The 56,506-nt window shown below is 63.3% G+C and carries 47 protein-coding genes (1 of these 47 cut by a window edge); 21 read left to right on the forward strand and 26 right to left on the reverse strand.

Annotated elements, in window-relative coordinates; translation table 11 throughout:
* The 3 genes in view from V5B44_RS03955 to V5B44_RS03965 are tightly spaced (at most 2 nt apart) and all read right to left on the reverse strand, a layout consistent with a single transcriptional unit that may run on beyond the window.
* Positions 1-64, reverse strand: partial view of an ABC transporter permease gene (locus V5B44_RS03955; protein ID WP_332357807.1) — the start only. It extends 1,058 nt beyond the left edge of the window; 64 of the gene's 1,122 nt are visible here — the first part of the coding sequence; it begins with the start codon at positions 62-64; its stop codon lies beyond the left edge, outside the window.
* Between the two features lie 2 nt (positions 65-66).
* The gene (rbbA, locus tag V5B44_RS03960; RefSeq protein ID WP_332357808.1) at positions 67-2,808 is read right to left on the reverse strand and encodes a ribosome-associated ATPase/putative transporter RbbA; all 2,742 of its coding nucleotides are present in this window, start codon (positions 2,806-2,808) and stop codon (positions 67-69) included.
* Positions 2,805-3,962 (reverse strand): HlyD family secretion protein, encoded by a 1,158-nt coding sequence (locus V5B44_RS03965; protein WP_332357809.1) that lies wholly within the window; start codon positions 3,960-3,962, stop codon positions 2,805-2,807. The genes rbbA and V5B44_RS03965 overlap by 4 nt, the downstream gene beginning before the upstream one ends.
* A 310-nt stretch (positions 3,963-4,272) precedes the next feature.
* Between V5B44_RS03965 and V5B44_RS03970 the strand changes: the two genes are divergently transcribed.
* From V5B44_RS03970 to V5B44_RS03990, 5 genes are all read left to right on the forward strand, one after another.
* Positions 4,273-6,858, forward strand: a complete 2,586-nt coding sequence (locus V5B44_RS03970) for an ATP-binding protein (protein WP_332357810.1) — start codon at positions 4,273-4,275, stop codon at positions 6,856-6,858.
* On the forward strand, positions 6,859-8,289 hold the full coding sequence (locus tag V5B44_RS03975; protein WP_332357811.1) for a sigma-54-dependent transcriptional regulator: 1,431 nt from the start codon (positions 6,859-6,861) through the stop codon (positions 8,287-8,289).
* Positions 8,290-8,963: 674 nt separating this feature from the next.
* On the forward strand, positions 8,964-10,004 hold the full coding sequence (locus tag V5B44_RS03980) for an inorganic phosphate transporter (protein ID WP_332357812.1): 1,041 nt from the start codon (positions 8,964-8,966) through the stop codon (positions 10,002-10,004).
* A 2-nt stretch (positions 10,005-10,006) separates the two neighbouring features.
* Positions 10,007-10,663 (forward strand): DUF47 domain-containing protein, encoded by a 657-nt coding sequence (locus V5B44_RS03985; protein WP_332357813.1) that lies wholly within the window; start codon positions 10,007-10,009, stop codon positions 10,661-10,663.
* A 551-nt stretch (positions 10,664-11,214) separates the two neighbouring features.
* The gene (locus V5B44_RS03990) at positions 11,215-12,270 is read left to right on the forward strand and encodes a CHAD domain-containing protein (RefSeq protein ID WP_332357814.1); all 1,056 of its coding nucleotides are present in this window, start codon (positions 11,215-11,217) and stop codon (positions 12,268-12,270) included.
* A gap of 270 nt (positions 12,271-12,540) precedes the next feature.
* Here the strand turns inward: V5B44_RS03990 and V5B44_RS03995 are convergent, their stop codons facing one another.
* Positions 12,541-13,197: a hypothetical protein gene (locus tag V5B44_RS03995; protein WP_332357815.1), complete on the reverse strand. Its 657-nt coding sequence runs from the start codon at positions 13,195-13,197 to the stop codon at positions 12,541-12,543.
* Positions 13,198-13,230: 33 nt separating this feature from the next.
* On the opposite strand from V5B44_RS03995, the gene V5B44_RS04000 reads away from it, so the two are divergent.
* From V5B44_RS04000 to V5B44_RS04020, 5 genes are all read left to right on the forward strand, one after another.
* The gene (locus V5B44_RS04000) at positions 13,231-13,617 is read left to right on the forward strand and encodes a hypothetical protein (protein ID WP_332357816.1); all 387 of its coding nucleotides are present in this window, start codon (positions 13,231-13,233) and stop codon (positions 13,615-13,617) included.
* 102 nt (positions 13,618-13,719) lie between these two features.
* The gene (locus V5B44_RS04005; RefSeq protein WP_332357817.1) at positions 13,720-14,436 is read left to right on the forward strand and encodes a hypothetical protein; all 717 of its coding nucleotides are present in this window, start codon (positions 13,720-13,722) and stop codon (positions 14,434-14,436) included.
* Positions 14,437-14,700: 264 nt separating this feature from the next.
* The gene (locus V5B44_RS04010; RefSeq protein ID WP_332357818.1) at positions 14,701-16,911 is read left to right on the forward strand and encodes a SulP family inorganic anion transporter; all 2,211 of its coding nucleotides are present in this window, start codon (positions 14,701-14,703) and stop codon (positions 16,909-16,911) included.
* 226 nt (positions 16,912-17,137) lie between these two features.
* On the forward strand, positions 17,138-17,644 hold the full coding sequence (locus V5B44_RS04015; RefSeq protein ID WP_332357819.1) for a universal stress protein: 507 nt from the start codon (positions 17,138-17,140) through the stop codon (positions 17,642-17,644).
* A gap of 67 nt (positions 17,645-17,711) precedes the next feature.
* Complete coding sequence (locus V5B44_RS04020; protein ID WP_332357820.1) at positions 17,712-18,371, forward strand: DNA-3-methyladenine glycosylase family protein; 660 nt, start codon at positions 17,712-17,714, stop codon at positions 18,369-18,371.
* Positions 18,372-18,471: 100 nt separating this feature from the next.
* Here V5B44_RS04020 and V5B44_RS04025 read toward each other — a convergent pair whose 3' ends face one another.
* The 4 genes from V5B44_RS04025 to V5B44_RS04040 all read right to left on the reverse strand — a co-directional run bounded on the left by V5B44_RS04025 (position 18,472) and on the right by V5B44_RS04040 (position 24,367).
* Complete coding sequence (locus V5B44_RS04025) at positions 18,472-19,722, reverse strand: OmpA family protein (protein ID WP_332357821.1); 1,251 nt, start codon at positions 19,720-19,722, stop codon at positions 18,472-18,474.
* On the reverse strand, positions 19,719-20,609 hold the full coding sequence (locus V5B44_RS04030; protein ID WP_332357822.1) for a toll/interleukin-1 receptor domain-containing protein: 891 nt from the start codon (positions 20,607-20,609) through the stop codon (positions 19,719-19,721). The genes V5B44_RS04025 and V5B44_RS04030 overlap by 4 nt, the downstream gene beginning before the upstream one ends.
* A gap of 157 nt (positions 20,610-20,766) precedes the next feature.
* Positions 20,767-22,566 (reverse strand): SulP family inorganic anion transporter, encoded by a 1,800-nt coding sequence (locus tag V5B44_RS04035; RefSeq protein WP_332357823.1) that lies wholly within the window; start codon positions 22,564-22,566, stop codon positions 20,767-20,769.
* 103 nt (positions 22,567-22,669) lie between these two features.
* On the reverse strand, positions 22,670-24,367 hold the full coding sequence (locus V5B44_RS04040; protein WP_332357824.1) for an AMP-binding protein: 1,698 nt from the start codon (positions 24,365-24,367) through the stop codon (positions 22,670-22,672).
* Between the two features lie 364 nt (positions 24,368-24,731).
* Here V5B44_RS04040 and V5B44_RS04045 point away from each other — a divergent pair, with 364 nt between their 5' ends.
* The gene (locus V5B44_RS04045; RefSeq protein ID WP_332357825.1) at positions 24,732-25,280 is read left to right on the forward strand and encodes an SOUL family heme-binding protein; all 549 of its coding nucleotides are present in this window, start codon (positions 24,732-24,734) and stop codon (positions 25,278-25,280) included.
* A gap of 117 nt (positions 25,281-25,397) precedes the next feature.
* Here the strand turns inward: V5B44_RS04045 and rpoH are convergent, their stop codons facing one another.
* Positions 25,398-26,351 carry an RNA polymerase sigma factor RpoH gene (gene rpoH / locus V5B44_RS04050; protein WP_332357826.1) on the reverse strand — a complete coding sequence of 318 codons (954 nt, stop codon included), beginning with the start codon at positions 26,349-26,351 and terminating at the stop codon, positions 25,398-25,400.
* A 2-nt stretch (positions 26,352-26,353) separates the two neighbouring features.
* Complete coding sequence (locus tag V5B44_RS04055; RefSeq protein WP_332357827.1) at positions 26,354-26,839, reverse strand: Spy/CpxP family protein refolding chaperone; 486 nt, start codon at positions 26,837-26,839, stop codon at positions 26,354-26,356.
* A gap of 208 nt (positions 26,840-27,047) precedes the next feature.
* Here V5B44_RS04055 and V5B44_RS04060 point away from each other — a divergent pair, with 208 nt between their 5' ends.
* The gene (locus V5B44_RS04060) at positions 27,048-28,082 is read left to right on the forward strand and encodes an NADP-dependent oxidoreductase (RefSeq protein WP_332357828.1); all 1,035 of its coding nucleotides are present in this window, start codon (positions 27,048-27,050) and stop codon (positions 28,080-28,082) included.
* A 106-nt stretch (positions 28,083-28,188) separates the two neighbouring features.
* Here V5B44_RS04060 and V5B44_RS04065 read toward each other — a convergent pair whose 3' ends face one another.
* On the reverse strand, positions 28,189-31,023 hold the full coding sequence (locus tag V5B44_RS04065) for a hypothetical protein (RefSeq protein WP_332357829.1): 2,835 nt from the start codon (positions 31,021-31,023) through the stop codon (positions 28,189-28,191).
* 751 nt (positions 31,024-31,774) lie between these two features.
* Here V5B44_RS04065 and V5B44_RS04070 point away from each other — a divergent pair.
* Together V5B44_RS04070 and V5B44_RS04075 are read left to right on the forward strand one after the other, a co-directional pair.
* A complete protein-coding gene (locus V5B44_RS04070) occupies positions 31,775-33,727 on the forward strand; it encodes an acyl CoA:acetate/3-ketoacid CoA transferase (protein WP_332357830.1) in 1,953 nt (650 codons plus the stop codon).
* 7 nt (positions 33,728-33,734) lie between these two features.
* Positions 33,735-35,096: a lytic transglycosylase domain-containing protein gene (locus tag V5B44_RS04075; protein WP_332357831.1), complete on the forward strand. Its 1,362-nt coding sequence runs from the start codon at positions 33,735-33,737 to the stop codon at positions 35,094-35,096.
* Positions 35,097-35,176: 80 nt separating this feature from the next.
* Here V5B44_RS04075 and V5B44_RS04080 read toward each other — a convergent pair whose 3' ends face one another.
* From V5B44_RS04080 to V5B44_RS04110, 7 genes are read right to left on the reverse strand one after another with little or no spacing between them, the layout of a single operon-like run.
* Positions 35,177-36,430, reverse strand: a complete 1,254-nt coding sequence (locus tag V5B44_RS04080; protein WP_332357832.1) for an EAL and HDOD domain-containing protein — start codon at positions 36,428-36,430, stop codon at positions 35,177-35,179.
* Positions 36,431-36,475: 45 nt separating this feature from the next.
* Entirely contained in the window at positions 36,476-37,855 is a 1,380-nt protein-coding gene (locus V5B44_RS04085) for a phosphomannomutase/phosphoglucomutase (protein ID WP_332357833.1), read from the reverse strand.
* Between the two features lies 1 nt (position 37,856).
* Positions 37,857-38,828 (reverse strand): hydrolase, encoded by a 972-nt coding sequence (locus tag V5B44_RS04090; RefSeq protein ID WP_332357834.1) that lies wholly within the window; start codon positions 38,826-38,828, stop codon positions 37,857-37,859.
* Entirely contained in the window at positions 38,825-39,268 is a 444-nt protein-coding gene (locus V5B44_RS04095) for a YybH family protein (RefSeq protein WP_332357835.1), read from the reverse strand. The genes V5B44_RS04090 and V5B44_RS04095 overlap by 4 nt, the downstream gene beginning before the upstream one ends.
* Positions 39,265-40,281, reverse strand: a complete 1,017-nt coding sequence (gene waaF, locus V5B44_RS04100) for a lipopolysaccharide heptosyltransferase II (RefSeq protein ID WP_332357836.1) — start codon at positions 40,279-40,281, stop codon at positions 39,265-39,267. Before waaF ends, V5B44_RS04095 begins: the two co-directional genes overlap by 4 nt.
* A gap of 38 nt (positions 40,282-40,319) precedes the next feature.
* Complete coding sequence (locus tag V5B44_RS04105; protein ID WP_332357837.1) at positions 40,320-40,517, reverse strand: zinc-finger domain-containing protein; 198 nt, start codon at positions 40,515-40,517, stop codon at positions 40,320-40,322.
* Positions 40,518-40,543: 26 nt separating this feature from the next.
* Positions 40,544-41,464, reverse strand: a complete 921-nt coding sequence (locus V5B44_RS04110; protein ID WP_332357838.1) for a branched-chain amino acid transaminase — start codon at positions 41,462-41,464, stop codon at positions 40,544-40,546.
* A 105-nt stretch (positions 41,465-41,569) separates the two neighbouring features.
* Between V5B44_RS04110 and V5B44_RS04115 the strand changes: the two genes are divergently transcribed.
* The 4 genes from V5B44_RS04115 to V5B44_RS04130 all read left to right on the forward strand — a co-directional run bounded on the left by V5B44_RS04115 (position 41,570) and on the right by V5B44_RS04130 (position 45,271).
* Positions 41,570-42,025, forward strand: a complete 456-nt coding sequence (locus V5B44_RS04115; RefSeq protein ID WP_332357839.1) for an NUDIX hydrolase — start codon at positions 41,570-41,572, stop codon at positions 42,023-42,025.
* The gene (locus V5B44_RS04120; RefSeq protein ID WP_332357840.1) at positions 42,013-42,672 is read left to right on the forward strand and encodes a hypothetical protein; all 660 of its coding nucleotides are present in this window, start codon (positions 42,013-42,015) and stop codon (positions 42,670-42,672) included. The genes V5B44_RS04115 and V5B44_RS04120 overlap by 13 nt, the downstream gene beginning before the upstream one ends.
* 12 nt (positions 42,673-42,684) lie before the next feature.
* On the forward strand, positions 42,685-43,785 hold the full coding sequence (gene mnmA / locus V5B44_RS04125) for a tRNA 2-thiouridine(34) synthase MnmA (protein ID WP_332357841.1): 1,101 nt from the start codon (positions 42,685-42,687) through the stop codon (positions 43,783-43,785).
* Between the two features lie 358 nt (positions 43,786-44,143).
* Positions 44,144-45,271, forward strand: a complete 1,128-nt coding sequence (locus tag V5B44_RS04130; RefSeq protein ID WP_332357842.1) for an SGNH/GDSL hydrolase family protein — start codon at positions 44,144-44,146, stop codon at positions 45,269-45,271.
* A 138-nt stretch (positions 45,272-45,409) separates the two neighbouring features.
* Here V5B44_RS04130 and V5B44_RS04135 read toward each other — a convergent pair whose 3' ends face one another.
* Complete coding sequence (locus tag V5B44_RS04135; protein ID WP_332357843.1) at positions 45,410-46,621, reverse strand: ABC transporter permease; 1,212 nt, start codon at positions 46,619-46,621, stop codon at positions 45,410-45,412.
* A 31-nt stretch (positions 46,622-46,652) separates the two neighbouring features.
* A complete protein-coding gene (locus tag V5B44_RS04140; protein WP_332357844.1) occupies positions 46,653-47,894 on the reverse strand; it encodes an ABC transporter permease in 1,242 nt (413 codons plus the stop codon).
* A gap of 332 nt (positions 47,895-48,226) precedes the next feature.
* On the opposite strand from V5B44_RS04140, the gene V5B44_RS04145 reads away from it, so the two are divergent.
* Together V5B44_RS04145 and V5B44_RS04150 are read left to right on the forward strand one after the other, a co-directional pair.
* Positions 48,227-48,556, forward strand: a complete 330-nt coding sequence (locus tag V5B44_RS04145; protein WP_332357845.1) for a DMT family transporter — start codon at positions 48,227-48,229, stop codon at positions 48,554-48,556.
* A 48-nt stretch (positions 48,557-48,604) separates the two neighbouring features.
* Positions 48,605-48,934: an SMR family transporter gene (locus V5B44_RS04150; RefSeq protein WP_332357846.1), complete on the forward strand. Its 330-nt coding sequence runs from the start codon at positions 48,605-48,607 to the stop codon at positions 48,932-48,934.
* Between the two features lie 176 nt (positions 48,935-49,110).
* Here V5B44_RS04150 and V5B44_RS04155 read toward each other — a convergent pair whose 3' ends face one another.
* The 3 genes from V5B44_RS04155 to V5B44_RS04165 all read right to left on the reverse strand — a co-directional run bounded on the left by V5B44_RS04155 (position 49,111) and on the right by V5B44_RS04165 (position 52,479).
* Positions 49,111-49,884: a PEP-CTERM sorting domain-containing protein gene (locus tag V5B44_RS04155; protein ID WP_332357847.1), complete on the reverse strand. Its 774-nt coding sequence runs from the start codon at positions 49,882-49,884 to the stop codon at positions 49,111-49,113.
* A 240-nt stretch (positions 49,885-50,124) separates the two neighbouring features.
* Positions 50,125-50,778 carry a DapH/DapD/GlmU-related protein gene (locus V5B44_RS04160; protein WP_332357848.1) on the reverse strand — a complete coding sequence of 218 codons (654 nt, stop codon included), beginning with the start codon at positions 50,776-50,778 and terminating at the stop codon, positions 50,125-50,127.
* A gap of 501 nt (positions 50,779-51,279) precedes the next feature.
* Positions 51,280-52,479, reverse strand: a complete 1,200-nt coding sequence (locus V5B44_RS04165; protein ID WP_332357849.1) for a glycosyltransferase — start codon at positions 52,477-52,479, stop codon at positions 51,280-51,282.
* 506 nt (positions 52,480-52,985) lie between these two features.
* Between V5B44_RS04165 and V5B44_RS04170 the strand changes: the two genes are divergently transcribed.
* Complete coding sequence (locus V5B44_RS04170) at positions 52,986-53,759, forward strand: MBL fold metallo-hydrolase (RefSeq protein WP_332357850.1); 774 nt, start codon at positions 52,986-52,988, stop codon at positions 53,757-53,759.
* Here the strand turns inward: V5B44_RS04170 and V5B44_RS04175 are convergent.
* The 3 genes from V5B44_RS04175 to V5B44_RS04185 all read right to left on the reverse strand — a co-directional run.
* Positions 53,734-54,480 (reverse strand): N-acyl amino acid synthase FeeM domain-containing protein, encoded by a 747-nt coding sequence (locus tag V5B44_RS04175; RefSeq protein WP_332357851.1) that lies wholly within the window; start codon positions 54,478-54,480, stop codon positions 53,734-53,736. The two genes, V5B44_RS04170 and V5B44_RS04175, sit on opposite strands and share 26 nt — an antisense overlap.
* A 478-nt stretch (positions 54,481-54,958) precedes the next feature.
* Complete coding sequence (locus V5B44_RS04180) at positions 54,959-55,750, reverse strand: hypothetical protein (RefSeq protein WP_332357852.1); 792 nt, start codon at positions 55,748-55,750, stop codon at positions 54,959-54,961.
* A gap of 94 nt (positions 55,751-55,844) precedes the next feature.
* Positions 55,845-56,506, reverse strand: a 662-nt coding sequence (locus V5B44_RS04185) for a nitroreductase family protein (RefSeq protein ID WP_434735396.1), incomplete at its 5' end; no start/stop codon positions are given.

A 56,506-nucleotide genomic window follows, 5' to 3' on the forward strand; every position in this document is an offset into this window, starting at 1 on the left:
CGTAACGCAGGCTGATCAGCTCCTTCACACCCAGTCGGTAGATGTTTGCGCAATGGCCGCGCATGCTCATTCCTCCTGCGTCTTCAGGAGCATCAGGCTGAGCAGCAGGTAGGCCAGGACAATCACCGCCAGGGCGGTAAAACTGACCCAGAGATCGACGAAATCGAGTCCCTTGGTGAACGTGCCCAGGCTGATGCGCTGGAAATAGGTGCTCGGAAAAGCCAGCCCCATGATCCGGGCGCCGCCGGAGAGCGACGATACCGGCGTGAACAGGCCCGAGAACTGGATCACCGGCAGCATGATCAGCACCGCTGTCCCGAACAGCGCGGCAATCTGGGTCTTGACGAAGGAGGAGATGAGCACGCCGAAGCCGGTGGTGGCCATCACGTACAGCGCTGCGCCGACCGTCAGCGCGATGAAACTGCCCTTGACCGGCACCCGGAAGAGAAGCAGGGCCATGACCAGCAGGCTGAGATAGCTCGTGAAGGCAATCACCGCGTAGGGCAGTTGCTTGCCGAGGAGAAATTCCAGGCTGGTGACCGGGGTGGCATAGAGATTGGTGATCGAGCCCATTTCCTTCTCGCGGACCACGCCGACCGCAGTCATCATTGCCGGTATCAGGGCCAGCATCATCATGATCACTCCGGGTACCATGGCGTAAACGCTCTTGAAGTCCTGGTTGTAACGGAAACGCGTTTCGACCTTGACCGGCAGGAGCGCTGGCGTCGTGCCACTACTGCGTTGTGCCAGTCGCTGCAGGTAGGCCAGATGGACGCCAGCCACGTAGCCGTTAACCGTCTCTGCGGTAAACGGTGCGGCGCCATCAATCCATACGCCGACCTCGGTCGGGCGACCTCGCTGGACGTCCCTGCCGAAATCCGGCGGAATCTCGATCGCCACGCGCAGCTTGCCGGCACGCATCTGTCGTTCCAGATCGGCATGGTTGTCGAGCGGTGCCAACTCCCGGAAGTATCGTGACCCGGAATAGTGTTCGAGATAGGCCCGACTCTCTGGCGTCCGGTCGCGATCCAGTACGGCATAGGACTGGTTTTCGACGTCGAACGAGATGCCGTAGCCGAAGGCGATCATCAGCAGCACGGGTCCGAGCAGGGCGAAGGCAAGCCGGATCCGGTCGCGCCAGATCTCGATTGCCTCGCGCCGGGCGTACGCCCACCAGCGGCCAGGGCTGAACAGGGTTGGCCGCTGCTGGTGAGCAGACGCCGGGCGGGCCTGTCCAAGCGGTGGCGGATCGCCTGGGTCAGCGGGCGTTTCGCCGGAGGCTTCTTCGAGGCAGGCAATGAACGCCTGTTCCAGGGTTTCCGCACCGCGTGCACGGGTCAGCTCGGCAGGCGATCCCTGGGCCAGCACCCGTCCGGCATGCATCAGCGAGATTCGGTCGCAGCGTTGAGCCTCATTCATGAAATGGGTTGAAATGAAGATGGTCACCCCTTCCTGGCGCGACAGATCGGCCAGGAAACGCCAGAAAGCGTCACGCGCCACCGGATCGACCCCCGAGGTGGGTTCGTCGAGAATCAGCATCTCCGGTCCGTGAATCACCGCCACCGCTAGCGACAGGCGCTGGCGGATGCCAAGCGGCAGGCTTTCGGTCCGCTGTTCGAGGTAGGCCTGTAACCCGAAGCGATCGACCATCGCCTCAACCCGGCCCCTGATGCTCTCCTTCGGCAAGTGAAACAGGCGCGCGTGCAACTCGAGGTTCTGGCGCACCGTCAACTCGGTGTAAAGCGAAAAGGCTTGCGACATGTAACCCACCCGCTTGCGGGTTTCGATGTCTCGGGCATTGACCTGGCGTGCGAAAAGCGCCGCAGTTCCCTCGGATGCAGGCAGCAGCCCGGTCAGCATCTTCATGGTCGTCGTCTTGCCGCAGCCGTTCGAGCCGAGAAAGCCGAAGATCTCGCCGCGCTCGATGCGAAAGCTGACATGATCGACGGCGGTGAATTGGCCAAAGCGTCGCGTCAGATCGTGCGCTTCGATGGCTGGCGGACCCTCATGAAGCCGTCGGGGGGGAATCAGCAAGGCGCGATGTTCGCGACGTTTGTCCTCCGGCAGCAGCGAAACGAACGCTTCTTCGAGGCTGCGGGTTGCACTGCCAGCCTTGAGTTCGGCCGGCGAGCCCGTGGCCAGGATCCTGCCGGCATCCATCGCCACCAGCCAGTCGAAACCTTCCGCCTCATCCATGTAGGCGGTTGCCACCAGCACACTCATCGCCGGCCGGCGTGCGCGGAGATGCCCGATCAGCTCCCAGAACTGGCGGCGCGAAAGTGGATCGACGCCGGTGGTCGGTTCGTCCAGAATGAGCAATTCCGGGTCGTGAATCAACGCACAGCACAGCCCCAGTTTCTGCTTCATGCCGCCGGAGAGCTTGCCGGCCGGGCGCTCGGCGAAGGGCGCCAGACCAGTGCCGGTGAGCAACTCCCTGATTCGCCAAGCGCGTTCATCGGCGTCCTGGCCGAACAGGCGGCCGAAGAAATCGACGTTCTCGAATACCGACAAGGTCGCGTAGAGGTTCTTGCCCAGCCCTTGTGGCATGTAGGCGATGCGCGGGCACAGCGCGTCGCGGTGGCGGCGGTCAGCCATGTCGCCCCCGAGTACTTCGACGCTTCCCGACTGGATCTTGCGAGTCCCGGAGAGGAGGGACAGCAGGCTGGATTTGCCGACACCGTCCGGGCCAATGAAGCCCACCATGCGCCCGGCTGGCACCAGCAGATCAAGCTGCTCCAGCGCGACCGTCTTGCCATGGTGGAGCGTGACTGCCGAGAGCCGTGCCACCGGCGATCGCGCTTCGGTCACTGCGGCAGGTTCGCCTGCAGATGTGGCGGCCATGGCGCTGCGGCGTCGAGGCGGACGTAAGCGACGCCGGGTAGTCCGGTCTTCACCTGATCCCTGTACTTTCTGAGGAGTTCGGGATCGACTTGCGCCTTGCTCCGGAATACCAGCTTCTGGCGCTCGCTCGCGGTCTCGACCGCCTTGGGGGTGAACTGAGCGGCGCTGTCGACAAACGAAATCCGGGCAGGGATCACGTATTGCGGCAGGGCATCCAGAACCAGTCGGACCTCGGCGCCAATCGTTACCTTGCCGGCGACAGTTTCGGGCAGAAAGAACGTCATGTAGACGTCGGAGAGGTCGATCACGGTCAGAATCTTGCCGCCGGCGGGTAGCACTTCGCCCGGTTCTGCCGTTCGGTACTGGACCCGGCCACCGCGTGGCGCTTTGAGGGTGGCGTCGTCCATATCGGCCTTGATTTTTTCTGTCGCTGCCACCGCCGCTTCGATCGATGATTCGGATTCGCTCACCTGCGATCTGGCTGCCTCGATAGCCGACTGCATTTCCCGCGTTTGCGACTCGGCGGCTTCGATGGCTGCCTGCGCCTCGGCCAGTTTTGCCCTGGCCGCCGCCAGTGAAGCGCTGGCGACGGCCAGTTTGGTCCTGTCGCCCTGCAGTCGCTGCGCGGTGATGAAGCCCTTGGCCACGAGTTCCTCGGAGCGCTTCAGCTCGGACTCGGCAAAAGCGACTTCGCTCTCGCGCTGGCTGACCACAGCCAGCGCGCTGGCGCTTGCCTGACGTTTCTGGGCGACCAGTGCCATCGCGCTGGCCTTGGCGTCAACCTTCTGCGCCGCCATCGCGATTGCCGTGGCATTGGCGCTCTGCGCCTGCTTCACTGTAGCCCGCAGCTGATGGAGTTCGGCTTCGAGGGTTTGCGTGTCCATGCGAGCGACGACCTGCCCTGACTCGACAAAGTCGCCTTCCTTGACCAGCACCTCTCTGACCCGCCCAGCGGATTTGGTCGCGATGTCGATTTCCGTGGACTCGATGCGGCCGTTACCCATCACAAAGCCGTCCGGCAGCGTTGCCGGCCGGGAGTGCCGCCAGGCGTAGAGCCCCGCCAGGACCGTCACCACGCCGACAACCAGGAGGAAGATGTTGCGCCGAAGTTTGCTGCTCATCAGTCGATCTTCCTGATGCGGGTCCGGGTCTTGGCCGGGGCTCGAGGCCTGAGATTGCTGCACAGTCTGCATTGTAACTCGCTCGGTTTAACGCTTGCCAGTACGCGTCGCAAAGCGCACCGTCGAGCTCGCCCAGGCCGGCTGTGCACTCCGTGGCGGCCGAGGATCCTGACGCGAATCGTTGTCGCCAACCCTCCCGCTATTGACCCATGGCGGCGGTCGTTTCTGCTAAGCTAATCGGGATCGGGTGGTGGCGAGTGGGGAAGTTGCGCCGGTGAAGCCCTCTACAGCAACCTTCTAATGGCCGCCCATGTTTGACAATCTGCGAAAGTATGCCGCCGCCTATGCAGTGGCGATCGGTGGAGTGCTGCTGACCTGCCTCTCGTCATGGAATGTGCGGCAGGAACTGCAGACCAGCCACCTCAAGGAGTTCGAGTGGGCCGCAGGGGACCGCATCCAGTCCCTGCGGGCGGTGGTTGACCAGGGCCTGGATGCGCTGCTGGAAATCCGGGGGCTGTTCCATGCGGCGCAGGGAATCGACGAGCAGGATTTCCTGGTTTTCACCGACTCGGTGCTCAAACGCCGACCGTATATCGACAGTCTGTTGTGGGCCCCACTGCTGACTTCGCCGCGGCAGCCATTGCCTGGAACGGCACCCGGCCGGCAGCCGGCGCCGACCGCTGCCACACGGGCCGACCACGGGTGGGCTGCGGGCGAGTTGCGCGTGCCGGTACTGCTTTCCGCGTCGCGTGCTGGCCCCGGAAGCATGCAGGGCGTCGAGCTGAACGCGATCAGCGAACTCGCGGCACTCTTCCAGCGGGCGCGCGAGACCGGCAATGTCGCGGTCAGTGGACGAATGAAGCTCGCACGGGCGGGCAAGGAAGCGGTGTCCGTCATCTACGCGGCGCTGCCGGTCTATGCCCCGGGTGCCGCCCGCGGCGCTGTTTCGGCGGCTGCGCCCGGCAAACGACCCGATCCCCTTGGCTTCGTGATCGGCGTGTACGACATCGAGAAACTGGTTCACGCCGCCATCAGCCTGCTCGAGCCGCGCGGCGTCGAGGTGCTGGTGCGTGACGACTCGGCGGGTGCTGATGCGCAATTTCTCCACTTCTACGCCAGTCGCCTCGAGCCGCGCGCCGCCGCCACCGCCGGCGGTCTGATGCCGGCAGGGGACGAGGATCAGCCGCGGATGGTGGTCAGCATTCCCGTCGGCGACCGTACATGGACGGTCACTTGCGTCGCCACCCATACCTTCCGTAGCGCAGAAGCGTTTACCAAGGCGCATTGGTCGGTGCTGCTCGGCGGCATCCTGTTTACAGCCCTGCTCAGCTTCTACCTGGTACGCAGTCGGCGCGAACTGGACAATCGAATTCAGTTGACACAGACGATCTACGAGCGCGAGGACCTGTTTCGCCAGTTGGCGGAAACGGTCGATGTCGTGTTCTGGGCGATCAACGCCGACGCGTCGCGGCTCGAGTACATCGGCCCCGCGTTCCGGCAGATTGCCGGGCGCGAGGCCAGGCTCAACAGTCCCGCGCCGGCACTGATGCTCGATGTCTTCGAAGCCGACGACCGGCGTACGCTGGTCGAGGCGATCAGCCAGCTGCGCGTTGAGGGCGGCCGTTTTACCGTCGTCCTGCCGGTGTTGAGTGGCGACCGTGGCCGGCGCTGGCTGCGTGTCTGCGGATTTCCGGTGCGCGAAACGGGCGGCGAGCTGAGTCGCATCGTCGGCTTTCTGGAGGACATCACCGAGCACAAGCTGGCGGAAGACGCCTTGCGCGACTCCGAGGCCAAGTTGCGTACGCTGTTCAACCACTCGCCCGACCTGATCTTTACGGTCGATGGTGAGGCCAACATCCTGCTTACCAACCGGCCCCTGCCGTATCCGGCAGGTGGCACCGGCGAGAAGCGATCGGAACTGATTCTGCCGCCGGACGTTCGGTCTGGATACCTGCAGAGGCTCCGACATGTCTTCGCGAGTGGGCGAATCGAGCATTTCCAGTACCGGTCGACTGATGCCACCTGGTGGGAAGTCCGGATGGTGCCGATTAGTTCGGAGGCGGCGGTGATGGCGGCCATGGTGGTGGTCACCGACATTACCGAGAACCGCAAGCTGCAATGGCAGGCTATCCGCAGCTCGCGCCTGGCCTCACTGGGCGTGCTTTCGGCCGGCATCGCGCACGAAATCAACAATCCCAATCACGCAATTCTGGCGAATGCTTCGCTGCTGGCCCGGATCTGGCAGGATGCGTTGCCGATTCTCGGTGAGTATGAGCAGGAGCAGGGATCGTTCCTGCTTGCCGGCCTGAGCTTCGCGCAGGCGCGGGAGGTCATCTCGCGCGGCATGAACGACATTGGCCAGAACGGCAAACGCATTCAGAAGATCGTCGATAACCTGAAGCATCTCGGCAAACAGGACCGGGGGCACATGGACGAGCTGGCAGATATCGGGAAAGTGCTGCAGGCCGTGGCAACGCTGCTTGAAACCCGCATTCGCAAGCACACCGATCGCTTTGTCCTGGACCTGCCCGAGGTGCTGCCGACGGTGCGGGGGAATGTGCAGCAGCTGGAACAGGTGTTCATCAATGTGATCGTCAATGCCCTGGAGTCGCTGCCCGAGCGCAGCCGGTCGGTCAAGGTTTCAGCGAGGCTGGACAGTGCCAGCAACCGGATCATCGTCGAAGTCGTGGATCAGGGAAAAGGAATTGCCGAGGACGTGATGGCGCAGATCGGCGAACCCTTCTTCACGACCAAGGCCGAAAGCGGCGGTACCGGGCTGGGCCTCTCCATCTCGTCGTCGATCGTCGAAAAACACGGCGGGGCATTGCGCTTCGAGCCGAACAGCGACTGCGGCACGACGGTCAGTATCGATCTGCCGATCGCCATGGAGGAGTGAATGAAAGAAAAACCCTTTGCCAGTCTGCCTGTTTTCCTGGTCGATGACGAGGAGTCGGTCCTGCACGCCACCGCAGCAGTGCTGCACAGTGCCGGTGTGGCCAAGGTCGAGATGGTGAGCGACAGCCGGGAACTGCTGGCCGCACTCGAGCGGCAGCCGGCCAGTGCTGTCCTGCTCGATCTCTTCATGCCGCATATCACCGGCAACAAGCTGTTGCCGGACATCGTTCACCTCTACCCGGAAGTACCGGTGATCGTCATGACCGCAGCACTCGATGTGGAAACCGCCGTCCGCAGCATGAAGGAAGGCGCTTTCGACTATCTGGTCAAGCCGGTCGAGGAAAGCCGTCTGGTGGCCAGTGTTCGTCATGCCCTCGAGGTACACTCGTTGCGGCGGCAGATGGGGGTGCTGAAGCGCTATCTGCTGTCGGATTGTCTGCAGAACAACGAGGCCTTTGCCGGCATCGTCACCAACAGCCGCAAGATGAGAGCACTTTTCCAGTATCTCGAAGCGGTTGCCGTTTCCGCCGAACCGGTGCTGATCTCCGGCGAGACCGGCGCTGGCAAGGAAATGTTCGCGCACGCGCTGCACAAGCTCAGCGGCTTGAGCGGACAGTTCGTGCAGGTCAATGTCGCCGGCCTTGATGACACGCTCTTTTCGGATACCCTGTTCGGCCACAAGAAAGGTGCCTTCACCGGTGCCGACCAGTCGCGTGCCGGTCTGATCGCCCAGGCCGCCGGCGGCACGCTGTTCCTGGACGAGATCGGCGATCTGTCGATGGCGTCGCAGGTCAAACTGCTGCGCCTGCTCCAGGAGCACATGTACTTTCCGCTCGGATCGGATGTCGCTCGCCCGAGTGATGCGCGCGTCGTCTGCGCGACCAACTGCAATCTCGCCCAGATGATGCGTCAGAACCATTTTCGCTCGGACCTTTTCTTTCGTCTGTCCGTGCATCAGGTTGAAGTGCCGCCGCTGCGTCAGCACAAGGAAGACATCCCGCTGTTGCTGCAGCACTTCCTTGACGAGGCGGCGGCAGCGATCAACAAGCCCGCGCCAGAGCCGTCGAACGAGCTCGTCACGCTGCTCTCCAACTATCATTTCCCCGGCAACGTCCGCGAACTGCGGGCGATGGTGTTCAACGCCATGGCGCTGCATCGCGGGGGGTCGGTGCTGGCGATGGACAGCTTCCGCCAGGCTATCCAGAAACAGCAGAAGACGGGTGCCGAGGAGCACGCGGCCGAACCGTCCGACGGCCTGCCGATCGTGATTCCAGGGCGCTTCCCCACCCTCGACGAGGTCGAGGAGGCAATGGTCAGGGAGGCGCTGAGACGCGCCAAGGGGAACCAGGGCGTTGCCGCGACGTTGCTCGGACTGTCACGGCCGGCACTCAACAGGCGCCTGGCGCGGCGGGCGATGCAGCCGGAGTCCTGAGTCTGCGCCCGCCCGGTTTGCCAGGTCGATCGGCCAACCCCGGTGTTACATGTTGTCATTCCGATCGGCCGCATACAAGAAAGTAATCCACTGATATAAAAGGGCTGCATGTCTACGGACAAGACATGCGGGTGAAAGGCCGTACATTCTGTTACACCCCTTGGCGGCTGCCCTGGTGGTGGTGATGGGCGCCAGGCGCCTGCTTTCCGGAGCCTGTGCATCGTCTGTCAATTCTGGCATGAATGATGCTTTCTTCCATAGGATGCCCGTGACCTGGCGCTTTGGCCGCTGGCCATCGGCGATGGCTTCGTCGCGCCAATTCAAACATGGGTAAATCCGATATCCGGGGGGATGTCATGTGCCTGCAAACGGCGAACGGAATTTCTGTCGGCTACCGAGTGCCGACGGCTGGCAGGCCTCGCGTCATTATCTGATCGGTCAGGGCCCCTGCGGGAACGACGGTCGAGCGCCGCAAAGGGACGCACGTTCGCTTGCGCGCAGCCGCTCGTCGATGGGCTGGGCCTGCCGGGGCTGGCCTTGAGAAGGAGGAACAACAGGAGTCGCAAAAACATGCAGGCAACGATCCAGTCGGATCCCGGCAGGCGAGTTTCGCCGCATCTGGATCTTCTTGAGAGTCGCGCTTCAACACACGACCACAACCACAGGGCCGCTTCATGAGCACACTATTGATTCTGACGATCTTGACCGTCGCCATCGTTCTATTTTTTGACTATACCAACGGCTTCCATGATGCAGCCAACATCGTGGCGACGATTATCGCTTCGCGCGCGATGACGCCCGTGCAGGCGGTGATCATCGTCGGTACCTTCGAGTTCCTCGGCCCCTTGCTCGGCGGGACGGCTGTGGCCAATACCATCGGCAAGTTCGTCACCCTGGGCGATGTCCAGGCCGTCCTTTCGCTGGCAATCCTGATCAGTGGCCTGGTGGGTGCCATCGTGTGGAATCTGGCCACCTGGTATTTCGGCATTCCGTCGTCTTCGTCGCACGCACTGGTCGGCGGGCTGATCGGCGCCGTCGTCGTCTCGGCTGGCCTGGACAACGTGGTCTGGGGTTTCTCGCAATTGATGCATGGCCAGGTGACCGGAATCGTGAAGGTGCTGGCCAGCCTGATCGTCTCCCCATTGCTCGGGTTCTGGGTCGGTTTTCTGGTCCTGCGCCTGATGAATATAGCCTTGTTCGCCGCCAAACCGTCGGCCAATACCGGGCTGCGCTACGCCCAGTTTGTCACGGCGGCCGGTTTGGCCTTCTCGCATGGCGCCAACGACGCACAGAAGAGCATGGGTATGCTGACGCTGGCCCTGCTGCTGGGTGGTTTCATCCCAACCTTTGAAGTTCCCTTCTGGGTGATGCTGGCCTGCGCCATTGCGATTACCCTTGGCATCCTCTCCGGCGGTTGGCGGATCGTCCGCACGCTCGGTTTCGCCATCTACCGCGTACGCCCCATTCACGCCCTTAGTTCGCAGCTGACCTCGGCGCTGGTGATCATGACCGCATCGGCGATCGGTGCTCCGGTATCGACCACCCACGTGGTTGGCACGTCGATCATGGGCATCGGGTCTTCGGAGCGGCCGAAGGCCGTTCGCTGGAAGAAGGCCAAGGACATTGCCATCACCTGGGTCATCACGATTCCGGGTTCGGCACTGGTTGCCATTCAGACTTTCGCTCTCGTTAATCTCTTTCTCGGAAAGGCCTAAACATGTCGACCGCTAGCACTGCGTCACCCTCCTTCACTCGCCGGATTCTGCACCGCGTCTTTCCGAAAGTGCCGAACTTTTTTGCCCTGCTCGCCGAACAGAGCGCACAGGTAGGTCTCAGTGCCGCGCTACTGGTCGACTACATGGGCTCCGGCAGCCCGGACGTCGCCAAGCGGGTGATCGACGCCGAGCACGAGGGGGATCGGCTCAAGGTCCGCAACCTGACGCTGCTCAACGAAGCCTTCTCGACGCCGATCGACCGTGAAGACCTGCACCGGGCAATCATCAACCTCGACGAGATCATCAACAGTTGCAAGACGGTGGTCGCCGAGATGGACGCCAATGTCCTGGCCTTGAAGGCAGACAAGTATTGTCTGGAGATGGCAGTCTATCTGAAGGACGGGGCGGAGGCAGTGGCCGCGGGTTATGGCCGTCTGGGGACCGATCCGAAGCTCGGCCGCGCCGACGCCGAAAAGTCGGACAAGGCGGTGCGCAACCTGACGCGATGCCACCGACGCGCCCTCGCAGAACTGTTCAACGATACCGATTTCCAGAACATCTTCCGCCGCAAGGAAATCTACAACCAGCTTCTGAGCGCCGGCTCCCGCTTGAACGTCTGCAACAGCACGCTGCTGGACATCGTCGTCAAGCTCTGCTGAAGTCCGCAGCAGACGGCTCGAATTCGGGGAGGCGACCGGCAAGGTCCTTCCCCGTTTTTCTTGGGGCAGTGCATCTCATTGGCCGTCAGGCGCGTGGATGGTGACCATGGGAGTCTGCATCGGCTGCCTGCCAAGGCACGGCACGCAGGCGGTGTGGCGCAGGCGCGGCTGGGTATGCGCTTCTGCGCCTGACTGCCGGCAACCATCAGACTGCTGATCATACCGCTCGCAGGTGTAACGTTTCTGCGCCGTGCAGCGTCCCGGCAGGCGGCCGTAAGACACTGTTTCTCAGACGTAATCCGTAGTCGAGACGGGCCCTGGGGGGGCAATCCCGATTCGTTTTGTTACACCCGCCGCGACCGCCAAAGCACTGCGACGATCGGCACTATCCGATTGAATTTAAGGAAGTATCCATGTGAAATAAACCTGGCATGACTTGTGCTTGATGTGAGAATGTAAGGACTCCTCCGACCGATCCTGGATCGCCACCAGTCTGGTCAGGGGCATGTTGACGTGACTGGTTTCCAGTCCGATTCTCAGGAGCTTGTCAGATGGGTATTGAAACCGAACTCAACCTTTCGCCAACGCCTGGAGTTGCCAGCCGGCGGTTGAAGCATCCCTTGCTTGCCGATCGGTTTTCCGCCGTCGCGGAACTGCCGCCCGGGTTGTCGCCGCACCCGGAAGCTGCCGGCAAGCTTCCATCTGGCCACCGTGTGCGGCTGGACGAATCCCTGCAGCCGGTCAAGGCGCTGCCGATCGAGACAAACGGCGGGATGACGGCTGTTGCCGGGTTCCGCACCGTTGCGCTGGCCTGTCTCACTCATCTGCAGAGTAACGAGCACGGCCTGTGCGAGAGCGACAACCCGGAGTTCGTGCATCAGGCGAGGGTGGCGATTCGCCGTCTGCGATCGGCGATCCGCGTCTGGAAGCCGCGCTTGCCACAGGAATTCGTCGCCAGCTTCGACCCGCTCTGGCAGGCATTGGCCAGGCAACTCGGTGAGACGCGTAACTGGGATGTGTTTCTTGCCGAAACCTTGCCGTCCATCCTACTGGCGTTCCCGGAGGGCGATGAGATTGTCCGTCTGTCGCAGTACGCGCGAAAGCGCTGCGTGGTCAATCGCACGGCGGCACGCGCTGCGCTCAAGTCGGTCGACTATTCTCGCCTGCTGCTTGAGTTCGCGGCTGCCGTGCTGGCGCTTCCCGAGGGCAAGGCGCGTCGGCTCGAAGCCTTTGCCCCACGGTGTCTCGACAAGCGCGCCGCGCAGGTCGGCCAGCTGGCCGCAGAGGCTGCGGGCGGCGATGCGCCAGCCCGCCACCGTCTTCGCGTCGCCTACAAGCGGTTACGTTACGCGCTCGAATTCTTCGCGCCGCTCTATCCGGGCGATTCGCTGCGCAACTACCACCAGTCGGCGAGTGGCTTGCAGGAAATGCTCGGCCGCTTGAACGACCTGGCGGTGGCCGGCGAACTGACCGCCGAAGCGCTTCCCGGCTCGCAGGGGGAAGCCTTGTGCTGTTGGTTGGCAGGGCAGACCGAAAGGTTGCTACCGGAACTCGAAGCCTTGCTGGGCGACTTCCACCTTCAGGCGGCGCCGTGGCGGACGCAATGAATTCTGCCCATGCCAGGCAGGCGAGACGGGTCGGTCTTGCTTTTCTCAGGTGACCGCCTGAGAAGTAGCGACGCTGTTTGCCACTGCAAGGCTCGCCGTTATTCCCGCTGGCGCGGGAATAACGGCGTTTTTGCTGCTGCACCAATTCTTCACCGCTGATGTCGGCGCGCGCTTTCCGCCACTCTGCTGCGGTCGTCTCAACGCGCTTTTTGTTTGCCGGGCGGCTCTGGTTTGCCTCGGTGTGGGCGCGCGCCATACCTCTCGCCGGCATCATGGTGTAACGCTTCGCGGTCTGACGCCGCTCCTGCACAGGTCGCCTAACCGGCTGTATTCAATGCCGAATTTGATCACCTTCCAGGATTGCGGTCGGTATTGAAGTGCGTTTTGTTGCACCCCCGCAAGGTCGTTCCTGCGCCTCCTGTTCTCTTCCAGGGCATTGCTTTTATGCGACAAATCGATTTGCTTTAGATGTGGCACGCTTTGTGCTTGATTGAGTATGCAAGTGCAGAGCGATCGTCCTTGCAGATCGAAGAGCTTCTTGCAGATGACTATTCCACCAGGCCCGATAGAAGTAGAAGACAGGTGAATGCCGTGACAAACATCGCCCTTGCGCAAGTTGTGCGTAGAGTTCGCCCGCCAGTGCGCGCTGCCGAAATGCCTGATTTCTTCGCGATGATCAATCGGCAAGCGAAATTGGTGGTGAATCTGTCCCGGATCGTCGGCGAGGTGCTGCAGGGCAGGGAGTCCACCCATTCGCTGTGCCTGCTCGACCTGGAACAGCGTCGTGAGGAACTGCAGCGGCGCAATCAGGCGGCCGTCAGTTCGGTGCATGACCGGCATGCCCGACTTGACGAGATTGACTGGACCATGAATGCCCTGGATCGGTCCGCAGCGGGCCTGTTCCAGATCGCCCGCAGTCTCGATCACCTGCGGTCAACTCGCGATGAGGTGGCCTCGCAGATGATACTGATCATTCAACACGCGATCGAGAGCCTGCAGCATGGCTACGCCCAGCTGGCCGACGGCTCGCCGGCTGCCGAGTGCTCTGCTGATGCCGCAATTGGTAGCAAGGACGCCTTGGGAAGCTATCGTAGCCTGGCTTTTCAGGGGATCGACCAGGGGCAGGAACTGGCGCAATTCACCAGGCGTCCGGAGGCGAGCTCAGGCTCTCCGGGCCACGCGCTGTGGCTGTACGAGCTGCATGGCGTTCTCGCCGGCATCGCTCACGAGCTTGCCGACGCAGGAAGCATTCTCAAGGGCTGGTCACGGCAACTCTCTGCCAGTCTGCTTGACCGGTCTGCCGGAGCAGTCGTGCGCAGTCTGTCACGGCAATTGCTATTTAGTTGATATAAGGTATTTATGCGAATTTCAAGAAGCGCTGGCGGCTTGGGGGAGCGTGCTCCAGGCGGGTCGGGCTCCAGTTTTTTACTTCATGCAGGAGAAGTCATTGTGGAAACTCAAGTGCAAGCGGCAGAGAGGCCCGTAATTTCGCGGTCGATCGAAGGCGATCTCGACAGCTATCTGGATGCAATAGCGGGTGCGACGGCGATTTTCAGGGAAGCGGTCGACGTTTATCTGCAAACCGGGCCTGACGGGGGATGCTGGCGCCAGGCGAAACGGATCGCAGAGCACATGCGCACGCTCGACGAGCTGCAGCAGAAGCTCGAGACCGGGGTGCGTCCGGGCTCGGTACTCGGCGATGTAGTTCTGGCGATGGTCGACCCGGCGACCGGCGTCAGCCGTTTGCTCAAGGACATGCGGCGGCAGATCACCGGTTTCGCCATTGAGTCGGGCTTTTCCGGGCCCGGCCGCAGCGTTCCAGCGTCCCTGGTTCCGGACGTGCAGGAGCTGACCGACGAGGTCTGCGCGGCCGTGGATGCGCTGGTCGAGAGCTATCGTCCATCCCTGCTGTGCTGGGAACAACCGTCGTCGTTTGACGGAGAGCGGAGCGTGAGCTGGTACGAGAACCAGTCAGATCGTCTGTCGATGCAAGTTCTCAAGAAGCTCTTCGCCGATGACAGCCTGGACCTCAAGTTACAGCTGTCGCTCGCGCAACTCGTCGAAGAGATCGACCGCGTCGCCGACCAGGCCGAAGGCATTGACCTTGAACTTCGGGCCAGTCGCACAGCAGGCCTGCCCGCGGTTCGCGCAAGAGATTCGCACTGACTGTTCGCCAGCCCCGCGCCAGCGGCTCGTCTTGTCCCGCCGCGTTCGCGCGCTGCTTCGCTTCGCTTTCACAGGTCGCCGGGCCGTTGCCTGCCCGGCTTCGGCCTTCTCTTGCAAGAGAAGCCAATCGTCCTGGCGTCGCACACGGCCTGGGTTACGCAGCCGGCCGGGGTCGCTTTTTGCTCGTATCACGGGTGCTCGCAGCAGGCCGATCGGCCTGCTGCGAGCCATTTTGCGTTGGACACTGAATGAGGGCAGGGGCCAGTGGAACTTGCAATTAGGTTCAAGAATGACAAGCTTGTCGGTGATTTCTGGGGTGGCATGGCCGCGATGCTGGTCGCCCTGCCGTCGGCGATCGCGTTCGGCGTCACCATCTATGCCGCCATCGGCCCGGCTTACGCCGGCCTCGGCGCGCTGGCCGGGATTCTCGGTGCGACTGCTCTCGGGCTGGTGGCGCCCGCGCTGGGTGGTACCAACCGCCTGATCACAGCCCCGTGTGCCCCGGCCGCGGCAGTTCTCTCGGCCTTTGCCATTGAACTCGTACAGCACGGTGTCGCCGCGCCGTCGATCGTACTGATGCTGACCGCACTTGGTCTGGTTTCCGGGCTGGTTCAGCTGCTCCTGGGTTTCATGGGCATCGGCAGCCTCATCAAGTACATCCCGTTTCCCGTCGTCAGCGGTTATCTCACCGGTGTTGGGCTGATCATCATTGGTAGCCAGATTCCGAAATTCCTCGGTGTTCCGGGTGGCACCTCGTGGTGGCGCGCCCTGATCGCGCCGGAGTTGTGGCAGTGGCAGAGCGCGGCCATAGGCGCCGTGACAGCCGCCGTGATGGTCGGCGCACCGTTGCTCACGCGCGTCGTGCCGGCGGCCATTCTTGGCCTGTTGGCCGGTGTGCTGACGTACTTCGGGCTCGCCTCGATGGACGAGTCGCTGCTGGTCATCGAAGGCAACAAGCTGATCATCGGTCCACTGGGCGGTACGGCATCAAGCATGTTCGAGGCGATCACCGGCCGTTGGCAGGAGATCGGCGAACTCAAGTTGAGCCAGATCGGCAGCCTGCTTGGTACGGCGTTCACCCTCGCAGTATTGCTGTCTATTGACACCCTGAAGACGGCCGTCGTTCTCGATGCCCTGACCCGCAGTCGCCATGATTCCAATCGCGAGCTGATCGCGCAGGGTCTCGGCAATGTGGCTTCGGCCTGTGCCGGCGGTATGCCGGGCGCCGGCCAGATGGGGGCAACGCTGGTCAATCTGGCGAGTGGGGGTCAGACCCGCGTTTCCGGGGTCATCGAAGGCGTGCTGTCGCTCGTCGCATTTCTTGCCCTGGGAACTTTCATCGCCTGGATTCCGGTCGGGGCGCTGGCCGGGATCCTGATTGTCGTCGGCGTCCGCATGATCGACCGACACAGCTTTCATCTGCTGGAGTCGCCGTGGACCATGCTCGACTTCATCGTCATCGTGGCCGTGGTGGCCGTGGCGGTCGGTTACAGTCTGATTGCTGCCTCCGGTGTCGGCATTGCCCTGGCGATGTTCCTGTTCATTCGCGAACAACTGAGCAGCACCGTGATTCGTCGCAAGCTGGATGGCGGCAGCCGGTTCTCGAAGCGGGTGCGCCTGCGCCAGGATATGGCCGTGCTGGAAAAGCAGGGCTCGCAGACGGTCATCCTCGAGTTGCAGGGTGGTCTGTTCTTCGGTACCAAGGATCAGCTGTACACGGCGCTTGAACCAGAACTCGGCAAGCGCAGGTATGTCGTGCTCGACATGCGACGTGTGCAGTCAGTTGACGTCACGGCGGTGCACCTGCTGAGCCAGATTCGGGATTCGCTGATCGAACGTGACGCCTTCCTGATTTTCAGCAATCTGTCGCATAGCCTGCCCAATGGCCGCAACATCGCCGAGTTCTTCGATCAGATGGAACTGACAACCATGACCGAGCACGTCAAGGTGTTTTCCGAACTCGATGGCGCGCTCGAGTGGATCGAAGACCAGATCCTCGGCCAGGGACCGGCGCAGGAGTCCCAGGTCACTGCGCTTGAACTGAACGATCTCGAACTCTTCAAGGACCACAAGGAAGAGACGCTGGTCGACCTTGAGGCCTGTCTCGAGCGACGTTCGATAGCGAAAGACGAGAAGGTGTACTCGTTTGGCGACCCTGGCAACGAGTTGTACCTGATCCGCAAGGGTGCCGTCCGCATCACCCTGCCGACCGCCGGCGAGGCGGCAGACCATCATGCCCTGACCTACGGACGCGGTGACTTCTTCGGCGGCATGGCTTTCCTGTCGCAGATGACTCGCTTCAACGATGCGACCGCGCTCGAAGAGACGGAATTGTATGTGTTGCAGCGCGAGCAGTTCGAAAAGCTCAGGGAGGAACACAAGCGTCTTGCCTGCCATCTGGTCGAGGCCGTCGCCAAGGTGCTGGCGCTGAGATTGCGCTACTCCGACAAGGAGTTGATGGCCATGCAGGAATAGGCTGGCCGACGCGTGGATCAGAGGCTGTTCAGGGAACGTTGCTACGTCGGCTTCGGGGTGGCGCGGAGGGCATGGCTGCCACCTCCAGTCAGGTGCAGGGCTGGCCCTTAGCTGCTTCTTGGGGTCTTTTCGAGTCAGATTCGCCGTCAATGGGCGGTTTTTGGGCTATGATCAGGCGCGCGTCCGGCGGGGTTCAGAGATGGCGACAACCTGTGGGAGAACAAGAATGTTTCAGCATATCCTGCTGCCGACCGATGGTAGCCAACTGTCGCGGGACACCGCGGAACGAGCAGTATCTTTTGCCAAGGCGGCTAACGCGACAATCACGGCCTTGTACGCGAAGCCGCTCGGGAACACCGAGAACATTGGCAATCTGGTGGAGCCCGCGGTGCTTGACCGGCTGGTTTCGGGGTCAGAGGGGAAATCCAAGGAGTATCTGGGTTTCATCAAGAAGCTCTGCAAGGAGGCGGGAGTCGAGTGTACGACGCTGGCGGTGGTCAGTGAAACGCCGTGGGAAGCCATCGTCAATGTCGCCGAGGACAACGATTGCGACCTGATCTTCATGTCCAAGCACGGTCGCGGTGGTCTGTCCTCGCTGCTGCTTGGCAGTGAAACCTATCGAGTGCTGACCCATTCCAGTATCCCGGTTCTTGTCTACCGTCCGCCCGAGATCGATGCGAGTCGCCGCAAGGCAAAGGAAAAGGCCCGGGAAAAGGACAGGAAGAGAGCCTGAGCGAGCCCGTTTTTCCGGGTGGTCAGCCTCGCCGTCAGGACGCGGCGGGTTCGGAGGCTGTGATGAATTGGCGCGGTATGGAAGCGATGGCCAGCGCTACCCGCCGCCGATGACTCCTGGCTACTGGCAGCAGGCTTCTGCGGACCTTGCGCAAGATGACCTCATTCTGGCTGGTCTCGTCGAGCGCTTTGCTGGCAGCGCTCTCGTTTCGCGCGGCGCCCCCTTCGTGACGCTGCTGCGCTCGATCGTCGGGCAGCAGATCTCGGTGAAGGCCGCCGACAGCGTCTGGACGCGTTTGACCGCTGCCTTGCCCGAACCCACGCCGGCCGGGGTGCTGTCGCACGACCCGCAAACGCTGCGTGCCTGCGGTCTCTCCGTGCGCAAGGCCGAGTACGTCCTTGACCTCGCCCGGCATTTCGCGAACGGGCAGATGCACGTTGCTGACTGGTCGGTGATGAGCGATGCGGAGATCATCGCCGAGCTGACCAGCGTGCGCGGCATCGGCGTGTGGACCGCGGAGATGTTCCTGATCTTCAACCAGATGCGGCCCGATGTTTTTCCGCTCGACGACATCGGTTTGCAGAAGGCGGTGGCCGTCCACTATTGCCAAGGCGAGCGTCCCGGGCGACGGCTGCTTGCCGAACACGGCGAGCGCTGGCGTCCCTGGCGTTCGGTGGCGACCTGGTATCTCTGGCGCAGCCTTGATCCGGTGCCGGTCGAGTACTGAACCCCCGCCTCGACGTCAGTCCTGGCCATGTCCACCCGGCCGCCGGCCGGGGAATCTCCGGCGACCCGTTGCGCGGTGTGGCGAGCGTTCCCTGTCTACCTCAACAGCCAATCACCTTGAATTCCACCCGGCGATCGAGGGCGTCACTGGCGTCGTCAGCCCCGGTGCCGACCAGGTTCTCGCGCGAACCCACGCCGCTGGCGATGGTTCGTTTGGCGAGTTCCGCTGCGACCGCTTCGAGACGGTCCTTGATGGCTTGTGCGCGCAGTACCGATAGCCGTTCGTTGAGCGGCTCGGGGCCGCTGCGGCTGGTGTGCCCGATGATTTCCAGGCAGGCCTTGCTGTGCGCGCTGCGCTGTGCAATCTGGTTCAGCCACAGGGGGTAGGGGCCACTGATCTGCGCGTCTGCCCAAAACTGGGTGGAGCCGGGGCGGAAGAGGAACTTCACCGACAGATGGCGGTTGGCCAGGCCGTGGTCGACGATTCTGGCGTAGGCCTGCATCGCTTCGTCGCGGCGCTTGAGTTTCCAGCTCGCGAGGTAGACGCCGTTGTATGCGCGCAGTTGCTCACCGCCGGGCGTGCGCAGCGCGCTTCGGTAGAGTTCGAGCGATTCCCGATAGCGCCGAGCGTTGTAGGCATTGGTGGCGTCGTTGATCAGCGCTGCGGCGAGGATCCGATCAGCGTAGACCGCGTTGATCGGATCGCCCGCCTTGCTTCCCTGGCAGGTCTTGATGTAGCCGTCGATCGCAGGGTCCCTGGTCCACGCCGGGCTGTCCGCATCGAAGGGCAGCGGCGCCACGTCGACGCCATTGGGCCGCGCGCGGGCGACGCCTTTGGCGATGACCTTGCCGGTCTTCAGGTCGGCGAGGGCGAGACAAATGCGGAAGGCATCGCGTTCGCCGGTTGGCTGTCCCGCGCTGTTGTTGATCGGCGTGAAGGTTCCAACCAGTACCAGCGGCTGCTGGGCGAGGTTGGCCGTGGTGAAGGCCTCGACTTCGAAACGCGGGTGCTGGTGACGCACGAGGTCGACGATCTTTTGCTCCATCGAGCGGGTGGCTGCCGACTGGGCACCGGTGACCCCGTCGACCAGCGGGTCGATCACCAGCGGCTGGTGCGCGCTGCTGCCCGTTGGCAGCTGCACCTTGCTGAACAGCTCGTTCGCTGCTTTCAGAACCGCGTCGTCGAAGGCGATTGGCGGTGGCGGAGGCACCGACGGCGGTGGTGTTCCCGTCGGTCCGGAACTGCCCGGCGGCGACAGCTGGCAGGCGCTCAGTGCGATGGTGGCAGCGGTCACGGCGAGCCAGCGGGTCAGGAACTTCGGGAGGCCGATTATCCGGTCGGTGCTTTTCATGGTCTGCACTCCTTCTGGAAGAAAGCGCGGTCTTCGGCGGTCAGCGCATCGCCAAGGCCCTGGCGTTCGAGGATGTCGCGGCAGCGCGCTGGTCGGACGGTGCGCACGCCGGGCTGCGCTTCGGCTCGTGCGGTCTTTGCCACGGTGCTGGTACCCGCGGTTGCTACGGTCGTCGTCACGGGCTTTGGCCGCAGCTCGCTGCCCGGGCCGGGCTTGTCGACGGCCGCCTCGGCCGACCGCGTTGCGGCCGTGGAGGCGACCGGGCTGACGTGAGCGGGCGCTGGCGACGGTGCTGGTGACGTTGGGCTTGGGGCAACGTTGACGGTGCGCGGTTGCGAAACCTTGCCCGTGTCGCTCCCCTGATCGTGCCAGATCCAGGCCGCCACCGCCAGCAGCACCGCCAGACCGCTGCCAGCGAGAAGCCACTTGCGGGGACCACGGCTGCCGGCGCGCGCCGTCGAAGTCGCGGAGTCGGCCGCGGGAATTGCGCCGGCGCGACGTCCGACCAGTGCCTCGACGCCTGCAACCAGGTGGCGGAAGGCTGGCGCGTCGGCTGAGCCATTCCAGCCGATCAGATCGGCGGCCTGGATTCCCCGGAAACCGAGCGGCGGCATGACGGGATCGATCAGGGCCGGCACCAGCCTGGCGCGGTTGCGGCCTTCCTCGGCTTCCTCGCTGACCCAGGAGCTGGTGATCGAATGCTCTGACCACAGTACCACCATGCAGCCCATCTGGTTGAGCGAGGTCTCGATCACCTGCCGCCAGGTCATGCCGGCAGGGATCTTGCGGGCCCACCAGACACTGAAGCCGATGGACTCGAACTGGCTGGCGACCTGGACGGCCTTCTCGCGGTCTTCGGTCGCATAACTCAGGAAAATATCGGCCATGCGGTACCCCGCCCGGTAAAGGTGATCAGACCATGCTACTGCAGCCCTCGTTCAGCTGGTCAGCTTTCTGGCACCGCCTGGTATGGCGCTGATGCCCGGCGGGTGATCGCTCGCCAGCAGACCTGGTGACCATGCGGCCAGACGGGTGTTCCCCCGGTCACTGACTGGACCCCTTGCTCGCTCGCCATTGCGCCGCCACCTCGGGATAGGTTCTGAGATAAGTGTTCACGGCTTCGCCGATGGTCGGGAAGAAGACTTCCGCGCCGAGTCGGGAGAAGAGCCCGAAGCGCTTGAGCTTGTCCTGGACCGGATCCTTCATCTCGGCGAAGCACAACTCGATGCCCGCCGCCTGCAGGGTCTCGTCGAGCTTGGCGACGATGTCGGCGGCGGTGACGTCCACGCTGGTGACCGGTTCCGCGGTCACCACCAGCCAGCGCACCGGCGTCGGCGAGGCGGCGACGGCGTCGAGGGCGCGTTCATGGAACCACTCGGCGTTGGCGAAAAACAGCGGTGCGGCCCAGCGAAAGAGGACCAGGCCCGGAATCTGGCGCGCGTCGGGGTAGCGCAAGATATCGTGGTAGCCATTGATGCCCTTGACGCGACCTAGCACGGCCGAGTCCGGTCGCCAGCCATCCCAGAGGAACTCGATGACGGCCAGCAGGATCGCCAGGCCAATGCCCGGAATGGCGCCGAGGACGACGACCCCGATGCAGCAGACGATCGACAGCCAGAACTCCCAGCGCTGGATACGGTAGATTCGCTGCAGGTCGGCAATTTCGAACAGACCAATCGCTGCGGCGATCACGACGGCGGCCAGGGCGGTGTTCGGCAGGTACTGCAGCAGGTTTGGCGCCAGCAACAGCAGCAGGGCAACGGCCAGAGCGCCGACGACACTGGTCAGTTGGGTTCGGGCGCCGGCGGCCTCGGCGACGGGTGTGCGCGACGAGCTGCTGCTGATCGGAAAGCCCTGGAAGAATCCGGCCGCCAGGTTGGCTGCCCCGAGCCCGACCATCTCCTGGTTCGGGTCCACGTGGCTGGCCGTCTTCTCGGCATAGGTCCGCGAGAGTACGCTGGTGTCGGCGAACGAGACGATGGCAACGGCAAAGCCGCCCATCAGCACGGGTACGACATCGGCAGGCGTGATCCAGGGGATGGCGAACGCCGGCAGGCCCTGCGGCAGCGAACCGAGAATCGACACGCCGTAGTTGTCAAGGCCGAGCATTGCCACGAGGACGGTGGCACCGATCACGGCGATCAGCACACCCGGCAAGCGCTGGCTGCGTTTGAGGAGCATGATCAGCACCAGCGTGCCGCCACCGACCATCAGTGCGACCGCATTGGTCTTGCCGGCCAGCAGGGCCTGGACGAATGCCCAGACCTTGTGCAGCGGATCGTCGGCATCAACCGAGAAGCCGAAGAGCTTGGGCAACTGGCTGATCAGCACGGTCAAGGCAATGCCGTTCATGTAGCCGTAGCGGATCGGTTTCGAGAGCAACTCGGTGACGAAGCCGAGACGCGCGATGCCCGCCAGGATGCAGAGGACCCCCGAGACCACCGCCATCATGCTCGCCAGAGCGACAGCGCGCAGCGGGTCGCCACCGGATAGCGGCAGGACGACGGCAAGGATCAGCGCCGCCAGCGACGAGTCCGGCCCCAGTACCAGAATGCGGCTCGGGCCGAACAGCGCATAGGCGAGCAGCGGGATGATCGTTGCGTAGAGGCCGTAGATGCCCGGCACGCCCGACGCGACGGCGTAGGCAATACCGACCGGCACCAGCATGGTGGTCAGCACCAGACCGGCGGCAATATCGTGACGCAGCCAGGCCAGCTCGTAGTGACGCAGGGTCTGCAGGCCCGGCAGCCACTTCAGCCAGCCGGTCGGTTCGGTGGCTCCGCGTCGCGCGGCGAGGCGGCCCGGTTCTGGAGGGGCGGGGCTGGCAGGTCTTGATTCACTCATGACGGTCTCCGGGGTTGACAACGGATGGCAGGCGGGCAGCTCCGGTGGCTGCGTCAGCCGGTGCCCTGTTGGTCAGCACCACACAGTCCGGCACCGGCGCGCACTAAGGTTTCGGCGGGGTCCGCAGTTCGCGGCGCAGAATCTTGCCGATCGGCGACTTTGGCAGCGCATCGCGGAACTCGATCTGGCGTGGCATCTTGTAGCCGGTGAGATGGGCCCTGCAATGCTGGACCACCGCCTGGTCGGTGAGGTCAGGGTGCTTGCGGACGATCACGACCTTCACCGCCTCGCCTGTGCGCTCGTCTGGCACGCCGATGGCGCCGCATTCGAGCACGCCCGGATGCGACGCCACCACGTTCTCGATCTCGCTTGGATAGACGTTGAAACCCGAGACCAGGATCATGTCCTTCTTGCGATCGGTGATCGTGACGTAACCCCGATCATCCATGTGGCCGATGTCGCCGGTCCTCAGCCAGCCGTCCTCGATCACCTTTGCCGTTTCTTTGGCGTTACCCCAGTAGGCCGCCATCACCTGCGGGCCGCGGACGCAGATCTCGCCAGTGTGCGCTTCGACGTCGTCTTGACCGTTCCACGGCGGCAGTGCGGTGAAGTCATCATTACGGATCGATACCTCGGTGGACGAGAACGGCAGGCCGATCATGCCGTTCCATGGGGTGTCGAGGGGCGAGGCACTGACGCCGGGTGACGCTTCGGTGAGGCCGTAAGCTTCGGTGATGTAGCGCCCGGTAACCTCCTTCCAGCGTTCGGCGACCGACTTCTGCACCGCCGCTCCGCCACCGATCACCACTTTCAACGAGGAAAAGTCAAGGGCGCTGAACCCCGGTGTGTTCAGCAATCCGTTGAATAGCGTATTGACGCCACTCATGACGCTCCACTTCCACTGCGCGAGCTCGTGCACCAGTGCCGGCAGGTCGCGCGGGTTGGTGATCAGGACGCTCAGGCTACCCCACTTCATGAACGAGAGCGTCGATGTAAGGCAGAAAATGTGGTACATCGGCAGCGGTGCGATGACGATTTCACTGCCTGCCTTGAAACTCCCCGAGATCCAGACGCCGGTCTGCTCGAGATTGGCGAGCATGTTGCGATGGGTGAGCATGGCCCCCTTCGAGACGCCGGTGGTTCCGCCGGTGTACTGCAGGAAGGCGAGCTCACTGGCGTTCATGCTGACCGGCGTGCAACGCGCCGCGGCGCCGCGCGCGAGCGCTTCGCTGAAAGGCAGGGCGCCGTCGATCCGCCAGTCGGGCACCATCTTCTTCACGTACTTGACCACAAAGTTGACGATCCAGCGCTTCGGGATCGGCAGCAGGTCGCCGATCTGCGTCGTGATGATGTGCTGCACCGCTGTCTTCTTCCACACTTCTGCCAGTGTCGCGGCGAAGTTCTCGACGACAACGATGGCCTTGGTGCCGGAGTCCCTCAACTGGTGCTCAAGTTCTCTCGCCGTGTACAGGGGGTTGACGTTGACCACGACCATGCCGGCGCGCAGGATGCCGAACAGCGCCACCGGGTATTGCAGCAGGTTCGGCGACATGATGGCGACGCGTTCACCCTTGCCCATGCCCGGTAGTCCCTGCAGGAAAGCGGCAAAATCGCGCGACAGCTTGTCGAGTTCGGCGTAGCTGAGCGTTCGGCCGAGGCTGTGAAAAGCCGGTTTGTCGGCATACCTGGCGACGATTTCCTCGAACAGATCCGGAATGGAGTGGTAATGGTCAGCGTCGATGTCGGCGGGTACGCCGGGCGGATAGTTTTTCAGCCAGATTCTGTCAGTTATCGCTGCCATCCTCTTCTCCTGTGGTTTCACTTCGGGCGCATCAGAGGGATCCATCCCAGATCCGACCATAATACAAGGCCTTGCGTGCGAAGTGTCTTGACCGTCGCGTGGTTGATCGCTGGTAACTGGCGCTGAATGGGATCATGATTGGCCTGCTAGGATACGAGGCGCATGTTTCAGGCGGCACGCCGAACCGCCTGCGCCATCGCGCCGGTTCGGTGAGCTTCCCAGCCTGCGCAATGCGCCGGCTGAAAGCCGGCCAGCCACCGGAGGCAGGTTTGGCCGGGCTGTTGACATCATTTCACCGGGAATCGCAATGACTCGCTTCCAGTTTTTCGTCCTGCTCATGTTGTCTGTCGTCGGGAGTCCCGCAATGGCCATTGACGAACCCCGCTATACCGTCGTCCGCACCGAAGGGCTCTTCGAGGTACGCCGCTACGAGCCTTACCTGGTGGCCGAGACGTTTGTCAGCGCGACGGCCGAAGAGGCCGGGAACCAGGGCTTTCGCATCCTGGCGGGGTACATCTTCGGCGGAAACAAGGGGGAGCGAAGGATCGAGATGACCGCTCCCGTCGCGCAGACCCCGGTCAGGATTGCGATGACCGCGCCAGTGGCACAGAGTGCGACGGCCGGTGGTTACCTCATTCAGTTCGCGATGCCGAGAGAATGGACGCTGAAAACGCTGCCCGAGCCCAACGACCCGCGCGTGACGCTGCGGGAGATCACGGCGCGAATGATTGCCGTCCTTGCGTACTCCGGGACCTGGTCGCAGAGTCGCTACGAAGAGCACCTGAAGAAGTTGCAGGATGCCCTCGAAAAAGCGGGTCTGTCCTGGCACGGCGAGCCCATGTGGGCGCGTTATGATCCGCCCTGGAAGCCATGGTTCTGGCGACGCAACGAGGTCATGGTCGAGCTTGATTGAGCGGAGGGCGGGGCAGGTGGCCATGTGGGTGTGAAATGAGGCCAATGCGACCGTGCGTAAGGCTGCGAATGTTGGTCGAGGACGAGTTGGCAGGTGCCGACCTCAGTGCGCTGCCGCTTACGTCCCGGCTGCCATGGATGCCAGGCTTGAGCGCATTTTCTGCAGTGCTTTCGCTTCGACCTGGCGAATCCGCTCGGCGGATACACCGAATTCCGCTGCCAGATCGTGCAGGCTTGCGCGCTTTTCGTCCATCAGCCAGCGCGCCTCGACAATGCGGCGGCTGCGCGGATCGAGCATCGCCAGAGCGCCCTGCAATCCCTCGGTCTGCAGTCGGTCACGGGCACGCGCTTCGAGTACCTGCAGCGGTTCGGTCGCGTGGTCGGCAAGATAGTGGATCGGTGCAAATGCCTCGTCATCATCGCTCTCGCCGTCCAGCGCCAAGTCGTGGCCGGACATGCGAGTGTCCATCTCGATCACTTCATCGGGCTTTACGTTCAGGATGCGGGCGATTTCTCCGGCCTGCACCGAATCCAGACCGTCGCTGCCGGTTTTCATGCTGCGCAGGTTGAAAAACAGCTTGCGCTGCCCCTTGGTCGTTGCCACCTTGAGCATCCGCCAGTTCCTCACGACGTACTCATGAATCTCCGCCTTGATGAAGTGGATGGCAAACGAAACCAGGCGAACGCCACGCTTCGGGTCGAAGCGCTTCACCGCCTTCATCAGCCCGATATTGCCTTCCTGGATCAGATCGGCGTGCGGCAAGCCATACCCCAGGTAGCCACGGGCGATTGAAATCACCAGACGGAGGTGCGACAGAATCAACTGTCGCGCTGCTTCGAGATCATTCGTGCCACGATAACGGCTTGCCAGAAGAAACTCTTCGTCCCGCGTCAGTAGAGCAAACTGCCTCGCCGCCTGGATGTACGCATCAATACTACCGACAGCGGCAGCCGTCGGTAAAGTCGGGGCTGACAACCCGGGAGGCGACTCGCGCAGGCTCGCCGCTGGTCTGCTGACCGTCGGCGAGATTGGGTCGGAAGAGGCCCATGCGAAGGGCTTCGGGATAGGCATGCTCAGGGCGTCGGTGCGGCCCTGTCCATCGAGCGGGGTCCCTGCCTCCCACGCTTGCCAGACTGTGCACCGGAATGAAAGCCGTCGAAGGTCTTCTTCTGCTCGGGCGTCAGCACGGCGTAGAAGTCCTTGAGGGCGAGCACATGCTCCGTCATGCGCGACTGTTGCTCTTTCATCCGTTCAAGCATCCTGTCCGCCCGTTCCGGGGTCGTCAGCTTCGCCCAGTCGTCGGCCTTGCCGGGCTGCATTCTGGCCATAGGATGCTGGCTGTCCATCAGTTTTTTCCACGCGCCTTCCTGTTCGGGCGTCAGCTTGAGAGCGTCGTGGAGTTGCTGGTGATGCTGCGCCATGCGCTCGCCGCGGTATTCCCACGCGCCGCGCATCCCCGCTGGGCCACAGTCCTGTGGCGCAGCCCCAACGGGTGCGACAAGTGTACCCAGGGTTGCAGCCAGAAGCAGGGACGAAGCGAAGGTACGATAGCTGGTCATGTGGATTCTCCTCTATTGATCATGGGGTCATCTGTCGGTCAAGCTGGCTGCTGCTTTATTCTTGCGCCTGCTTTACCAACTTTTTGATCCTAGACAATCGCCGGCAATCATTCTGTCTGCTACCGTACATAGCCGGCTGACGACGATCTGCTGTCGAACCGTGGCCTTGACGCAGAAGACATTGGACACCCCTCAGGAGGTCAGCAGCATGAACCAGAACAACCCCGTCAATCACCGGATTGTCCTTGCTTCCCGGCCGGTCGGTGCACCGACCGCCGCGAACTTCCGCCTTGAGGAGTGCGACGTTCCCGTTCCCTCGCCCGGACAGGTGCTGACGCGCACCCTGTATCTGTCGCTTGACCCGTACATGCGTGGCCGCATGAGCGATGCGCCATCCTACGCCGCGCCGCTGGCGCTCGGTGAGGTGATGGTCGGCGGCACCGTCGGCATCGTGGCAGCCTCGAAGCACCCGGACTACCAGGCCGGCGACTTGGTGTTGGGCTACGGCGGCTGGCAGGACTATGCCCTCGCCAAGGGCGCTGATCTCACCCGGCTCGATACCCGGATGAGGCAGCCCTCGCTGGCGCTCGGCGTGCTCGGCATGCCCGGTTTTACGGCCTACATGGGCTTGCTCGACATTGGTCAGCCGAAAGCGGGGGAGACCGTGGTGGTCGCAGCGGCGAGTGGGGCGGTCGGCTCGGTGGTGGGCCAGCTCGCGCGCCTCAAAGGCTGCCGTGTGGTCGGTGTCGCCGGCGGTGCCGAAAAGTGCCGCTTCGTCGTCGAAGAGTTGGGCTTCGATGCCTGCATCGACCGTCGCAGTGCCAATCTGCGCGAGCAACTGGCGGCTGCCTGCCCAAAAGGCATCGACGTCTACTTCGAGAACGTCGGCGGCGCGGTCTTCGACGCCGTCCTGCCCTTGTTGAACGTCAGCGCCCGGGTGCCGGTGTGCGGGCTGATTGCCCACTACAACGACACCGGTCTGCCGCCAGGGCCCGACCGCCTTGGCCTACTGACCCGCACGCTGCTGACCAGACGCATCAGGATGCAGGGCTTCATCGTCTTCGACGACTACGGCACTCGCTACGGCGAGTTCTTCAGTCAGATGAGCACCTGGCTGAAGGTGGGCAAGATCAAGTTCCGCGAAGACATCGTCGATGGCCTGGAGAACGCCCCGCACGCCTTCATCGGACTGCTCGAAGGACGCAATTTTGGCAAGCTGATCATTCGTGTGGGCAGCGACTGAGCGACCGCCCAAGAGTGGCGTTCAAGCCGGTGTAAGGCTTGATTGCACCCGAGTGGGACATGGCCAACCAGCCTTGCGCATTACTCCGGGTTTCGGTAGCGTTCGCTCAGGCCGCTGCCGTCGCCATGCGCAGCAACTGGTTCACGGCGGCCGGCTCGCCACTGTCGATGTTCACCTGCGTCATGCGCGCGGGGGCCCGAACGTTTGGCGAACTGGCGGGGACGCGGGCGAGGCAGGCGTCGATCGTCGTGTTCAGGAAGTCGAGGCGCGTGCTCTGGTCCACCAGCAGGGCCACGCGCTGGGCGGGCACCAGGTCGAGCAGGGCCTGCAACTCGAACACGCAGCCCTGATTGTCGGGGCCGAAGTCGCGCAGGTCCATCGCCACCAGATCGCTGCGCGCCATCAGCGCCAGTACCGCGGCACGCCAGGCGTCGTCGCCGCAGAAGAGTTCGCTGACTCGCCAGCGGGCGTCGAAGTCGCAGCGCTCGTCGAGTGCGGCGAGACGTTCCGGCACGGCCGTCGGATCGAGGATGAAGCGCTCGCGCAGCCGCCCGGCGAGGAAGTCGAGGAATTCGTCGGGGTCGATCGTGCTACTGGCGAGATCCGGCGCGCCGATCATGTGGATCGGGCCGGCGTAGCGCCAGCGCGAGCCCAGGAGGTCGAACAGGCGCTCGGCGTCGGCGCGCCGGCTGACCGCCTTGCCCTCGGCATCGCGGCGGCTGAACACCCGCAGCAGCAACAGCCGTAGCGGCGCGCGCGCACGCGCTGCCTGTGCCGCCGGCCACATGCCGGCCAGTGTGATGGTCTTGTGCAGTCCGAACACGCCCAGCCCCATCCAGCCCGCGGGGCCGATCGACTGGGTGAGGCTGAACGACAGCAGCACCGCCTGGAAGAGCCAAAGCGTGTCGATCATCAGACTCTGGTCGGTGAGCCATTTGGCAGCATAGGCAGCGCGCAGCTGGCGGGCGACCCACCAGGCCAGCGGGGCCGAGGCGAGCATGCCGGCCAGCAGCACGGCTGTCAGCATCCACTCGGTGGGCAGGTGCACGGCCATCAGCGCATGAACCACCGCGCTCATGCCCCTCGGCGTGCTCGCCGCCACCATCGCCAGGGTGCCGCCGACCACGGCCACCAGCATCATCGCCAGCAGCGCCGGGCCGATGCTGCGCACCGCGCGGTTGAGGAACAGCAGCAGGAAAGGCGAGTACGACAGGCTCATCGCCCAGAAGACCATGCCCTGGAAGAACGCCGGCACGCTGACGCCGAACATCTGCAGCGGCGGTGTCTCGCCGAGGGCGATGCGGGTGCAGATGAGCAACAGCACGCCGAAGTATGCCGCCACGACCCAGCGCCGGCGGCGGCGATCGCCGTCCCAGACCAGGCCGAGCGCGAGTATCGTGGGCCAGGCCCAGGTCCAGCTCATCACCGCCATGCGGTTGAGGTTGGCTTCGGTGCCGTCGGCGCGCAACTGCAGCCAGGCGGCGGCAAGGCCGAAGGCCAGCCCGGCGACGGCCTGTACCACGGCCGCCTGACGCAGTGCGCCGGCAGCTGCGCGGGTTGTCGCCGTATCTGCCGCTGGACTTGCCGACGGCGCCAACGGCGCCCGCGATGGTCGGGCGGCAGCGCTGACGGGCGGGTGCACTGTGGCTGTGCGGCCGGCTACTGACGTCATCAGTTGGGCGACGCGTTGCCGGTAGCGCCAGAGCAGTGCCCAGCCCATCAGCAGGGTGAGCAGCCCGGCGATGCCGACGGCCATGGCAAACATGCCGGGCCAACCCGAGCGGCCCAGGATCGGGTCATAGGGCGTGCGCGCCTGGATCTGCTCGTAGAGCGCCACGGCCTGGTCACTGTAGGCGGGCGCGCGCCCTGTGGTCGCGCCGAGTGCGCGTTGCAGCATGCCCAGGCGGCCCAGGGTGTCGATCAGGGCATACTGCGCCGGCAGGTCATCGGGCTGCCGTTCGGCCAGCCGCTGCTGCAGTGGCAGCACGTTGGCCAGCACGGCGAATGCGGCGGCTGTCTGGCCGCTGTCCTCGAGCACGATGGCCAGCGCGCTGCCGGTCTGACCGATGTCGCGCAGCGCCTGTCCAGCTGCGGGCTGTGCCGCATCCGTACCGGTCTGGGCGACTGCGGCTGCGGCCAGGCGCATCGCCTCCTCGGCCGCGACCTGCGCGTCGCTGCCGCGCCCCTGCTGGCGGCGCAGCCAGGCCATCTGCTGCCAGGCCAACACCTGCACGCGCAGCGCTTCAGGTGTTGCCGCGATCTGCGCGGCGGCCAGGCTGCGCCGCAAGGCATGCTCGCCTTGCGCACCGGCGAGCCAGGCCAGCACCAGCCAGTGCCAGGGATCGGCGGCTTCGAGCTCGGTCAGGCGCTCGTAGTCCACGCGTGCCAGTTGGCCCAGAGGTTGGTCGGTGCGCCCCAGCAGGCCACGGTAGGGGCTGGCACCGCAGCCCGGCTGCATGCGATCGTGCAGCGCTGCCGGCAGCTCGCCCAGGCTGGCGGCGAGCCGCAGCCCGATCGCCCCGCCGGGGGCAATATCGGCCAGGCGGGCGTTCGCACCCCGGGCGAACCCGTCGCGCTGCAACTCGCCGAGAAGGCGTCCGACGCGCTCAGCTTCCGGTCGCGAGGTGGCCCCAGCCAGCAGCGCCTCGATCGCCTGGGACTGTTGTCGCAGCACGTATTCGCGCAGCGGAGCACCTTCACTGCGGCGCACCGTACACAGGAATGGCAGGCGCGCCGCCGGCGCCTCGATGCGCTCGGCCAGCGTGCTGCGGGCGTCATCGGCCAGCGGCCGCAGCGAGGCCCCCGTGTCGTTGCCGGCGACTGCTGCCGGCGCGGGCAGCAGCCACGCGCAGGCCACCAGCAGCGCGTCTGCCAGCCGACGCCCGGCCGTGCACAAGGTGGGTAGGCAGGCCAGCCATCGACTATCCTGTGTGCGGTTCATGGTGCCGCCGTGGCTGTTTCCCGGTACCCGGAGGGTGGACCGCCCGCTGCCCGGCGGCGCCCTGTCGAACGAACGGACCACCGTCCGGTAGCACCGGACAGCAATTGCAGCGTGGGCCCGGGCGAGCCGGTCGCCTCTCGCAGCAAGGGTCTTGCAGCGCCAATTGGCCTGGCTCATCGGCTTCTCCCGGGCTATCAGTACGGGCGGTCTGAGGCAGCGCCACCACAGCAGCGACGGCAAGGAAAAAGGGACAGGGAGTGCCGCCGGATGACCGCTGGAATGAGGGAACGCTACCATCGAAGACGGGCGCGAGCAAGCGAGCTGGCCAGCGCCAGGGGCGTGGCGGCGATGAGCAGCGAGGGTCCGGGGCCCGCCGATCCGGCATGGGGTCACGTTCGCCAGCTCGCGGCGGCTTGTCTGGACAGGGCCGTCGTGGCGCGAGCTGCTGTCGCACCTGAATGCCGAGGACCATCCTCAGCCACCCGGCTGGAGCCGAATTCCCTGCCACAGGCCGCGCGCCGCTGGCTTGCCCTGGCGCGAGCCGCCCCTGCCGAGGCGGCGCTGGAAGATGCGCACGAAAAGTTGTTCGTGGAAATTGAGTCTGCTCCTCTGTAGTGTGTTTTACTTGCGCAACTGCATGGTGTCCCGACGTTCCATTCGCCGAAGGCGGGGGCCGTGCCCGGTCCAGCGTTTGTGCCGGACGGTCCGGCCCTGGGCCGGAAGTCAGGAAGATGATCGGGAGGAACGCAGCATGCGCAGCAAGATCGTTACCGCCGACGAAGCGATCGCCCTGATTCGGGATGGCGATACGCTGGCCAGTACCGGGTTCGTCCAGACCGGTTTTGCCGAGGCCCTGCTGTCGGCGCTGGAGCGCCGCTTTCTCGCCACCGGCAGCCCAACGAACCTGGCCTTGTTCGCCGCCGCCGGCCAGGGCGACGGCAAGACCCTGGGGCTCAATCATCTGGGCCACGAAGGCCTGCTGCGCCGGGTGGTGGCAGGCCACTGGGGCCGCATGCCGAAGGTGGCACAACTGGCGCTCGACAACCGCATCCAGGCCTATAACCTGCCGCAGGGAATCATCTGTCAGCTGTTCCGGGATCTGGCCTCGGGCAAGCCGGGTTCCTTCTCCAAGGTTGGACTGCACACCTTCGTCGATCCGCGCTACGGCGGCGGCCGGATCAACGCTGCCACCACCCGGGACATCGTCAATCTGGTCGAAGTCGATGGTGAGGAGTGGCTGTTCTACAAAGTCGGCCAGGTCAACGTCGCCTTTGTGCGGGGCACCACGTCGGATACCTTCGGCAATATCACGATGGAGCGCGAAGCCCTCACGCTCAACAATCTCGCCATGGCGATGGCGGCCAAGAACAGCAACGGCATCGTGATCGCCCAGGTCGAGCGCATCGCCGAGCGCAGCGGACTGCCGCCGCGGCAGGTCAAGATTCCCGGGATCCTGGTCGATTGCGTGGTGGTGGCCGAACCGGTCCAGCACATGCAGACCCTGGCGACCCAGTACAGCGCCGCCTACGCCGGCGAGTTCCGGGTTCCCAGCCCGAGCCTGGTCTCGACGCCGCTGACCGGGCGCAAGATCATCGCCCGCCGTGCCGCCTTCGAATTGCCGCCCAATGGCATCATCAACCTGGGGGTCGGGATGCCCGAAGGCGTCGCGGCGGTCGCCCAGGAGGAGCGGATCTCCCACCTGCTGACGCTGACCGTGGAATCTGGCCTGATCGGCGGGATTCCTGCGAGCGGCGGCAACTTCGGGACCGGTGTCAACATGGATGCGGTGATCGACGAGAATCAGCAGTTCGACTTCTACGACGGCGGCGGGCTCGACATGGCGTGTCTCGGCATGGCCGAGTGCGATGCCGCCGGCAACGTCGGCGTCAGCCGCTTCGGTGGCCGGCTGATGGGGGCCGGCGGCTTCATCAACATCAGCCAGAACGCCCGCCTGGTGGTCTTCGTCGGCACCTTCACCGGCAATGAGCTCAAGGTCGAGGTCAATGACGGCAAGCTGCGGATCATCGAGGAGGGCCGGCAGCGGAAGTTCGTCAAGCAGGTCGAGCAAATCACCTTCAATGGCCAGTACGCCTATGATCGCGGCAAGCCCGTCTATTACGTCACCGAGCGCTGCGTGTTCCGTCGGGTACGGCGGGGTCTGGCGCTGATCGAGGTGGCGCCGGGCATCGACGTCGACCGGGACATTCTGCCGTACATGGACTTCGAGCCGATCATCGGTGAATACGGCGAGATGGATGCGCGCATCTTCAATGCCAACCCGATGGGTCTGGAGGCTGAACTGCTCAATCTGTCCTTGCCGGAACGGGTCATCTATGATCCGGAGCGGAATATCCTGTTCCTCAATTTCGAGGGCATGCATGTCCGGGTGGTCGAGGACGTCAAGGCGATCTGGGACATCTGCGAGCTGCGCTGCCGGGCTGCCGGCAAGCGCGTCGGCGTGATCATCAACTACGACCGGTTCCGGATCAACCAGGACATGTACGACGCTTATGCCGAAATGGATCGCTACTTTCTGGCCAATTACTTCAGCCAGATTACCCGCTACGCCACCAGCGCGTTCCTGCGCGCCAAGCTGGGCGAGGCCTTTTCCGCGCGCAGCATTGCGCCGCATGTTTTCGAACGTCGGGAGGAGGCGCAGGCGTTCCTGGCCGGGCGCAACGGCGAGGCCAGCTACCACAGCTGATGACGCCATGAAGCCGCTTCTCCCGCTGCTCGTCGTTCTCCTCATCGGTCTGGCGACGCCAGGCCAGGCGCGCGACGCTGAGCCGGGGCCCTGGGAAATGCTCGGGGACGTGCTGCGCAAGGGGAAGCCAGTGCCGATTGGGGAGGCCAGGCCACGCGCTGCCGTCTCGAAGGTCGAGTCGGCCGATTTGTGGGACGCCTTTCTGACACAAGTGATCAAGCGCTCGGCCGGCAAGGCGAGTGAGGGTGACCGGCGTAACGAGTTTCTGTTTGTCCTGCTGAGCGGCCGCCACGATGGCGTGGCGCTGCTCGCCAGCGACGCCGCGATCCCGGACCCGCTGCGCGAGCTCTTCCTGCTGAGCTGGGAACGCCTGGCGCCGCTGCTCCGCGGCCTGAGCGGCGAACTCGATGCGCAAGCGGCCCGGCAGTTCGAGGCACTTCTCAAGGCGGGCGACGCGCTGCAGGCGGCGCAAGGCTTTGGCGATGTCCTTGGCGTTCGGGTCACGCCGGATACACTGCGCCAACTGGTACGCCTGGTCATGCCGGAGCAGGCCGGTGATCCGCTGGCCTATGATCTCGCTGTCGACCCCGAGCTGCGCTCGCTTCTCGGTTTTGGTGCGCCGCTCCCGCCCGCCGAGCGCAGCCGCCTGCTGGGGGCGAGCCGCTTGCCGTCGTCCATCGATCCCTTGCGCTGGCTGGTGCCGGCGGCTTTTGCCGCGCCCTTGCCAGTCGCCGCGTCGCTCGACCCCGAGACGGCCGCGCTCGCCAAACGCTTGAACAACTGGCTTCCCACGTCCAGCGATCTGGGCACCTATCTGCCGGAGATGCGCAGCCTGTTGCAGCGCACCGCTGACGCCGCCATCAATGAGCGGGAGGATGCCGGGCGCAGCCTTGACGCGCAGTTCCATAACCTCTACCGCCATCTGGTGCTTGCCACCGCGTGGCAGGAGAGCTGCTGGCGCCAGTTCGTTCGTCGCAAGGGTAGGGTACAGCCGATCCAGTCGGGCGTTGGCGCAGTCGGCTTGATGCAGGTCTACCCGCGGGTCTGGCGGGGATTCTATGACGTCACCGGCCTGCAGGCCGACGTCGGGTACAACGGTCGTGCAGGGGCCGAGATCCTGTACCATTACCTGCGTGACTACGCCATCGCACGCAGTGAACCATCGGTCAGCAGTGATCCCGACGACCTCGCTCGCGGCACCTACGCGGTGTACAACGGCGGGCCCGGTCATCTGACGCGTTACCGCAAGCCGAAACAGCGCGCCGATCTCAAGGCGATCGACGCCTCCTTTCTGGAGAAATACGAGGCCGTCAAGGCAGGCAAGGAGCTCGAAGTCGGGAGGTGCTTCACGGCAGATGGTCGTGGCTGAACGGCTTGAGGCTGTTTCACCGTAGCTTTACGGCGCGCCGCACCAGCAACGCGTTCCCCCGGTGTGGCGTCGGCATCCCTTCACGCGGCGTTGCCATTCAACCACCGCAGCGCGACGCTCAGGCAGGTGTTCAGGGTGTGCCGGTCGAAGCCGCCGGGGAGGCCTGACAGCAGCCGGTCGCAGCCCGCCGCGTCGTCATTGTCGAAACACTCGAGCAACGCCAGGAGGGTTCCCAGGACGCCACGCCGCTCCGAGAGAGCGAGTTGGACATCGCGTTCGACGGCAATCTGTGCGAGGATTTCTGTGATCGGCAGGCCCAGCGCCACCGGCATCATCGACAGGATGCCGGTGATGAAGGCCAGATCGGCCAACTTGCGATGGTCCCCCGGTGGACCATGCTTGATCAGCAACTCCATCATGCGTCCGCGCAGCGCGGCAACCTGCAGCAGCGGCGAGCGGGCCGGGTCGCCACCGTCGCTGCCGGGTGCCAGCAGGAGGAGCGATAACCAGCGCTGCAGCTGGCGGCGTCCGAACAGGGTGATGGCATGGCGCAGGGTAGTCACTGGCTGCGCCAGGCGGCTGCCACGGCAGCCGACCGAGTTGACCACCCGCAGCAGGTTGAGCGTCAGCGCCGGTTCATGCTTGAAGGCGTCCTCGATGACCGCGGTATCGACGTCGCGGCCGACGAGGTTGACCAGGCGAATCAGCGCTGCCTGCGGGGCCGAGAGACGGCGGCCGCTGACGATTTCGGCCTGGGCGAAGTAGCGACCCTGGAAAAGCTCGAAGCCGAGGTTGCGACAGCGCTCCATCTGCTCGCGGCTGCCGACGCCCTGCGCCAGCAGCTTGATCGGCAGCTTGCGCAGTGAGCCGGCGAAGTTCTGCAACTGCTCCGGGTCGGCAGCATGGACGTCGATCTTGATCACTTCGACCATCGGCAACAGCGGCCGGCTGCGGTCGTCGATGCCCCGGTAATCGGTCAACACCAGTGAGTAGCCGCGCTCGCGAAGGCTTTGGCAGCGCGTCAGTGTCACCCTGTCGGGCACACTGACGCCATTCAGCTCGATGGCGACGCCGCTCGCGGGCAGCAATTCGATGGCTTCCTGTCGCAGATAGTCGGCATCGATACCGATGAAGGCACGGGCATTGCCCAACGCGCTCTGCATGCCGAGTTCGGCATAGGCCGCGCACAGCGCAGCGGCGTCACGGCTGACGCTGCGCTCGTCGGCGAGTTCGTCGCTGCGCCGCAAGGACAGCTGGTAGCCGGCAAGCTCCTGCTGCCGGTCAAGGATCGGCTGGCGGAAGAGAAAGGCGTTCTTCAGCGATTGCTCAGTCATCTCTGTGGGTCATGCTTTCCTGCGCCATTCGATGCGCTTGACGGATCAGAATGGCAACGCCAGACCGGGGCGCGCCGCGTTGAGGACACGGCGAAAATCCGCCTGAATTCTTTCGAGTGCCTCACGGGTGTCGGCCTCGAATCTCAGCACTACCACCGGGGTGGTGTTCGACGGACGTGCCAGGCCAAAGCCGTCAGCGTACTCGACGCGCAAGCCGTCGATGGTGATGATTTCGCGCGCGCCCACGAAGTGCGCCTGACGCTGCAGTTCGTCGATCAGCGCGAAGGGCTCGCCTTCCTGCATGCCGATGTTCAGCTCGGGTGTCGAGCTGCTGTCAGGCAGTGCTTTCAGCAGCGCGCTGGCGTCGGTCGCGCGCGAGAGCACCTCGAGCAGCCGGGCGCCGGCATAAAGACCATCGTCGAAGCCGAACCAACGTTCCTTGAAGAAGATGTGGCCGCTCATCTCGCCAGCCAGCGGCGCACCGGTTTCCTTGAGCTTGGCCTTGACCAGCGCGTGGCCGGTCTTCCACATCAGGGGCTCGCCACCGTGCTGACGGATCCAGGGTGCCAGCAGGCGGGTGCATTTGACATCGTAGATGATCTGCTGGCCGGGGCAGCGGCTGAGGACATCGGCGGCGAAGAGCATCAACTGACGATCCGGGTAGATGATTTCGCCGTCGCGGGTGACGACGCCGAGGCGGTCGCCATCGCCATCGAAAGCAAGCCCGAGTTCGGCGTCGGTCGCTCGCAGTGCGCGGATCACGTCCTGGAGATTTTCGGGCTTCGATGGGTCGGGATGGTGATTCGGGAAGCTGCCGTCGACTTCGCAGAACAGCTCGACCAGCTCGCAGCCCAGCGCGCGGAAGAGTTGCGGGGCGATGCCGCCGGCCACGCCGTTGCCGCAGTCGATGACGATCTTCATCGGCCGCGCCAGCCGGACGTCGCCGGTGATCCGCGCCAGGTAGGCTGGTCGGACGTCGGCACTGCTGGCCTGGCCGGCGCCGTGGCTGAGCCGGCCGGCATCCACGCGCTGCCTGATCGCCTGAATCGTTTCGCCGGCCAGTGTCTCGCCGCCGATGACCATTTTCAACCCATTATAGTCGGGCGGATTGTGGCTGCCGGTGACGGCGACACAGCTCTGGCAGCCCAGTTCGTGCGCCGCGAAGTAGACCACCGGCGTCGGCACGCAGCCGACATCGACGGTATCGATGCCGGCCCTGCGGATGCCTTCCATCAATGCCGCCGAGAGTTCGGGTCCCGACAGGCGCCCGTCGCGGCCAACCGCGATCGCGCGCTGGCCACGCTCGACCGCCAGCGACCCGAGGCCGTGGCCGATTTGGCAGACGATATCGGCCGTCAGCGTCGTGCCGACGATACCGCGAATGTCATAGGCCTTGAAGATCGTGGCCGGCAGGGGAGCATTCATGTCAGACCTCGTGCTGGAAATAATTGAAGATGCGCTGTGGTAGCCAGTCGAGTTGCCCCGGCAGGCTGCCGGTGACAAAGCCGACGTGTCCGCCCTGGCGCGGGAATTCGAGTTGTACGCTGGCGGCGACCTGGCTGGGGGTAGGCAGAGCCTGCGCCGGCAGGAAAGGATCGTTGCGGGCGTTGAGGACCAGCGTCGGCAGACGGATGCCAGCCAGCCAGGGCTTGCTCGACGCTCGTCGCCAGTAGTCTTCGGCGCCTTTGAAACCATGCAGCGGTGCCGTGACGACGTCGTCGAACTCGTACAGGTTGCTGGCCGCAGTCATGCGGCGTTCGTCGAAGATGCCGGGGTGGCGGCACAGTTTTGCGGCGGCGTTGCGCTTGAGGGTGTGCAGGAAATGCCGGGTGTAGACGCGGTTGAAACCGCGCGCGAGATGGTGCCCGCAGGCGGTGAGGTCGAGCGGCGCGCTGACCGCGGCGGCCGCTTGCAGGTAATCGCTGGTGCTTGCTTCTCTCTCCCCCAGCCACTTGAGCAGGGCATTGCCACCGAGTGAGACGCCGACGGCGTAGCGCGGCCGCAGTGGGAAAAGCGCTCGGAGGCGGCGCAGGATCCAGTCGATCTCGTCACTGTCCCCGGAATGGTAGGCACGCGCCAGGCGATTGCTCTCGCCCGAGCAACCGCGGAAATTCACCACCACGCCCGACCAGCCGATGGCCGCGGCGGCGCCCATCAGGGTGATCGCGTAATAGCTGCTCGAACTGCCTTCGAGCCCGTGGAAAAGGATCAGGAGCGGGCGTGAATCCCGGGGCTGTCGCGCGGCCGGGGCGTCGGTCCAGTCGAGATCGATGAAATCGCCATCCGGTGTTTCCCAGCGCTCGCGGTGATAGGGCAGGGGATCGGGCCGGATCAGCAGCGGGTAGATGGTCTGGGCGTGGCCACCGGGTAGCCAGCCGGGCGCACGGTAGCTGGTCAATGCAGCGTCCGCGGCCCGCTGCGCTCGCCCGCTCCGCTGCTGTCGGCGACGTCCCGATCGGCGGCGCTCGAGGAGTGGTGCGCGAGCAGGCGCCAGCCGCTGGCGCCACGCTGGAAGACATTGGTCGCCAGCATCGGGCCCTGCGGTTTGCGCTCCTCGCCGATGTACAGGGTCTCGACGACGTTGTGCACCGACAGCAGCATGCCGTTCCAGCGAACGCCGCGCGACAGGCGTACCATCAGGCGCGGGTTGTTGGCAAAGATGCCGCGCCAACTGTTGCGGATCGCCTCGGCACCGGTCAGGCGCTGGCCCGTGGGGTGAATGCAGACGATCTCTTCGTCGTCCGCCCAGACACTCATCAGGGCGACCAGGTCGGCACGTGCGATGGCCTCGTAGAAGGCCGTTTCGACATCTTCAGGGGTGGCAAAGACGACAATCATGCGAGCGCCCTGGTCAGGCATGCCGCCAGAACCCGCTGCGGGTCGAGCTTGTTGAGGCAGTCGAGATGGCCCAGTGGGCATTGGCGCTTGAAGCAGGGGCTGCAGTCAAGCTCAAGACTGAGGATCCTTGCCTTCTCCGAGAGCGGCGGCGTGAAGCCGGGGGACGACGAGCCATACAGCGCGATCAGCGGTCGTCCGAGGGCGGCGGCGACGTGCATCAGGCCCGAATCGTTGCAGACGACGAACGCCGCTGCTGCCAGCAGGTCGATGGCCTGGGTCAGCGAGGTGGCGCCGCAGAGGTTGAGCGGCAGGTTGGCCGGCTGTGCCTGGTCGACGATCTGCTCACCGATGGCCCGGTCTTTCGCCGAGCCGAGCAGCCACACCGCGTAACCCGCTTTAGCCAGCGAATCAGCCAGGGCGGCGAAATGCCGTGTCGGCCAGCGCTTGGCCGGGCCGTATTCGGCGCCGGGACAGAAAACGGCCAGCTTCTCGGGGAGAGCAACCCCCAGTGCGATCAGCGTGGCAGCGCGTTGCTCGCTGCCGGATCTCAGTCGTGGCTGGGGGATTGGCCTGACGAGTGGCGCCCCTGGCGCCTCGGCGAGTTGCGCGAAGCGTTCGGCCATCTGTGGCAGCAGCGCCTTGTTCAGCGTGTGCCGGCGGTTGATCAGGCCGTAGCGGCTTTCGCCGACGAAGCCGATGCGCTCGGGAATGTCGGCAAAGAACGGGATCAGTGCCGATTTGATCGAATTGGGTAGCACGTAGGCTCGCTGATACCCGCGTTGCGCCAGCTGACGAGCCACCCGCTGACGTGCCTTCAGTGACAGCTCGCCATGGACAAAGGGGCTATCGACGACCTCGGCAATCTCCGGCATGCGTTCAAGGACCGGTGCCACCCAGCGGGGTGCGAGAGCGTCGAGTTGCAGGCTGGGAATCCGTTCGTGCAGTCGGATGAAGAGCGCTTGCGCCAATACCGTGTCGCCGATCCAGGATGGGGCGACGATGAGTGCCTTCATGAGTGGCTGTTCAGCCGGCTACCCGCGCCGGGTGACGGTCAGTGGTGCCCCTTCGGCAGTTCACCCTTGAAGACGTAGTGGGCGCTGCAGTAGGGACAGACGACTTCGCCGCTGTGCGTGACGTCGAGAAAGACGCGCGGATGCCTTGCCCAGAGCGGTGCATCCTTGGTCGGGCAGTGCAGCGGCAAGTCGTGAGCGGTGACCTCGATGGGCTTCTGCGGGGTGGTCTGGGACATGATTGTGGCAACCTTGCAGGCTGAAATTAGACGTAGGCGAGCCAGTCTTCATGCGCCGGCACGCGGCCGTTGACGCAGTCAAAGAACAGACTCTGGATTCTCGTCGTGATCGGTCCCCGGTGGCCGGGACCGATCTGGCGATTGTCGAGTTCGCGGATCGGCGTCACTTCAGCCGCCGTACCGGTAAAGAAGGCCTCGTCGGCGCAATACACTTCGTCGCGGGTGATGCGTTTTTCGATCACCGGGATGCCCAGCTCGTCAGCCAGTTGCAGCACCGACGCGCGGGTAATCCCCTCCAGGCAGGAGGTCAGATCCGGCGTGTACAGCTTGCCTTTCTTGACGATGAAGACGTTCTCGCCGGCACCTTCGGCAACGTAGCCGTCAACGTCGAGCAGCAGCGCCTCGTCGTAGCCATCGTGCGCCACCTCCTGGTGGGCGAGGATCGAGTTGGTGTAGGTGCCGACCGACTTCGAGCGGCACATGTTGATGTTCACGTGATGCCGGGTGAAGGACGAAGTCTTGACGCGGATGCCTTTTTCCATCCCCTCGGCGCCGAGGTAGGCGCCCCACGGCCAGGCGGCCACCGCCACGTGCGTGCTGACCGCCGTGGCTGCGATGCCCATGGCCTCGGAGCCATAGAAAACGATCGGCCGGATGTAGCAGGATTCGAGCTGGTTGGCGCGGACAACTTCCTTCTGCGCTTCGAGCAGGGTTTCCTTGTCGTAAGGCATCTTCATCTGGAAGATGTATGCCGAGTTGAACAGGCGGTCGGTGTGTTCGTCGAGCCGGAAAATGGCGGTGCCCTTTTCGGCCTTGTAGGCGCGGATGCCCTCGAAAACGCCCATGCCGTAGTGGAGGGTGTGCGTCAGTACATGGGTGGTGGCCTGGCGCCATGGCACCAGCTTGCCGTCATACCAGATGAAGCCGTCGCGATCCGCCATGGACATGGCCTGCTCTCCCTTTGCCGGAAACCCTGAAGCGGAAATTCTAGCCGATTTCACCCCCGGGTTGGCGGTAAAATGGCGCCTGTACTCCAATTCAAGGCTCCTGCAATGGTCTGGAAACCCAACGTGACGGTCGCTTCGGTGCTCGAACAGGATGGTCGCTTCCTGCTGGTCGAGGAGGAAACCGAATACGGCGTCTGTTATAACCAGCCGGCTGGCCACCTGGAGTGCGGCGAGTCACTGATCGATGCCGTGATCCGCGAAACACTCGAAGAGACAGCCTATCGCCTGAATCCGCAGTACCTGATTGGGATCTACAACTACCGCAACGAGGCGAGGGATGTGACCTATCTGCGTTTCGCCTTCGGTGGCGAAATCAGCGCGCATGACCCCGGTCGGCCACTCGACGATGGCATCCTGGCGGCGCACTGGCTGACACTCGATGAAGTTCGGGCGCTGCAGGCGCAGCACCGCAGTCCGCTGGTCCTGCGCTGCATCGAGGACTGGCTGGCCGGCAGGCGCTATCCGCTCGAACTGCTGCACCACGAGACATGCGCTGGCTGACGCTTTGTCTTCTCCTCGCTGCCGCGACGGCGGCCATCGCCGACACCGCTGCCACGGTGAAGGTGTGTCACGACTATGGTTGCCTGATCGAGGAGGAGGCCCACTACGCCGCTGACCAGTTGGCCCAGGTCCGGGATCTGCTTGGCGCTGCCGGCAGCGCCGCCGAAGAGCGCGACCGCCTGTCGCAGGCGGTCGGCTGGCTGCTCGGCTGGGCAGGCCAGCAGACACCGATTGCCGCCGACCGCGGCGGCAACGTTGCCGACGCTGGCGTCCATGGTCGGATGGACTGCATCGACCACTCGACCACGACGACGCGCCTGTTGCGGCTGCTCGAGAATCGGGGCTGGCTGCAGTTCCACCGGGTCCTGGAGCCGGTGCGACGCATCCGCTATCTGGTGGCAGTCCACTTCTCGGCGCAGGTCGAGGCGTTGGCACCGGCACCCGAAGAGCGACAACCGCTTGCGGCCGAACCGGATAACGCCGCCGAGCCGGCGCGTTTTGTCGTCGACAGCTGGTTTCGTGACAACGGTCAGCCGGCGGTGGTGCTGCCGCTGGCAAACTGGCTCGACGGCGAAGGCGAGGAAGAGACCGAGAGGGTGGTCGTGGTCGCCGAGAGGCCTGGCGATGGTTCGCCAATCGAACGTTAGCAGGGGACGAAAATGAGCGAGGGAAAGACAGTGGTCGTCGGTTTGTCCGGCGGCGTCGATTCGGCGGTGGCGGCCCTGCTGCTCAAGCAGCAGGGCTGGCAGGTGGTTGGCCTGTTCATGAAGAACTGGGAGGACGACGATACCGACGAATACTGCGCGTCGCGCCAGGATCTGGTCGATGTGATGAGCGTTGCCGACACCCTCGGCATTGACGTTGAGGTGGTGAACTTCGCCAGCCAATACCGGGAACGCGTTTTCGCCCATTTCCTCAGCGAGTACGAAGCTGGCCGGACACCGAATCCGGATGTGCTCTGCAACTCGGAGATCAAGTTCAGCGCTTTCCTCGAGCACGCACTGAAGATCGGTGCCGACCGCATCGCCACCGGTCATTACGCCGGCGTGCGCGAGTTCCAGGGCGCCTGGCAGTTGCTCAAGGCCGAGGATGGCACCAAGGACCAGAGCTACTTCCTGCATCGCCTCAACCAGCAGCAGTTGGCCAGGACGCTGTTCCCGCTGGCCGACCTGTACAAGCGCGAGGTGCGCAGGATCGCCGCGGCCGCCGGCCTGCACGTCGCGCTGAAGAAGGATTCGACCGGCATCTGCTTCATCGGCGAGCGCCCGTTCAAGGAGTTCCTGATGCGCTATCTGCCGCCGAAGAAGGGCGAGATCCGCTGCCTCGACGACGACCGGGTACTCGGTGAGCACGATGGCGTTGCCTACCACACCATCGGCCAGCGCAAGGGCCTGCACATTGGCGGCGTCAAGGGGGGCAGGAGCGGCCCGAGTGGCGACCACGACGCCTGGTTCGTGGCCAGGAAGGACATCGCCAGCAATGTCCTCTACGTCGTTCAGGGGCACACGCATCCGGCGCTGCTGGCCGACGAGCTGAGCGCCTGGGACCTGTCCTGGGTGGCCGGCGAGCCGCCGCATGCACACTGGGTGTATACCGCCAGGACGCGCTACCGCCAGGCCGACGCCCCCTGCGAAATCGAACGCGTCGGCGGCGACGCGTGCCTGATCCGCTTCGCCGAGCCGCAATGGGCAATCACGCCGGGCCAATCGGTGGTGGTCTACGAAAGCCGGGTCTGCCTTGGTGGGGGCGTGATTGCCTGAAGGCTCTCCGATCACTGTGGCTGGCGCTCCCGGTAGCGCAGGTCCCAGGTTCCCGTCAGCCGAGCGCGACGTGAGGCGGCGTGGGCTACGCATTGCCAGATAACGAAATGTTGTAGCTCGACCCCTGCTCCGGCGGGCGCAACTGGCTGAACGGGCGTTGAACTGTCGAGAATTTTTACACTGTGCCCGGTGAGAAGTGGTAAGTCTCTGAATACATAGCATGGCGTGATTCTTGCTTCCGGAAAAAACGCGTTGTCGCCGGGCGCACGCTGTTGATTGATCCGTAACGAGGTCTTTACTGACGCTTTGGCGGTCGGCAACGTATCTATCCCGTGACCACCCAAGGAGGGGCTTTCTGATGCTGAGACATCTCATCGGCTGCCTTGCAGCTATCTCCCTGGCCATGCCCGGCGCGGCAATGGCCAGTTTCTCGAACATGTACGTTTTCGGAGACAGCTTGTCCGACAACGGCAACCTGTACGCCTGGACTGGCGTCAAAGACAATCCGGTAACCTACGGCACTCCAATCCCTGTCGCGCCGCCGTATAGGCCGGGCCGCTTCCAGAACGGACCGAGTTATGCCGAGTTGCTTTGGGAGCAGATGATCCAGGATGGACACCTCGCGCAGAGCGGAAAGCTCACACCGTCCCTGCTCGGCGGTACAAACTACGCAGTGGGCGGTGCGCGATCGCGCTACCACAATTTTGACCTTCAGCCGGGTGGGCTACCGCCAGCAGCAGACCCTTCCGCTTTCCGGGCCTTCAGCCTCCTCGGTCAGTTGGAGTCGTACCAGGCGAGATTGGGGGGTTCGGCAGCGGATGGCAATGCGCTGTACGTCGTGTGGGGCGGCTCGAATGATGTCCAGGATGTGCTGACGGTCGCAGGTACCCCAGGTCTTGGTTCTGTCCCTGCACAAGCCCGCTTCACTCAGGCGGTTGAGGACGTTGCTGAGGTGATCGTTTCTCTGGTCGCTCTGGGTGCGCGCGAGGTCCTTGTCCCGACGGTTCCCGACCTTGGCGTCGTTCCAGCGGTCAGGAGCATAGGGGGGGCCGCTGCCGGTAGGTACTACTCCGAGCAGTTCAATCTCGCGCTGGACGAAGCGCTCGCCGGTCTACGGGCGACCCCGGGTCTGCACATCGTAGGCTACGACGCCTTCGGCGCGACCCAGGAAATGTTCGCCAACCCTGGCGGCTTCGGCCTGACCGAGGTCAACAATCCTTGTCTGCAGAATTTTTACGTTGCTTCCGTGCTTGACCCGAACAAGGATGTGACCGTCTGCGCGAACGCGGATGAGCACATGTTCTGGGACATCGTGCACCCTTCCGCGCGGACCCACGAGATCGTTGCCCAGGAGATGCGGGAGGCGGTGCCGGAGCCGGCCACCTGGCTATTGGTGGGGGTTGGCTTCCTCGCCTTTGGCTTCGGATCGAGCGGGAAGCGTCGTGCCGAAACCGCACGGGTCGCCGGCGTCTTGGTGGCCGGCTAGAGTCTGAGGAAACCGGGTAGGAAGCGGCGGCTTACACGGAAACGCCTTGGGCGCCCGTTTGCGGTGCGCGGCCGGAGCTTGAATCGTTCGGCCGCCTTGCCGTAGCCGGTGCTGGAGTCGAGGCGAATCGGAGTCATCCTAGTGATTCTGACGCAGCGCATCGGCCACCGGCGTCCTGGCAACCCGGCTGGCGGGAAAGATCGCGGCCAGGACTGTCGCCATCAGGCCGACGACGAAGGCGATGGCGACGACCGAAGGCACCACCCGAATCAACGCCGTATAGCCGATATTGGCGTTGGGCGGCGGTGGCATCGGAATGCCAATGGCGGAAATCGCCAGTGCCAGCGCTATGCCGATGGTGATGCCCAGGACGGCGCCGACCGCGCCCAGGAGGGTGTTCTCGACAACCACCAGTTTGAATATCAGGAGCCGGTTGTTGCCCAGGGCCATCATCGTCCCGAACTCGCCGACGCGCTCGAACGCGCTCATATTGACGCTGTTGCCGACACTCAACAGAACCATCATGAGGATGATGGCCTGCAGCACGCCGAACTGCCGTTCGTAGAGCGCGACGGTACTGCTGTAGAAGTCATTGAGTTCCTGCCAGGTCTTGATCTCCAGCTTCTTTCCGTCGAGGAGAGTGCGCAGGGATGCCGCGACGTTTTCCGTGTCACTGGTCGATTTCAGTGATACGACCACGCTGTTGGCGAGGCGGTTACCGATCAGTTCCTGAGCGGCCGCCAGTGAAATCCGCACCGCACGCGCGTCGAAGTCCTTCGAGAAGGTCTGGAAGATGCCAATTACCTCGAATTCCTGCGTGTTGAGCGCACCTTCGGCCGTGTTGAGCAGCAAGGTTACGGTGGCTCCCGGCTGAAGGTTCAAGGACCGCGCCACCCCCTCGCCGAGCAGAATGCCGCTGTGGTCCGCAGAGGTGAGCTGGCGTCCAGCCGTGATCTTGAGATGCGTGCCCAGACGGGCCTCGCCATCCGGTTCGACACCTTCGCCGAGGATCGGCCAGTCGCTGCGGCCGTTGTTGATCAGACCTGAGAAGTTCATCCGCAGCATGACATCATCCACCTGCGGCAGTTTTTCGATTGACCGTCGCAAGACCTCCGGGCGTTCAATAAGGTACTGATCCGGACTGCGACCTCCCTTGGCAAAGTAGCCGGTCTTGAGAACCTGCAAGTGCCCGGACTGGGAGCGAATAATGGTCTCGCCCAGCTGTACGAGCATGTCCTCGACGAAGCCGCCGCTCAGGATCAGGCCTGCGACCCCAAAGACGATCACTGCCAAAGTCATCGCGGTGCGGAATTTCTGGCGCAGGATATTGCGCAGTGCAAGTCTCAGCATTCGTGGTCCAGGTCTGCGTAGGTGCAACAGGCTACCGCTGGTGCCGCAAAGCATCGACAATCTGCATGCGCGATGCCCGCCATGCCGGATAGACGCTGGCCAGCAAGGTTGTCGCGAGTGCGAGAACGAAGGCTTCGACCGCCAGTCGGGATGTCAGCATGATTTCCCCGTTATAGCCCTGCGACATGCCCGGCGGCGGTGGCATGGGGATGCCCACAGTGGAAATCAGGGCCGCGAGCAGCCAAGCAAGGGCCACTCCCAACGTGCCGCCGATCAGCCCGATGGTCAATCCCTCATAAAGAAACTGGCGCAGGATCTGCAGCCTTCGGCAACCGATGGCCAGGCAGGTGCCTATTTCCGAAGTCCGTTCGAGGACGTTCATCGTCATGGTATTTGAAATGCCGAGCACGATCACTATGGCAATGATCAACTCCACTACCATCACCTGTTGCGACATGAGAGTGACCGTCTTGTTGTAGAAGTCGGCCAGGTCGTACCAGGGAACGAAGCGGATGCCCGAGTCCTTGAAATCGGAGCGGAGCTTCATCAGCACATCCGTCGTGTGAGCCGTATCATCGAGCACCAGGATGGAAAGGTGAACGCCCGAGATGCGCAGCAACTGCTGGGCCAGCGGCAGGGGGACGCGAAGCGCCGAGTCATCGTAGGCCTTGCTGACAGTGCTGAACAGGCCGCGAACATTCGCCTCGACGGCGTTGGTCCCGCCTGATGGCGTTGTCGCCATCAATACGACCGTGTCTCCTACCTCGGCGCCGAGATTTTCCGCCAAGCCGCGCCCGAGCAAGATCCCCTTGCTGTTCTCCGGCGCCAGGTTGCTGCCGGAGCTTATCAACAGGCTCGGGCTGAGGACGCGCTCCCTTTTCGCATCTACCCCTTCGCCGATGAAAGAAAGCGTTGTCTCGTCGTGGCTGATCAGACCGGTGAAGCCGACCCTCGGCGCCGCCGTACGCACTGCCGAAAGTCGCTCGATGGCGGAAATCTCCGCTGATTTCTCGGGCATCAGGTATTTGTAGGGGTCGGCCTGCCCATGCTCGAGGTAGCCAGGCCGCATGATGTGGATATGTCCAAGCCCTTCCTCGATGGTGCCCTCGCGGGCGGCCCAGAAAATCCACTCGACGAATCCGGCCGTCAGCAGCAGCGCGATGACACCGAAGGCCACAGCCGAGATGCCAAACAGGCTTCTTCGGTACTGGCGAACGACATTTCTGAACGCGGTGAGGAACTCCGACCAGAACTCTGAGCACGCGACCTGCAATCGAAACCCTCCCGAGACACTCTTGCCCGCCGATCTGTCCTCGGGCAACAACGGCCAGAACACATTCTGGCACAACATGACGCTGCATGGTATCTGGCAGGGCTTTCGCCCGTTCAATGATAAGGACTGAGGTTGACCGGGGTACGTCTATCAAGGATACTCGGGACTGACTTGGAATGCCCGATTTCGTGCGACTGAAAATGATCGCCTGTGCCACCATAAGACGCTGTGTCAGACTGCTATCCCGCTGATTCACATCACTAACACTCGGCCTTTTCAGTCCTGCCGTCTGCCCAAGCAATCTCCATAATCCGAAACAGGGAGCTGAGCGGATGACCTGGTTCCTGCTGTTCGTGGCAATCGTGGCCGAAGTGATCGCCACGTCCATGCTCAAATCCACCGAAGGCTTCAGCCGTCTTTGGCCATCAGTGATCGTGGTGGTGTGCTACGAGATTGCTTTCATATTGCTTTCGCTGACGCTGAAGAAGATCCCGGTTGGCGTGGTGTATGCCATCTGGTCTGGCGTAGGTATGGCGCTGATCACGTTGGTGGCCTGGTTTTTCATGGGGCAGACGCTGGATGCGGCAGGCCTGGTGGGGATCGCTTTGATCGTTGGCGGCGTGGTGGTGATCAACGTTTTTTCAAAGACGGTGGCTGACTGATGCCTTGCGTTACTGACGCTGTCCCCGTGGCACAGGCGGGCGGCTGAAATGCCCTGGCTGTTGCTCGCTGTAGCCATTGTGGCCGAGGTGATTGCCACGTCAGCACTCAAGCTGGCCATGGGCTTCACCCGCTTTTGGCCGTCGGTGACCGTGGTCTGCTGCTACTCTTTGGCCCTGTACCTCCTGTCGCTGACGCTTGAGACGATCCCGGTGGGCGTGGTTTATGCCATCTGGTCCGGCTCCGGGGTGGCGTTGATCAGTCTGGTGGGGCGTTTCTTTTTTGGGCAGGTACTGGACTTGCCGGCGATCATTGGCATCGGCATGATCGTGGCCGGGGTGCTCGTGCTTCAGTTGTTTTCAGCTTCGGTCGTTCACTAGGGGTGCAGCGCGAGAAGGCCTGAAGCGCTGTACAGCTTGGAAAGAACACGACCTCATCTGCCGCAGCAACTCGGATCTGCCGTTGGGGCATGGGCGGGAGGTACCCGCTCCGACTGACATACACGGGACGCGGTAGTAGCGCCCGAGTATGTCAGTCCCTGCATCGGGGGCGAACTTTAGCCCACGTTCCGCCGACGACGGATACCACTCAGGGCCATCAGGCCAAGACCAGCCAAGGCCAGCGAAGTGGGTTCCGGAACCGTCTTAATGGAATTGAGTGTGAGATCGATGTTGATCGCTCCTCCCTTCGGATCAAGTACTGCCTCCAGAGCGCCGAGATTGCCAAAATCGACAGGACCATTGGGACCACAGGTCGTTTCTGCGCCCGGAATCTGGTTCGTGCAGTCATAAAAGGCGTAGAACGGGAGATATGTCGTCGTTGGGACTGCATGTGCCTGCGCCTGCACTTTAATGCTGCTCCAGGTGTTGGCATCGGTCCACGCTGTAACGACGAACTCGTAACCAAAATCCGACTCGACGACTTCAAGCTCGAACTGCGACGTCGGGCCCCCAATGTTCAGCCCGCCGAGGCCGGTCACGTCGACGTCGCTGACGTCGAAACTCGTAGCCGCCTTGCTGCCATCCCAACGAATCAGCGCCCTGGAACCATTGCCGGACTCATTGCTGAAACTGTAAGTGCCGCCTAGTACGATGGCGCTAGACCGCCTGTTTTGTTGGCTCTGTTTGAGAAGGTCTAACCCCAGGTCACGGTAGTCTCCCAGGATGTCTCCTGCAACGGACGAAACCTGCGAAAAGATACCATTACCAGCAATGCTACTTTCTTCGAGTCTTGCCTGGTCGGTGTCAAAAAGGTCGATGACTACCGCGCTGGCTGACCCGCTGACGCCAAGAGCCACTGCGGCTGCCACCACGCTGAGAGTTTTCTTCATTTCATTCTCCAAAAAAGTTGTGATCGTCGGACTTATGATGCGTTGCATCGTCTTGATGGCAAGCAATCCAAACCATCTGGCCGTTACAAAGCTAAAACCGTGCCAGGCATTGCAGAGTGTATTAAAACCATAGGCTTATCGAAAAACACATTGCCAGAATGGCGTTTCCCATGGGTTGAGTGTAAAGAATTCCGACACCCCCGGGAGTGCACGGCGCGCTGTCACGCCGTGCGGTGGCACCTACAGCCACTTGCGAGCAGGGTTCCCTCGCCAGGTTTCTCCCGCCGGAATTTTCGTACCTGGCATGACATAAGAGCCGCCCATCAGAGTGACGTTCTCGCCCACCTCGGTGCCCGGCAGGATGACCGAATTGACGCCGACGGTGGCGCCGGCACCGATCGTCACGCGACCGCAGGTCAGTTTGCCGCCATGTAGCATGTTTGCGGACACCAGGGACGCATGGCCAAGCACTGCGCCGTCGCCGATGGTCACCAGGTAGGGGTCGTCGATTGTGCCGCCCAGCGCCACGTTGGAACCCACCCGGGCGCCGAACAGCGCCTCGATCAGCGGCTTGACGAAGACTGGCGTGAAGGGGAGGAGCGCCCCCTGCCCCAGTCGATAGACAATGGTCAACAGCTTCCAGTAGGTGAAGGTTGGGGAATCCATGGAGTATTCGCCGGCTTCCATGGGGCGAAGCCACAGAAGGATGCGAATTACCAGCGCAGAGAGAATCCCGTAGAACAGCAGGGCGAGAAGGAAGTTAACGATCACGTGGTATTCGGCGAACACGGCGATTGACAGGGGCAGGAGCATCCTGATCAAGCCGAGCGTGCCGGCGAGGATGGCGCTGACTGCGCCACCGCACAAGAAGAAGTCCAGGTAGCCTGTTTTCACCCTATTGCTCCTCACTCAAGCGCGACACTGACCCGCTCGGAATGGCCCGAATCGGATCCCGATCCCGTGGCAGCCGTCCTCGGGTGTGACGGCCCGCCATTTTTTCATGAGCCATAAGCCGAGGGTGAACACAGCTTGATCGGGGTTTTCCAGCCAGCCCATGGCATCAAGGGCGCTTTCGGGGTCCGGGTCGGACGCCCAGCGGATAACTCCAGCAAGAGGCGGGAGCGCGCCAGTGATCCGCGAAGTATCGCTGTCCCCTGCAGCCGCTGTCAAACTTCTTTGTCAAGAAGTTCCGGTCCATCTTGATGAGCATCGGGTGGCAACGTAGCCAGGGTCTGCTGGTGTTGCGTTCCCCCGCTGCAGGAGGTTGCCCTCATCCAAGCCCGGTTGGCGCGCTTTGACGGGTGTGAGACACCGATTGAAGAGGCCGCAGCAGACTCGCGCGGGGCCCGTAGAGAGAATTGAAAACAAGACCACGGACAAGCCCAGCAAGGCAGGCTAGGGCAGCAAATCTGACATCAGGCTGGAGAAACATTGACTCGAAGAATGCGAGGCGAAAATTCTCGCGATGGCGAGTCCCTGAGCGCGGTGGTAGTCACTAGCCAGCAGTCTGGTCACTGCTTGCTTCAGCCGGTGGCCGCTGAAGCGATCGGCACGCAGCATCTGGCCGGCACCAGCCCGTACAACGGACGCCATATTCAGCAACTGATCCAGATTACTGGTGATGCCGATGACCGGAACACCGGCGGCCAGTGCCTGCTGGCTGGTCGGGCTGCCCCCGTTGCAGATCACGAGCCGAGCGCGTCGGGCTGCTTCGTCGCCTGGTAGGTAACGGGCGACGTGGGCATTGGCGGGGATGAACGTCGGCAGACAACCACCCGCGCTCGCCGCGATAACGGTCACCTTAAGGGTGCTGAGCGCGTTCAGTACCTGTGGCAGGAGGTTCTCCTGGCCCGAACTGCCAAGCGTGACATAAATAAGTGGCCGGTCGGCTGGTAGGTCGTTCCACCAGGAGGGGGCATCGACTGGGGGTGCCCAGATGATCGGGCCAATGAACCGGTGATTCGCCGGGAGCGTGATTCCGGGAAAGAATTCGGGTACGTCGGCGTATAGCGTCTGGTCAGCGTCGGTGTAAACGCGTCGCAAGTCGGAGCCAAGCGACGGTAGCCCGTGCCGGCGCCTGACTGCGTTGAGCGGCCGACAGTGGTATGCAAAGGCAAGTGGCCTGGCCAGCCAGAACAGGAGCCCGGCGAGGCTGACGGGAAGCGCCCGTGTCAACGGCAGGCTGGGGACCGGGTAAAGGGCTGGTCTGAAAAAAGGGCTCCAGTAGGCGTTGGTAATGGCGACATAGGGTACCTGAGCCAGTCGGGCGCTGACCGAAAGCGACAACCTGAAGTCGCCGACAACAGCATCCGGCTTGACCCTGGCGAGCAGGTCGAGGTCATCCCTCACATACTCCTCCAGCGTCGCGACGTCGTACACCGGTTTGCCACGTGCCAAGGCATCAAGGAAGGCTCTCCCTTCGATGGAGCGGATCGGAGAGTACTCTCCGGCGAAGTCTCGGAGCAACCACTGACAGCGCGGATCACAGGCGAGCGCCACCTGGTACCGGCGCAGATCAAGCGATCCTCCGAGGACAAGCGGCCGTGCGATGTGCGCCAGGGTGACTGCTTCGGCGACGAACAGGACTCTTTTCAACCGGCACCTCGTCTCGTTATCGCATCGGAATCGTGCCGACAGTCCGTCCAAGCCAAGTCTTGAGCAGAGCATCCCCGGGCCCGGCATGCTCGGTCGCGGTCAGGCTTCTCTTGCCGTACCTCATGCGCCGGGCCATGCAGCAAACATCGGGATCAGGATCATTATCCGGGGAGCGCACGCTCGTTGGCGCGTGGGTTATCATGATGTCTTCGGGATCTTCGGCGAACGGCGTTTGCCGAGACGCAACTATTGTAATCAAGATGGCACACTCCCAACCTGTTTGTTTCCTGCAGCCCATGGTTTTTCCGAGTGCCGTCAGTAACGATGCGTCTGCTTGCCGACAGCAGAGCGTACCTGTCCCTGATTGACCTCTCGAATCTTGCCAGTGCCGGGGCCGTGATTACACTCGCAATGCTTGCGCGACGATTGGAGCGGCCCAAGTGCCTTCTTCGCGGTGGCTTCCGGGAATGTCCCCGCACCTTCATCACAGCTGGACATGTGACGGCATGATCCACGCCCTTCGCCGGTTACTCCTGGTGCTCCTTCTCGTCGTCGGAGCAGGGTCGGGACAAGCCACGGATGAGGTGCGTGTGGTTCAGATCCCACTCAGCATGTCGAATGCGTTTCTCGTCAAGAGTGGCACTCGCTCCTTTCTTGTCGATGTGGGGAGCAAGGATGATCTACCGGAGCTCTCCGCAGCCCTGGCACGAGAGGGTGTGCGTTTCCAAGACTTGGCCGCGGTGGTTCTGACACATGGGCATGCGGACCATGCCGGTCTGGCGGCAGAAGTCCGGCGCCGCAGCGGCGCCGTGCTGATTGCCGGGAAAGGTGATCGCTCGATGATGGAGTCTGGGGTCAATGAACCGGTGACAGCCACCAGTCTCACCGCCAGGCTGATCCTGTTGCTGCCGATCGACGCTTCCTACAAGCCTTTCCGGGCCGACGTTGAAGTCGACACCGAGCTTGATCTGGCCGCTTACGGCCTAGCCGGCCGCGTGTTGCCAATGCCCGGGCACACTCCTGGATCCCTGGTCGTGCTGCTCGAAGACGGTCGTGCTTTCGTGGGCGACATGATCCTCGGCGGCTGGCTGGGCGGTGTCTTGTTCCCGAGCAGGCCGGGCGAGCACTATTTCCATATGGAAGTGGAACGTAACCGCGACAACATCGTTGTGCTTGCGAAGCGCCCTATCCGGCAGTACTTCCTGGGCCACGGCGGGCCTGTAACCCAAGACGCGGTACGCGAGTACCTCGGTCTCAAGGGAGCGGCCGTTGAACCCTGATTGCTTCCTCTTCGCTTTGTCCGCTCAGGCGAGACACAACTGCTGCTTCCGCGTCTGAATCCATGAAGTACTTGTAGAAGCTCTTTTCGTCCGGCAACATGCGCCAACGCCCCCCGATTTCGGCAATTCGTTTCTCCGTCACATCGAAGTCAAGCCGCATCAGAACAGCTGGCGCAGCAACACGCTCGCAGATTCGCTCTTCGCCGAAAACGTGAAATTCCAGGTAGCGTTGGTAGAACGCAACGTGGCGCGGATTGACTTCGATCAGTGCGTCCGTACAACCGTGCAGGCGGTGGGCATAGATGTAGACCATGTGGTAGAGGGTCGCCAACAATCGCTTCGAACGAACCGACTGCTCGACGGCAAATCTGCCGAACTCGCATAGCCTGCGCCCCTGATCCCGTAACGACTTGACGGCATCCGGATAGACCTCTTCGCATGCCAGACCGATCGGCGAGTCCACGTTGACCGTGATGGTTCCGTAGATCGAACCACGAAACACTGCATTGAGGGTGAGTCGGTTGGGCGCGTTCTCCGCGTTGTCACTCGCAGCGTAACCACGCCAGGAGTACATCTTCTCGATCAATACGCTGGCATCGTGATTGGTATCCTGCGAGCCGGCTAGCTTGATCCGGAATTTGTCGTGGGCACGCGGGAACTCGTGGGTCCGAGGCGGTTGGTTGCTTTCAATGCACATCGGCCGCAAGCGATCCGTGTCCATCACCGTCACCTCACAGATCGTATGCGGCCACGGCGGCGGGACGTCATCCGCCGGGGACGCTTTGCTGACCATTCTGGTCAGTCTTTTGACGATGCGGTGTATCACTGTCCTTTACCTCCTCCGTGCGACAAGTCACCCCTCGCCCTCCCGAGCTGCTCGACAAACAAACTTCCTGCTGGCCAAGGCCCGAGGTTCCCATTCGCTACGGCATCGTTCAGCAACATTCCACGTCTACAAGGTTAATCGTGGCTGATGAGTGCCCAATCCTTCCGATATCGCGAGGGCGAGCATGCGAGCGGCGCCCGTCGCATCAGCCTGCGGCAGGAGCTTGCTGGGTAGCGTTGAGCGTACTTCGTAACGAGTATAATACCGATTCTGTTTGCGAGTCAGACTGTTTGGACGGCCAAACGCCACTTCAATTGCCACTCGGTTGGCGATGCGCGTGCCGGTTTGAGGAGTCTCCCTCCCGATGCTGTGTTCAAGGTGGCGATTTCCTGGGGATGCATCTGTCGGGCGGAACGCTGCTCAGGTGCGGTGTCCTGGAGTGCTTGTTGGCTTGCCTGCCAAAGGCGCTTGCAGTTCGCGGAGCGGCAAACGCAGCGATCGGGCGGTGACGGACTTGCCGACGCCAATGCGACCCATGAAAACGGCACGGCGTGCAAGGTCCTTCAGATACCAGATCACTCAGACTACGGGCGATGTTGCGGGCAGCCTCCCCGGCAGCGTCCTGCGCCGAAAAGCGCGTACCGGCACGATGGTATGCCGAAAACACCAACGGGGTCACTTCCGGTTGCATGCTCAAGCCGAGTCCTGCTGCGGTCAGCCAGAAGCGCTGTATTGCCCCACCCGCGGCAATGTAGTCGTCGATTACAGCGGGCGGAGCTTTTTTGGCCACGATAAGGAAATGCGCAGCACAGGCTAGTCCCGGTACCAGGTCCAGCTCGACGCGTGGCAGGAAAGTGCCAGCAAAGTAGGTGTTGAAAAACTTGACACGCTTCCAGCTCTTCATCACCCAGCGCATGAGAGTGAGCGCGAATGGGTCGAGACCAACAGCCCGGGAAGGTACCTTGTCGGGGCTGAATTGCGGGTTTTGCCAGTCGATGACCTCGCGGTGCACCGCATAGGCTTCCGGTATCGTCAGCCGCAACTTGGCGGTCGCAAACAACAGGCGGGCTACTTTTAGCCGGTTGCGCCAACCGTCCAGCCAGACAATCATGTATCCATCGCCGGCACTCGCCTCGAGAGCACTCTTTTGGTCGATGGTCAACATCTGGGTTGCCATCGCGCGTCGCTGTACGGATCTGGTGGTGATATGAGGAATCAAGGGGCTGGGGGCGATTTCTGGGGCTGGCAGCAAATGGACGTCAAAAATGGGGTGGGGTCTCCTCGGATTCACTCCTGCGCCTGATTTCCGTGCGCAGGGCATGGCCGGAAGCAGCTATCCGCAGCGTCTCGAGCATGGCGCCGATTGCCAGCTGACTGGGGCGGCCGTTGAGGTCGTAGACGCAGTGGTCACGTGTATCAAAACCATGGACCACCAAACGAAGGTCATCGAGGATATTAAATCGCCACGGCTGCGTGTTGTCGCCACTGGGCGCCCAGCGCGCGAGATCAACGATCTTTTCTATGGGGCGCCATTGAGGGTCAGTTAGGGCTGGCTGCGCTAACGTGGCCACGCTGGCGAATTGTCTCCGCGCGATGACAAGAGCGAGACGCTGAATGGGGTTGTGATTTCCCCACGGCCGCCACGTCCGGGTGAACTTGGTCCGGTAGGCGTCAAAGTGCTGACCCCAAGGTGCAGCGAGCACCTTGCCCCGACCCAACAGGATTTTCAGCCCCTCCGTGGCCGCCATCCCGGCACACAGTTGGCATGCCATGCCGGTGGACGGTCCTCGCTTGTCGGAAAAATTTACACGCGAGTTATCCACGAGATAAGGCATCTGGAGCATCGCCGGCGACACGCCCAGAAGGAAACGGATCGCCTGCTCCGGTTCAGGGAAACCCCTGACGCGGAAATACTCTTCGA

The sequence above is a fragment of the Candidatus Accumulibacter necessarius genome, from assembly GCF_036625085.1.

Coding starts and splice junctions, on each gene's coding strand:
- V5B44_RS03965 (WP_332357809.1), bottom strand. CDS start 3,962: ATGAGCAGCAAACTTCGGCGCAACATCTTCCTCCTGGTTGTCGGCGTG.
- V5B44_RS03970 (WP_332357810.1), top strand. CDS start 4,273: ATGTTTGACAATCTGCGAAAGTATGCCGCCGCCTATGCAGTGGCGATC.
- V5B44_RS03975 (WP_332357811.1), top strand. CDS start 6,859: ATGAAAGAAAAACCCTTTGCCAGTCTGCCTGTTTTCCTGGTCGATGAC.
- V5B44_RS03980 (WP_332357812.1), top strand. CDS start 8,964: ATGAGCACACTATTGATTCTGACGATCTTGACCGTCGCCATCGTTCTA.
- V5B44_RS03985 (WP_332357813.1), top strand. CDS start 10,007: ATGTCGACCGCTAGCACTGCGTCACCCTCCTTCACTCGCCGGATTCTG.
- V5B44_RS03990 (WP_332357814.1), top strand. CDS start 11,215: ATGGGTATTGAAACCGAACTCAACCTTTCGCCAACGCCTGGAGTTGCC.
- V5B44_RS04000 (WP_332357816.1), top strand. CDS start 13,231: ATGATACTGATCATTCAACACGCGATCGAGAGCCTGCAGCATGGCTAC.
- V5B44_RS04015 (WP_332357819.1), top strand. CDS start 17,138: ATGTTTCAGCATATCCTGCTGCCGACCGATGGTAGCCAACTGTCGCGG.
- V5B44_RS04025 (WP_332357821.1), bottom strand. CDS start 19,722: ATGAAAAGCACCGACCGGATAATCGGCCTCCCGAAGTTCCTGACCCGC.
- V5B44_RS04030 (WP_332357822.1), bottom strand. CDS start 20,609: ATGGCCGATATTTTCCTGAGTTATGCGACCGAAGACCGCGAGAAGGCC.
- V5B44_RS04035 (WP_332357823.1), bottom strand. CDS start 22,566: ATGAGTGAATCAAGACCTGCCAGCCCCGCCCCTCCAGAACCGGGCCGC.
- V5B44_RS04040 (WP_332357824.1), bottom strand. CDS start 24,367: ATGGCAGCGATAACTGACAGAATCTGGCTGAAAAACTATCCGCCCGGC.
- V5B44_RS04045 (WP_332357825.1), top strand. CDS start 24,732: ATGGCCATTGACGAACCCCGCTATACCGTCGTCCGCACCGAAGGGCTC.
- rpoH (WP_332357826.1), bottom strand. CDS start 26,351: ATGCCTATCCCGAAGCCCTTCGCATGGGCCTCTTCCGACCCAATCTCG.
- V5B44_RS04055 (WP_332357827.1), bottom strand. CDS start 26,839: ATGACCAGCTATCGTACCTTCGCTTCGTCCCTGCTTCTGGCTGCAACC.
- V5B44_RS04060 (WP_332357828.1), top strand. CDS start 27,048: ATGAACCAGAACAACCCCGTCAATCACCGGATTGTCCTTGCTTCCCGG.
- V5B44_RS04065 (WP_332357829.1), bottom strand. CDS start 31,023: ATGAACCGCACACAGGATAGTCGATGGCTGGCCTGCCTACCCACCTTG.
- V5B44_RS04070 (WP_332357830.1), top strand. CDS start 31,775: ATGCGCAGCAAGATCGTTACCGCCGACGAAGCGATCGCCCTGATTCGG.
- V5B44_RS04075 (WP_332357831.1), top strand. CDS start 33,735: ATGAAGCCGCTTCTCCCGCTGCTCGTCGTTCTCCTCATCGGTCTGGCG.
- V5B44_RS04080 (WP_332357832.1), bottom strand. CDS start 36,430: ATGACTGAGCAATCGCTGAAGAACGCCTTTCTCTTCCGCCAGCCGATC.
- V5B44_RS04085 (WP_332357833.1), bottom strand. CDS start 37,855: ATGAATGCTCCCCTGCCGGCCACGATCTTCAAGGCCTATGACATTCGC.
- V5B44_RS04095 (WP_332357835.1), bottom strand. CDS start 39,268: ATGATTGTCGTCTTTGCCACCCCTGAAGATGTCGAAACGGCCTTCTAC.
- waaF (WP_332357836.1), bottom strand. CDS start 40,281: ATGAAGGCACTCATCGTCGCCCCATCCTGGATCGGCGACACGGTATTG.
- V5B44_RS04105 (WP_332357837.1), bottom strand. CDS start 40,517: ATGTCCCAGACCACCCCGCAGAAGCCCATCGAGGTCACCGCTCACGAC.
- V5B44_RS04110 (WP_332357838.1), bottom strand. CDS start 41,464: ATGTCCATGGCGGATCGCGACGGCTTCATCTGGTATGACGGCAAGCTG.
- V5B44_RS04115 (WP_332357839.1), top strand. CDS start 41,570: ATGGTCTGGAAACCCAACGTGACGGTCGCTTCGGTGCTCGAACAGGAT.
- V5B44_RS04120 (WP_332357840.1), top strand. CDS start 42,013: ATGCGCTGGCTGACGCTTTGTCTTCTCCTCGCTGCCGCGACGGCGGCC.
- mnmA (WP_332357841.1), top strand. CDS start 42,685: ATGAGCGAGGGAAAGACAGTGGTCGTCGGTTTGTCCGGCGGCGTCGAT.
- V5B44_RS04130 (WP_332357842.1), top strand. CDS start 44,144: ATGCTGAGACATCTCATCGGCTGCCTTGCAGCTATCTCCCTGGCCATG.
- V5B44_RS04135 (WP_332357843.1), bottom strand. CDS start 46,621: ATGCTGAGACTTGCACTGCGCAATATCCTGCGCCAGAAATTCCGCACC.
- V5B44_RS04145 (WP_332357845.1), top strand. CDS start 48,227: ATGACCTGGTTCCTGCTGTTCGTGGCAATCGTGGCCGAAGTGATCGCC.
- V5B44_RS04150 (WP_332357846.1), top strand. CDS start 48,605: ATGCCCTGGCTGTTGCTCGCTGTAGCCATTGTGGCCGAGGTGATTGCC.
- V5B44_RS04155 (WP_332357847.1), bottom strand. CDS start 49,884: ATGAAGAAAACTCTCAGCGTGGTGGCAGCCGCAGTGGCTCTTGGCGTC.
- V5B44_RS04170 (WP_332357850.1), top strand. CDS start 52,986: ATGATCCACGCCCTTCGCCGGTTACTCCTGGTGCTCCTTCTCGTCGTC.
- V5B44_RS04175 (WP_332357851.1), bottom strand. CDS start 54,480: ATGGACACGGATCGCTTGCGGCCGATGTGCATTGAAAGCAACCAACCG.
- V5B44_RS04180 (WP_332357852.1), bottom strand. CDS start 55,750: ATGTTGACCATCGACCAAAAGAGTGCTCTCGAGGCGAGTGCCGGCGAT.